Origin of the sequence: Pseudomonas sp. UBA6699 (assembly GCF_002454615.1) — a bacterium.
Taxonomy (GTDB): Bacteria; Pseudomonadota; Gammaproteobacteria; order Pseudomonadales; family Pseudomonadaceae; genus Aquipseudomonas; species Aquipseudomonas juntendi.
Genome location: NZ_DKJF01000060.1, coordinates 1 through 55,953 on the forward strand (window position 1 = coordinate 1; position 55,953 = coordinate 55,953).

General features: G+C 62.6%; 53 protein-coding genes, 1 tRNA gene, 1 pseudogene and 1 riboswitch. Of the genes and pseudogenes, 29 read left to right on the forward strand and 26 right to left on the reverse strand.

Translation table 11 applies throughout. From position 1 onward, the window contains the following. Positions 1–302: 302 nt before the first annotated feature. From B3361_RS11790 to B3361_RS11800, 3 genes are all read right to left on the reverse strand, one after another. Entirely contained in the window at positions 303–1,667 is a 1,365-nt protein-coding gene (locus tag B3361_RS11790) for a DUF1329 domain-containing protein (protein WP_054881702.1), read from the reverse strand. A gap of 25 nt (positions 1,668–1,692) precedes the next feature. Continuing rightward, positions 1,693–3,579, reverse strand: a complete 1,887-nt coding sequence (locus B3361_RS11795) for a DUF1302 domain-containing protein (protein ID WP_009682933.1) — start codon at positions 3,577–3,579, stop codon at positions 1,693–1,695. A gap of 331 nt (positions 3,580–3,910) precedes the next feature. Further along, positions 3,911–5,593 carry a fatty acid--CoA ligase gene (locus tag B3361_RS11800; protein ID WP_054881703.1) on the reverse strand — a complete coding sequence of 561 codons (1,683 nt, stop codon included), beginning with the start codon at positions 5,591–5,593 and terminating at the stop codon, positions 3,911–3,913. A 210-nt stretch (positions 5,594–5,803) separates the two neighbouring features. Between B3361_RS11800 and B3361_RS11805 the strand changes: the two genes are divergently transcribed. The 3 genes from B3361_RS11805 (at position 5,804) to B3361_RS11815 (ending at position 8,674) form a co-directional block, all read left to right on the forward strand. Then, the gene (locus B3361_RS11805; RefSeq protein WP_029887160.1) at positions 5,804–6,769 is read left to right on the forward strand and encodes a 2-hydroxyacid dehydrogenase; all 966 of its coding nucleotides are present in this window, start codon (positions 5,804–5,806) and stop codon (positions 6,767–6,769) included. Between the two features lie 54 nt (positions 6,770–6,823). Then, complete coding sequence (locus B3361_RS11810; RefSeq protein ID WP_009682937.1) at positions 6,824–7,822, forward strand: class I SAM-dependent methyltransferase; 999 nt, start codon at positions 6,824–6,826, stop codon at positions 7,820–7,822. Between the two features lie 38 nt (positions 7,823–7,860). Next, positions 7,861–8,001, forward strand: a riboswitch (yybP-ykoY riboswitch). An 88-nt stretch (positions 8,002–8,089) separates the two neighbouring features. After that, positions 8,090–8,674, forward strand: coding sequence for a TMEM165/GDT1 family protein (locus B3361_RS11815; protein WP_009682938.1), 585 nt, complete (start codon positions 8,090–8,092; stop codon positions 8,672–8,674). Positions 8,675–8,717: 43 nt separating this feature from the next. On the opposite strand, the gene B3361_RS11820 is transcribed toward B3361_RS11815, so the two are convergent. The 4 genes from B3361_RS11820 to B3361_RS11835 all read right to left on the reverse strand — a co-directional run bounded on the left by B3361_RS11820 (position 8,718) and on the right by B3361_RS11835 (position 10,714). After that, positions 8,718–9,536, reverse strand: coding sequence for a M48 family metallopeptidase (locus B3361_RS11820; protein WP_054903937.1), 819 nt, complete (start codon positions 9,534–9,536; stop codon positions 8,718–8,720). A gap of 99 nt (positions 9,537–9,635) precedes the next feature. After that, positions 9,636–10,256 (reverse strand): SOS response-associated peptidase, encoded by a 621-nt coding sequence (locus tag B3361_RS11825; RefSeq protein ID WP_054903936.1) that lies wholly within the window; start codon positions 10,254–10,256, stop codon positions 9,636–9,638. Between the two features lie 15 nt (positions 10,257–10,271). Beyond that, positions 10,272–10,532 (reverse strand): putative signal transducing protein, encoded by a 261-nt coding sequence (locus B3361_RS11830; protein ID WP_054903940.1) that lies wholly within the window; start codon positions 10,530–10,532, stop codon positions 10,272–10,274. Continuing rightward, on the reverse strand, positions 10,532–10,714 hold the full coding sequence (locus B3361_RS11835) for a CPXCG motif-containing cysteine-rich protein (protein ID WP_009682943.1): 183 nt from the start codon (positions 10,712–10,714) through the stop codon (positions 10,532–10,534). Before B3361_RS11835 ends, B3361_RS11830 begins: the two co-directional genes overlap by 1 nt. Positions 10,715–10,838: 124 nt before the next feature. Here B3361_RS11835 and B3361_RS11840 point away from each other — a divergent pair, with 124 nt between their 5' ends. Further along, positions 10,839–12,005: a 1-acyl-sn-glycerol-3-phosphate acyltransferase gene (locus tag B3361_RS11840; protein ID WP_054912104.1), complete on the forward strand. Its 1,167-nt coding sequence runs from the start codon at positions 10,839–10,841 to the stop codon at positions 12,003–12,005. A gap of 33 nt (positions 12,006–12,038) precedes the next feature. On the opposite strand, the gene B3361_RS11845 is transcribed toward B3361_RS11840, so the two are convergent. After that, a complete protein-coding gene (locus tag B3361_RS11845) occupies positions 12,039–12,299 on the reverse strand; it encodes a hypothetical protein (RefSeq protein WP_054903934.1) in 261 nt (86 codons plus the stop codon). Between the two features lie 160 nt (positions 12,300–12,459). Between B3361_RS11845 and B3361_RS11850 the strand changes: the two genes are divergently transcribed. Further along, positions 12,460–12,666 (forward strand): hypothetical protein, encoded by a 207-nt coding sequence (locus B3361_RS11850; protein WP_009682946.1) that lies wholly within the window; start codon positions 12,460–12,462, stop codon positions 12,664–12,666. Between the two features lie 95 nt (positions 12,667–12,761). Here the strand turns inward: B3361_RS11850 and B3361_RS11855 are convergent, their stop codons facing one another. Further along, entirely contained in the window at positions 12,762–13,346 is a 585-nt protein-coding gene (locus B3361_RS11855; protein WP_029886852.1) for a YajG family lipoprotein, read from the reverse strand. Between the two features lie 764 nt (positions 13,347–14,110). Between B3361_RS11855 and mqo the strand changes: the two genes are divergently transcribed. Continuing rightward, complete coding sequence (gene mqo, locus B3361_RS11860; RefSeq protein WP_064314333.1) at positions 14,111–15,619, forward strand: malate dehydrogenase (quinone); 1,509 nt, start codon at positions 14,111–14,113, stop codon at positions 15,617–15,619. A 268-nt stretch (positions 15,620–15,887) separates the two neighbouring features. Here mqo and B3361_RS11865 read toward each other — a convergent pair whose 3' ends face one another. From B3361_RS11865 to B3361_RS11875, 3 genes are all read right to left on the reverse strand, one after another. Continuing rightward, positions 15,888–16,178, reverse strand: a complete 291-nt coding sequence (locus tag B3361_RS11865) for a PA4642 family protein (protein WP_009682950.1) — start codon at positions 16,176–16,178, stop codon at positions 15,888–15,890. A gap of 68 nt (positions 16,179–16,246) precedes the next feature. Then, a complete protein-coding gene (locus tag B3361_RS11870) occupies positions 16,247–16,717 on the reverse strand; it encodes a hypothetical protein (protein WP_054903932.1) in 471 nt (156 codons plus the stop codon). Between the two features lie 44 nt (positions 16,718–16,761). Beyond that, positions 16,762–17,319 carry a hypoxanthine-guanine phosphoribosyltransferase gene (locus B3361_RS11875; RefSeq protein WP_009682952.1) on the reverse strand — a complete coding sequence of 186 codons (558 nt, stop codon included), beginning with the start codon at positions 17,317–17,319 and terminating at the stop codon, positions 16,762–16,764. Between the two features lie 158 nt (positions 17,320–17,477). On the opposite strand from B3361_RS11875, the gene upp reads away from it, so the two are divergent. Continuing rightward, positions 17,478–18,116, forward strand: a complete 639-nt coding sequence (upp, locus tag B3361_RS11880) for a uracil phosphoribosyltransferase (protein WP_154211145.1) — start codon at positions 17,478–17,480, stop codon at positions 18,114–18,116. Between the two features lie 2 nt (positions 18,117–18,118). Then, a complete protein-coding gene (locus B3361_RS11885) occupies positions 18,119–19,393 on the forward strand; it encodes a uracil-xanthine permease family protein (protein WP_009682954.1) in 1,275 nt (424 codons plus the stop codon). A 78-nt stretch (positions 19,394–19,471) separates the two neighbouring features. Here the strand turns inward: B3361_RS11885 and hemH are convergent, their stop codons facing one another. Next, entirely contained in the window at positions 19,472–20,494 is a 1,023-nt protein-coding gene (hemH, locus tag B3361_RS11890; protein ID WP_009682955.1) for a ferrochelatase, read from the reverse strand. A gap of 13 nt (positions 20,495–20,507) precedes the next feature. After that, complete coding sequence (locus B3361_RS11895; RefSeq protein WP_054903931.1) at positions 20,508–21,413, reverse strand: TIGR01777 family oxidoreductase; 906 nt, start codon at positions 21,411–21,413, stop codon at positions 20,508–20,510. Positions 21,414–21,600: 187 nt separating this feature from the next. On the opposite strand from B3361_RS11895, the gene B3361_RS11900 reads away from it, so the two are divergent. The 5 genes from B3361_RS11900 to B3361_RS11920 all read left to right on the forward strand — a co-directional run bounded on the left by B3361_RS11900 (position 21,601) and on the right by B3361_RS11920 (position 26,676). Beyond that, the gene (locus B3361_RS11900) at positions 21,601–22,587 is read left to right on the forward strand and encodes an NAD(P)/FAD-dependent oxidoreductase (protein WP_009682957.1); all 987 of its coding nucleotides are present in this window, start codon (positions 21,601–21,603) and stop codon (positions 22,585–22,587) included. 99 nt (positions 22,588–22,686) lie between these two features. After that, positions 22,687–23,655 (forward strand): YbgA family protein, encoded by a 969-nt coding sequence (locus B3361_RS11905; RefSeq protein ID WP_054903929.1) that lies wholly within the window; start codon positions 22,687–22,689, stop codon positions 23,653–23,655. Beyond that, positions 23,645–24,544, forward strand: coding sequence for a MerR family transcriptional regulator (locus tag B3361_RS11910; protein WP_009682959.1), 900 nt, complete (start codon positions 23,645–23,647; stop codon positions 24,542–24,544). Before B3361_RS11905 ends, B3361_RS11910 begins: the two co-directional genes overlap by 11 nt. Beyond that, positions 24,535–25,956, forward strand: coding sequence for a deoxyribodipyrimidine photo-lyase (gene phrB, locus B3361_RS11915; RefSeq protein WP_054903928.1), 1,422 nt, complete (start codon positions 24,535–24,537; stop codon positions 25,954–25,956). Before B3361_RS11910 ends, phrB begins: the two co-directional genes overlap by 10 nt. An 18-nt stretch (positions 25,957–25,974) precedes the next feature. Further along, on the forward strand, positions 25,975–26,676 hold the full coding sequence (locus B3361_RS11920; RefSeq protein ID WP_054903927.1) for an SDR family NAD(P)-dependent oxidoreductase: 702 nt from the start codon (positions 25,975–25,977) through the stop codon (positions 26,674–26,676). A gap of 65 nt (positions 26,677–26,741) precedes the next feature. Here the strand turns inward: B3361_RS11920 and B3361_RS11925 are convergent, their stop codons facing one another. The 6 genes from B3361_RS11925 to hemA form a co-directional block, all read right to left on the reverse strand. Then, on the reverse strand, positions 26,742–27,260 hold the full coding sequence (locus B3361_RS11925; RefSeq protein ID WP_033744719.1) for an acyloxyacyl hydrolase: 519 nt from the start codon (positions 27,258–27,260) through the stop codon (positions 26,742–26,744). A gap of 104 nt (positions 27,261–27,364) precedes the next feature. After that, the gene (gene murI, locus B3361_RS11930; RefSeq protein WP_029886862.1) at positions 27,365–28,162 is read right to left on the reverse strand and encodes a glutamate racemase; all 798 of its coding nucleotides are present in this window, start codon (positions 28,160–28,162) and stop codon (positions 27,365–27,367) included. Beyond that, on the reverse strand, positions 28,155–28,910 hold the full coding sequence (locus B3361_RS11935; RefSeq protein WP_029886863.1) for a molybdopterin-synthase adenylyltransferase MoeB: 756 nt from the start codon (positions 28,908–28,910) through the stop codon (positions 28,155–28,157). The genes murI and B3361_RS11935 overlap by 8 nt, the downstream gene beginning before the upstream one ends. After that, positions 28,904–29,734: a peptide chain release factor N(5)-glutamine methyltransferase gene (gene prmC, locus B3361_RS11940; protein WP_054903924.1), complete on the reverse strand. Its 831-nt coding sequence runs from the start codon at positions 29,732–29,734 to the stop codon at positions 28,904–28,906. Before prmC ends, B3361_RS11935 begins: the two co-directional genes overlap by 7 nt. Then, on the reverse strand, positions 29,734–30,816 hold the full coding sequence (gene prfA, locus B3361_RS11945) for a peptide chain release factor 1 (RefSeq protein ID WP_009682967.1): 1,083 nt from the start codon (positions 30,814–30,816) through the stop codon (positions 29,734–29,736). Before prfA ends, prmC begins: the two co-directional genes overlap by 1 nt. Continuing rightward, the gene (hemA, locus tag B3361_RS11950; RefSeq protein WP_009682968.1) at positions 30,813–32,090 is read right to left on the reverse strand and encodes a glutamyl-tRNA reductase; all 1,278 of its coding nucleotides are present in this window, start codon (positions 32,088–32,090) and stop codon (positions 30,813–30,815) included. The genes prfA and hemA overlap by 4 nt, the downstream gene beginning before the upstream one ends. 786 nt (positions 32,091–32,876) lie before the next feature. Here hemA and B3361_RS11955 point away from each other — a divergent pair. The 14 genes and pseudogenes from B3361_RS11955 to B3361_RS12020 all read left to right on the forward strand — a co-directional run bounded on the left by B3361_RS11955 (position 32,877) and on the right by B3361_RS12020 (position 47,116). Then, positions 32,877–33,265, forward strand: a pseudogene (locus B3361_RS11955) (Hcp family type VI secretion system effector). A gap of 10 nt (positions 33,266–33,275) precedes the next feature. Continuing rightward, a complete protein-coding gene (locus B3361_RS11960; protein ID WP_286920231.1) occupies positions 33,276–34,253 on the forward strand; it encodes a hypothetical protein in 978 nt (325 codons plus the stop codon). A gap of 763 nt (positions 34,254–35,016) precedes the next feature. Further along, a complete protein-coding gene (locus tag B3361_RS11965) occupies positions 35,017–35,316 on the forward strand; it encodes a hypothetical protein (RefSeq protein ID WP_232892571.1) in 300 nt (99 codons plus the stop codon). 1,080 nt (positions 35,317–36,396) lie between these two features. Next, on the forward strand, positions 36,397–38,118 hold the full coding sequence (locus B3361_RS11970) for a tetratricopeptide repeat protein (protein ID WP_054903921.1): 1,722 nt from the start codon (positions 36,397–36,399) through the stop codon (positions 38,116–38,118). A 4-nt stretch (positions 38,119–38,122) separates the two neighbouring features. Beyond that, on the forward strand, positions 38,123–38,740 hold the full coding sequence (gene lolB, locus B3361_RS11975) for a lipoprotein insertase outer membrane protein LolB (protein ID WP_029886866.1): 618 nt from the start codon (positions 38,123–38,125) through the stop codon (positions 38,738–38,740). 4 nt (positions 38,741–38,744) lie between these two features. Further along, on the forward strand, positions 38,745–39,605 hold the full coding sequence (gene ispE, locus B3361_RS11980; RefSeq protein ID WP_054903920.1) for a 4-(cytidine 5'-diphospho)-2-C-methyl-D-erythritol kinase: 861 nt from the start codon (positions 38,745–38,747) through the stop codon (positions 39,603–39,605). A 21-nt stretch (positions 39,606–39,626) separates the two neighbouring features. Next, positions 39,627–39,701, forward strand: a tRNA-Gln gene (locus B3361_RS11985). A 48-nt stretch (positions 39,702–39,749) separates the two neighbouring features. Beyond that, complete coding sequence (locus B3361_RS11990) at positions 39,750–40,691, forward strand: ribose-phosphate pyrophosphokinase (protein WP_003247410.1); 942 nt, start codon at positions 39,750–39,752, stop codon at positions 40,689–40,691. Positions 40,692–40,811: 120 nt separating this feature from the next. Further along, positions 40,812–41,411 carry a 50S ribosomal protein L25/general stress protein Ctc gene (locus B3361_RS11995; RefSeq protein ID WP_009686184.1) on the forward strand — a complete coding sequence of 200 codons (600 nt, stop codon included), beginning with the start codon at positions 40,812–40,814 and terminating at the stop codon, positions 41,409–41,411. A gap of 79 nt (positions 41,412–41,490) precedes the next feature. Further along, positions 41,491–42,075 carry an aminoacyl-tRNA hydrolase gene (pth, locus tag B3361_RS12000; protein ID WP_009686183.1) on the forward strand — a complete coding sequence of 195 codons (585 nt, stop codon included), beginning with the start codon at positions 41,491–41,493 and terminating at the stop codon, positions 42,073–42,075. A gap of 24 nt (positions 42,076–42,099) precedes the next feature. Beyond that, positions 42,100–43,200 (forward strand): redox-regulated ATPase YchF, encoded by a 1,101-nt coding sequence (gene ychF, locus B3361_RS12005; RefSeq protein ID WP_009686182.1) that lies wholly within the window; start codon positions 42,100–42,102, stop codon positions 43,198–43,200. Positions 43,201–43,691: 491 nt separating this feature from the next. After that, entirely contained in the window at positions 43,692–44,081 is a 390-nt protein-coding gene (locus B3361_RS12010; RefSeq protein WP_029887927.1) for a YybH family protein, read from the forward strand. A 92-nt stretch (positions 44,082–44,173) separates the two neighbouring features. Further along, positions 44,174–45,673, forward strand: coding sequence for a purine-cytosine permease family protein (locus tag B3361_RS12015; protein ID WP_009686127.1), 1,500 nt, complete (start codon positions 44,174–44,176; stop codon positions 45,671–45,673). Between the two features lie 12 nt (positions 45,674–45,685). Next, on the forward strand, positions 45,686–47,116 hold the full coding sequence (locus B3361_RS12020; RefSeq protein ID WP_054903919.1) for an aldehyde dehydrogenase family protein: 1,431 nt from the start codon (positions 45,686–45,688) through the stop codon (positions 47,114–47,116). 78 nt (positions 47,117–47,194) lie between these two features. Here the strand turns inward: B3361_RS12020 and B3361_RS12025 are convergent, their stop codons facing one another. Genes B3361_RS12025 through B3361_RS12035 form a run of 3 tightly spaced genes read right to left on the reverse strand, consistent with a single transcriptional unit; the run spans position 47,195 to position 51,402 of the window. Further along, complete coding sequence (locus B3361_RS12025; RefSeq protein WP_054903918.1) at positions 47,195–49,606, reverse strand: DUF3772 domain-containing protein; 2,412 nt, start codon at positions 49,604–49,606, stop codon at positions 47,195–47,197. 56 nt (positions 49,607–49,662) lie between these two features. Continuing rightward, a complete protein-coding gene (gene ada, locus B3361_RS12030) occupies positions 49,663–50,721 on the reverse strand; it encodes a bifunctional DNA-binding transcriptional regulator/O6-methylguanine-DNA methyltransferase Ada (protein ID WP_054903917.1) in 1,059 nt (352 codons plus the stop codon). A 54-nt stretch (positions 50,722–50,775) separates the two neighbouring features. After that, entirely contained in the window at positions 50,776–51,402 is a 627-nt protein-coding gene (locus tag B3361_RS12035; RefSeq protein ID WP_054903916.1) for a DNA-3-methyladenine glycosylase family protein, read from the reverse strand. Positions 51,403–51,572: 170 nt separating this feature from the next. On the opposite strand from B3361_RS12035, the gene B3361_RS12040 reads away from it, so the two are divergent. Further along, positions 51,573–52,088 carry a sigma-70 family RNA polymerase sigma factor gene (locus B3361_RS12040; protein ID WP_009686121.1) on the forward strand — a complete coding sequence of 172 codons (516 nt, stop codon included), beginning with the start codon at positions 51,573–51,575 and terminating at the stop codon, positions 52,086–52,088. Further along, positions 52,081–53,031 carry a FecR domain-containing protein gene (locus tag B3361_RS12045; RefSeq protein WP_054903915.1) on the forward strand — a complete coding sequence of 317 codons (951 nt, stop codon included), beginning with the start codon at positions 52,081–52,083 and terminating at the stop codon, positions 53,029–53,031. Before B3361_RS12040 ends, B3361_RS12045 begins: the two co-directional genes overlap by 8 nt. Positions 53,032–53,104: 73 nt before the next feature. On the opposite strand, the gene B3361_RS12050 is transcribed toward B3361_RS12045, so the two are convergent. The 3 genes from B3361_RS12050 to B3361_RS12060 all read right to left on the reverse strand — a co-directional run bounded on the left by B3361_RS12050 (position 53,105) and on the right by B3361_RS12060 (position 55,804). Then, complete coding sequence (locus B3361_RS12050; protein ID WP_054903914.1) at positions 53,105–54,262, reverse strand: MFS transporter; 1,158 nt, start codon at positions 54,260–54,262, stop codon at positions 53,105–53,107. A gap of 83 nt (positions 54,263–54,345) precedes the next feature. Then, positions 54,346–54,483: a hypothetical protein gene (locus B3361_RS12055; RefSeq protein WP_165944152.1), complete on the reverse strand. Its 138-nt coding sequence runs from the start codon at positions 54,481–54,483 to the stop codon at positions 54,346–54,348. Positions 54,484–54,589: 106 nt separating this feature from the next. After that, entirely contained in the window at positions 54,590–55,804 is a 1,215-nt protein-coding gene (locus B3361_RS12060) for an MFS transporter (protein ID WP_054903913.1), read from the reverse strand. Between the last annotated feature and the right edge of the window lie 149 nt (positions 55,805–55,953).

A 55,953-nucleotide genomic window follows, 5' to 3' on the forward strand; every position in this document is an offset into this window, starting at 1 on the left:
ACAAACAAGGCGGCCGCGCGCGCCTGTCACAGGCGTTACTGGCCCGAAACAAACGTAGGAGCGAGCGCAGCTCGCGATTGCGCCGCGCGGGCGGCGCTCGATCTCACAGGCGCTGAAGATGCTCCGGCTACCCTTGCCAGGAACCATAGAATCTCCCACAGGTACAGCGCAGGCCTCAAGAACTGCACGGTCCTGGTAGGAGCGGCCTCGTGTCGCGATGGGCTGCGCAGCAGCCCCAATCAGTGTGACATCACACACAAGTGAACAACATTACGGTAAACCGACGCTTGAATGCGTTCTGCTCAGCGAATGCCGGACTGACGCAGCGCCGCCGGTTGGAAGTCGGCCTTGCTGGCACTGAAGCCGAAGTCATAAGCACGCTTCTCTTCGTTCTTCATACCTAGCGCCAGGTAACGACCAGACTGCAGGTCGTAGATGGCCTCCAGGGTGTACCACGGTACCTCGACATTGTAGTAAGGCTGGGCGTGCGCCTCGGACACGCGCCACAGCTGGCCACGGCCATCGTACTGGTCGATCACTGCGGCCTGCCAGGTGTCTTCGTCGATGTAGAAGTCACGCTTGGCGTAGATATGCCGCTGCCCCGGCTTCAGTGTGGCGACCACATGCCAGACACGGCGCAGCTCATAACGGGTCAGGTCCTGGTTGATGTGCCCGGCCTTGATGATGTCGGTGTACTTGAGCTTGGGGTCATCGAGCTTGAAGGCGTTGGAGGCGATGTACAGCTCCTTCTTGCCCTCCAGCTTCCAGTCATAGCGGTCTGGCGCGCCGTTGTACATGTCCAGGTTGTCCGACGTGCGCAGGCCATCGGCGGCGGTACCCGGGCCGTCGTACGACACCTGTGGCGCCTGGCGCACTCGGCGCTGGCCGGCGTTGTAGATCCAGGCCTTGCGCGGATCCTTGACCTGGTCGAGGGTTTCGTGCACCAGCAGTACGGTACCGGCCAGACGCGCCGGGGCGGTAACTTCCTGCTTGAAGTAGAACAGGATGTTGCCCGGGTTGTTCGGGTCGTAATCCTTCATCTTGTCGCGGAAGACGAACTGGTCAGAAAAGTACACGGGGTTGAAGGAGCCGTTCTGTTGCGGCGTGGCCTGGGTAACCAGGCGGCTGACGCTGCCACCCCGGTAGCGGGTGATGTGGTTCCAGATCACCTCCAGGCCGTTTTTCGGAATGGGGAACGGTATCGCGGTGCGGAAGTTGCTCAGGCCGTTGCCGCCTTCCACAAGGGTAGTCTTGGTGGCGTTCTCCTTGATGGCGGCGAACACGTCGGCAGGCACGGTGGAACCGCGGTGGGTCTTGAATACCGGGATCTTGAAGGTGTCCGGGTAACGCTTGAGCATGGCCATCTGGCCTGGCGAGAGCTTGTCCTTGTACTGCTCGGCGTTTTGCGCAGTGATGGTGAACAGTGGCTTCTCACTGCCGTACGGGTCGGACAGGAAGCCTTTGCCATCGACGCTGCCTGCGGTTTTCGACAAGGGCTGCCATGGGCCGATCGAACCATCGGCGTTACCGGCCTTTTCGGCGCCCATCGGGGTCAGCGTGCTACCCAGCTTGGCCGCCTCGTCGGCGGATACCGCAGCCATGACGCTGGTCGCCAGCAGGGACAGGCCCAGCACACCGGCTTGCAGCAGACTTCTGGTCTTGTTCATGTCGTGTTGTCCTGGATCTGTGGGCTTAGAAATTCACGCCGAAGCTGAGGGCGACGAAGTCGCGGTCATCCACGGTGCTGTACTTGCCGTCGAAGAAGTTGGTGTACGACAGACTCGCCGTGTAGGTGTTCTGGTACTCCGCGTCCAGGCCCAGGCTGACTGCCTTGCGGCCTTCCTCGAAGTTGCCGCCAGGGCCTGGCGAATAGCCCGACACGTCGTGCGACCAGGCCACGCTCGGTTTCAGGTTGACCCCGGCGAACACGTCGTTGTAGTCCCAGATCACGCGGGCGCGGTAGCCCCACGAAGTGCTGGTGGTGTAGCCGTCGTTCTCGCACTTGCGGTTCAGGTTGGCGGTGGAGGCACCCGCACCCGCGCCGGCGATGGTGCTGCTGTTGAGTGCCTGGCAGGTATCTGCGCCGCCGGTGGCGGGCAGCGGGCCTGGGCCGAATACCGGGTCACGGCCGTAACGGGTATCGTGCGCGTTCTCCAGGCCACCGACGTGGGTCACACCCAGCTCGCCGACCACGGTCATGCGGCTGGCGCCCATCACCTGGTCGAAGAAGTGCGTGAGGGTCGTCTGGAACTGAGTGATCTCCTTGCGACGGTAGCCATGCAGGTCCTGGCCAGGGGTGCCTGTCAGCAGCGAGGCGTTGCTCAATGCGCCACCAATCGGGCGAACCCCGGCAAACAGGATGTCCGTGGTATTGAGCTGCACCGGTGCGTTGGGCCGGTAGCTGATTTCGCCGCTCCAGGCGGTGCCAGTGGGCAATGTGGTGGAGAAGCTCAAGCCATACAGGCGAATGTCTTCCGGGTATTCGACGAAGTACTCGGAATTGCCGGCCACGATCAGCGGCGCCAGCGCCCGCAGTTGCGCAGGCAGCGCGCTGAGCCCTGCAAATACCGAAGGTGCGGCCCCTGTGGCGCTGAAGATTGGCGCACGGCTGTGGTAGTTCATGAAGTAGGCACCGAACTCGGTGTCCAGCGGCTCGAACATGTAGCGCATGGCCACACCGAACTGCCCGCTGTCACGCGCATCGCGGTCGGCACCACGGCGCACCATCACGCCCTCTTCGTTGATGTTCACGCCGCGCGTGGCAAGAAACTGCTGGGCGGCGCCCGGTACCGTGCGGCTGCTGTTGAGCACGCGCAGGTTGTCGGTACAGCCATCGGCGATGATGTCGGGTTGCGAGAAGAACGTGCCGCAGTTGTCGACGACCGTCTGGTCCCACTCCAGCTGATAGAAGGCCTCGGCCGACAGGTTGTCGGTCAGGCTCTGGGAGATGTAGAACATGTTGACCGGAATCAGGCCTTCCTTGATCTCGGCACCCGGGCGGCGGAACGCCGACACGTCGATGGGGTTGATCGCGTTGATGCCGCCACCGATGAAGGTACTTTCGCCCCAGCTGACCACCTGCTTGCCGAGGCGAACCGAGCCCGGCTGATCACCGATCGAGTAGTTGTGGTAGACGAAGGCGTCGAGCAGTTCGGCGCCGGACGACTTGGCCCCTTCCTTGCGGTTGGAATCGCTGATGTCCTTGAATTCGCGACCTTCGTCCTTCAGCTCGAAGTCATACCAGTACTTGCCGCGCACGAATACGCCGGTATCACCGTACTTGAGCTCCAGGTCGTGGATACCCTTGAAGATCTTGGAGAAGGTTTCGCCCTTCTTGAAGTTCAGGTGACCGTCGTCGGAGGTCTGCGACAGGCCCTTGCCGCCGTTGTTCACCCCGATCAGGTTCCGGTTGGGGTTGGCGGTCGACCAGCTGGCGCCAATGGAGAGCGACGAGTCGAACTGGCCTTCGATTTCACCGATGTTGAAACTGACAGCGAAAGCAGGACTTGCGAGCGTGGAAGCGATGCTGACGGCCAAGGGCAGCTTGGCCCGGCGCCAGAACGGATTTGCAGATTTCATCGACGCTACTCCATGTACTTTATTGTTATGGCAGTGAGTCCTTTCAAGAACGGCCGAGTGACCGGTTTGCAGGCTTGCGCCTGCGGCGGCACGGCTAGCGCGTGACGCCCTCCCCCATTCCTGAAAATCCCCTGGCCCCGACTATAGCCAGCAAGGCACAGGCGCTTGATCCCTCTAAAGTGTGATTTGCGCTCCGTGCCAACCACTCGTTGGGTTTTTTCCTTGATCGCGTGCTGGCAGTGCTCAAGGATGGCGCATTTTTACCATTTGGCAAGGCGCCAGCCGCTCTAGAACGCGGGTCGCGTTCTGTCGCACGCGACCCGCCCCAGGTTTACAGGGTGGACAGGAAGGCGCTGTTGCTGGCCTGCCACTGCACGATGTCCTGGCGTATGCGCTTCTTGTCCAGCTTGCCGACACTGGTCTTGGGAATTTCAGTAACAACGGCGATCTGGCTGGGAATCGCCCATTTGTTGATATGGCCTTGCTCGACGAACGGCTTGAGGTGGTCCTTCAGCGCTTTCGCATCGATCGCCATGCCCTCGCGCACCACCAGCAGGGCAAACGGGCGCTCGCCCCACTGCGGGTCGGCCACCCCCACCACCGCGACTTCGCGCACGGCCGGGTGGCGGCTGACCAGGTCTTCCAGGTCGAGTGACGACACCCACTCGCCACCGGTCTTGATCACATCCTTGATACGGTCGCGTATGTCGATGTAACCCATGTTGTCGAGGGTGGCGACGTCGCCGGTGTGCAGCCAGCCGCCCAGCCACAGCTCTTCGCTCTTTTCCGGCTCCTTGAAATAACCCTGGGTCAGCCACGGTGCACGCAGCACCAGCTCGCCCTGGGTTTCGCCATCGGCGGGCAGGAAGTTGCCGTCGCCGTCGACAATCGCCGCCTCCACCAACGGTACCGGCACCCCGGCCTTGATACGGTAGGTGACGCGCTCATCCTCACTGCCGGCCTGCAACTCGTCGTTCAGGTGCGCGGCGGATATCAGCGGGCAGGTCTCGGACATGCCGTACGCTGCGGTCAGCTGGATGCCGCGGGCCAGCGCCGCCTGGTACAGCGACCGGTTCAGCGAGCTGCCGCCGATGATGATTTTCCAGCCGCCGAAGTCCTGGCCTTGGGCAGTCGGGCAATTGAGCAGCATCTGCAGGATGGTCGGCACACAGTGGGAGAAGGTGACGTTCTCTTCACGCCACAGCCTGATCAGCATCTCGGGCTCGTAACGACCGGGATACACCTGCTTCATGCCGAGCATGGTGGCCGCGTAGGGAATGCCCCAGGCATGCACGTGGAACATCGGCGTGATCGGCATGTAGACGTCATCGCTGCCCAGCAGGCGCACGCTGTCGATACTGCCGGTGACCGAAGCCTCGGCCAGGGTGTGCAGCACCAGCTGCCGATGGGTGAAGTACACGCCCTTGGGGTTGCCGGTGGTGCCAGTGGTGTAGAACGTGGTCGCCACCGAGTTCTCGTCGAAGTCGGGGAAGTCGTAGCTCGGGCTGGCAGCGGCGAGCAGTTGTTCGTACTCACCCACCAGCCCGGGCAGTTCGGCGGCCTGGGCCGGGCCATCGGTCAGCAGCACGGTCTTGTCGACAGTGGTCAACTGCCCGGCGATGGCCTGGTACAGGCCGACAAAGTCACTGTTGACCAGCACCACCCGGTCTTCGGCGTGGTTCATGGTGTAGAGGATCTGCTCGGGTGACAGGCGCACGTTGATGGTATGCACCACGGCGCCGATCATCGGGATGGCAAACATGCATTCCAGGTAGCGGTGGCTGTCCCAGTCCATGACCGCCACGGTGTCACCGGCCTTGACCCCGGCCTCGGTCAGCACGTTGGCCAGCCGGGCGATACGCTCGTTGAGCTGTGGGTAGGTCAGCCGCATCTGGTCGCGGTAGACGATTTCGCGGGTCTTCTCGTAGCGGCTGCCAGACATCAGCAGGCGCTTGATCAGTAATGGATAGGCATAGGCGCCCTCGGCGGGCTTGATGATGCGGGTCTGCAACATGGATATCCCTTTTCTTGGAAGCGGGCCGGAAAAGTCGGTGGGGAGCTGATCTGGGGAGTTACTGTAGTTCGCCAATGTGACGGCCAAATCAGCCGAAGGAATGATTTGCCTGGCCAAGGTATGAGCCGCAAGGCGTTGACGGGCGGCGAGGTTGAGCTGGACACTGCGCCGGGAGCCCACCACAAACCCGCCCCTGCCCAGGAGATGTTCATGCCCAGCCCGCGTCGCGCCGTGTTTCTCGACCACCAGTCCCTGGACCTCGGCGACCTGGATCTGTCGCCCCTGCAGCAGCAGTTCGACCAGTTCGAGCTGTTCGCCGCCACCGCCCCGGAACAGGTCGCCGAGCGCCTGCAGGGCGCGGTAGCGGTGGTCAGCAACAAGGTTGTGCTCGACGCCGCCGTGCTGGCCGCCAATCCGCAATTGAAGCTGATTCTGGTGGCCGCCACCGGCACCAACAACGTCGACCTGGCCGCCGCCCGCGCCCAGGGCATCACGGTGTGCAACTGCCAGGGCTACGGCACGCCGTCTGTCGCCCAGCACACCCTCGCGCTGCTGCTGGCGCTGGCCACGCGGCTGTGCGACTACCACCAGGCGGTGGCAGAGGGGCAATGGGCCAAGGCCAACCAGTTCTGCCTGCTGGATTTCCCGATTGTCGAACTGCAGGGCAAAACCCTTGGCCTGCTTGGCCACGGTGAGTTGGGCGGCGCGGTGGCGCGGCTGGCCGAAGCGTTCGGCATGCGCGTACTGAGCGGGCTGATCCCCGGCCGCCCGCAGCGCGCCGACCGGCTGCCGCTGGAGGCGTTGTTGCCGCAGGTTGACGCGCTGACCCTGCACTGCCCCTTGAATGAGCACACCCGGCACATGCTGGGGGCGCGCGAGCTGGCCCTGCTCAAGCCTGGGGCGCTGGTGGTGAACACCGCGCGCGGCGGCCTGATCGATGAGCAGGCCCTGGCCGATGCGCTGCGCAGTGGCCACCTGGGCGGCGCTGCCACCGACGTATTGAGCGTGGAGCCGCCAGTCAACGGCAACCCGCTGCTCGAAGCCGGTATCCCGCGCCTGATCATCACCCCACACAGCGCCTGGGGCGCGGTGGAGGCGCGCCAGCGTATCGTCGGCCAGCTCAGCGAGAACGCCCAGGCCTTTTTCGCCGGGCAGCCACGCCGCGTGGTCAGCTGAGCCAGGCGCCGGGCTCTGCTACACTGCGCCACTTTTTTCCAGGAGGCGTCGTTCATGGACCCGCGCAGTGAAGTATTGCTCCGCCAGGCGGAGCTGTTCCAGGGCCCGCTGCTGCTCGCAGGCGCCCCCGCCGACGGCTTGCTCGGGCAGTTGCCCGAAGCCCGCGCCTGGTCGTGGCACGCCGGCGACCAGGCCGTGCTCGAAGGCCGCTTTGCGGGCCGCAGCCAGTATGGCGTAGAGCCCCCGGCGGGCGCGTTCGACAGCGCCGTGCTGTTCCTGCCCAAATCCCGCGAATTGGCCGCCTACCTGCTCAACGCCCTGGCTTCCCGCCTGGCGGGTCGCGCGCTGTACCTGGTCGGTGAAAAACGCGGTGGCATCGAGGGCGCGGCCAAGCTGTTGCAGGCTTTCGGCAAGCCGCGCAAGCTTGACAGCGCGCGGCATTGCCAGCTGTGGCAGGTGACGGTCGACCAGGCCCCGCAGGCGACACCGCTGCAGAGCCTGGCCCAGCGCTTCGAACTGGCCCTGGAAGACGGCCCGCTGCAAGTGGTCAGCCTGCCCGGTGTGTTCAGCCACGGCCGCCTGGACCGCGGCACTGCGCTGCTGCTCAAGCACCTGGACAACCTGCCCAGCGGCCACATGCTGGACTTCGGTTGCGGTGCCGGGGTGCTGGGGGCCACGGTCAAGCGCCGTTACCCGCACAACCGGGTGACGTTGCTGGACGTGGATGCCTTCGCCGTGGCTGCCAGCCGTCTGACCCTGGCTGCAAACGGCCTGGAAGGTGAGGTGATCAGCGGTGATGGCATTGATGCAGCACCGCTCGACCTGAGCCTGATTCTCAGCAACCCGCCGTTCCATACCGGGGTGCACACCAATTACCAGGCCTCGGAAAACTTGCTGAGAAAATTAGCGGTTCATCTGCGAAAAGGGGGCGAAATGCGCTTGGTTGCCAATAGCTTCCTGCGCTACCAGCCGCTGATCGAAGGGGCGCTGGGCAACTGCCAGATACGCGACGAGGCGGAAGGCTTCCGAATCTACCAGGCCGTGCATGGCTGAAAACAGCGCTTGCCGAAAGCGTTTTGCCAAGGCAGAATCCGCTCCGTCCTAGGGGAGTAGTCTCCCGCGAGCCCACCGCTCGCCCGGTACGCGTCAACATACTTGGTCCACAGACCATGGCGCGTGCGACCCCCATGCCCACGTGCATGGAGAGATCCGCATAGACGGATCCGGGGTTTGACAAGACCTATGACACGCACACCTTACCCGGGGCGGGAAGGCTGTACGTGTCATAGCCGTGTCGACCCGCCCCCCGTAGGAATCCTGATGCTGGAATCTCTGTTGGTCCCCACCGCCATCGTTGCGCTCGCCGAAATCGGCGACAAGACGCAGCTGCTCGCACTCATTCTCGCCGCGCGCTTCCGCAAGCCATGGCCGATCATTGCCGGTATCATCGCCGCCACCCTGGCCAACCATGCCGCAGCCGGTGCCGTAGGGGCGTGGGTCGGTAGCTTCTTCAGCGATTCGGCCCTGCACTGGATCCTGGCCGCGAGCTTCACCGCCACGGCGCTCTGGACCCTGGTACCGGACAAAATGGACGATGACGAGAACCCGGCGCGCCGCTTCGGCCCGTTCCTGACCACGCTGATTGCGTTCTTCCTCGCCGAAATCGGTGACAAGACCCAGGTCGCGACCGTAATGCTGGCGGCCCAATACCCGCACCTGATCATGGTCATCATCGGCACCACGCTGGGCATGCTGATTGCCAACGTACCCGTGGTGCTGGCGGGCAACTTTGCAGCCGACAAGCTGCCGCTGACGCTGATCCGTCGCCTGGCGGCCGCGGCGTTCTTCGTACTGGCGATCGTGGCCGTGTACTCGGCGATGAAGGCCAGTGGCTGGGTCGGGTAACCGGAAAACACGGGGGCGCCGTGCGCCCCCACGCTTCAAGCGATCATGGCTTGGCCGCGGCCTGATACAGCGGCATCACCTTGGGAATGGCCGCCTGCAGCGAGGCAATGCGGCTGGAGGATGCCGGGTGAGTGCTCATGAACTCGGGCGGGGCGCCTTCGGACGCCTTGCTCATCTTGTTCCACAAGGTGATTGCGGCGTTCGGGTCGTAGCCGGCACGGGCCGACAACTCCAGGCCGATCAGGTCGGCTTCGTTTTCGTTGGCCCGGCTGTTGGGCAGGGTCATGGCGTAGTTCACCACGGTGTCGGCAATGGCCATGCTGTTCTGGCCCAGGCCAAAGATGGCACCCGCCCCCTGGCGCGCCATTTCCACACCATAGGCCTTGGACATCGCCTCGCGGCTGTGCTCACGCAGGGCGTGGGCGATTTCGTGACCGACAACGGCGGCAATTTCCGCATCGGTGAGCTTGAGCTGGTCGATCAGGCCGGTATACACGATGATCTTGCCGCCAGGGCCGCAGTTGGCGTTCAGTTCGTCGCTCTTGATCACGTTGACTTGCCAGTCCCACTGCGCGGAATCCGGGCGGAACTTGGGGGCCTGGGCAATCAGCCGGCTGGCGATGGCCTGCACCCGCTTGGCATCGGCACTGGACTTGTCGAGCACCCCCTTGCTGGAGGCTTCACCGAGGGTCTGCTGGTACGACTGGGCGTACATCTGGTTGACTTCATCGGTGGAGAGCATGCTGAACATGTACTGCTGGCGCTCGACGCCGACAGCACCGCCACTGGTGGTATTCACCGCCTGGCAGCCGCCCAGCACGATGCCAGCACTCAACAGGCTGACGACAAAAGACTTACGCATGAAAACACTCCCTTTTTTGCATGCGCCGTATCCTAGGCCGACTCGCCGGTAGCCGCCATAGCCGCAGGGAAGATTTTCATCACCAGCACCGGCCACCCATCAAAGCGGGGTAAGACACTCCGGCGCATCCAGCTTCGGGTCGTTGACGAAATTCGCCAAGGCCCTTTCGCGCAGTGGCGCAGGCGGGCTGGCCAGCAGTTCGTGCAAGCGGGTAACCGGCGTATCCGGATCGAGCCAGGCAGCCTGGCCCGCATCGTCGAGGATCAGCGGCCGGCGCTGGTTCAGGGCCGCCTGGGTCACCACCGCGCAACTCAGCCACACCTGGTCCTGCACGGGGTAGGCTTCCCATATGGCCGCAAAGTACAACGAGGCGCCCTCCCCCGGCGTCAGCCAATAAGGGCGCTTGCGTACCGTGCCCCGCCACTCGTAAAAGCCGTTGGCCGGCATCAGGCAGCGGCGCTGGCGAAACGCCTCGCGGAACATCGGTTGCTCGGCCAGGGTTTCGGCGCGGGCATGGGCGGGGGTGCGGGACAGGTCGGTGAGCCACGCCGGGGTCAGCCCCCAACGCGCCATGGCCAGTTGCTGCTGGCCGTCAAGCTGGCGCTGGATCAGCACCGATGCCCCAGGTGCAATATTCCATTGGGCCGGCTGGCCCGCGGGGAACCCCGGCAGACTGGCAAGGGCCTGGGGCCAGCGAAACAGGGCGTAACGTCCACACATGAGCGAATTCAGAACCTAGCAGATCAAGGTACCGGGGATACTCTCCGGTTCGTCGCCAACCAGTGGCTGGGCCTCATTGTACGCATCGATCAGCTGCCGTGCGTACTCGGCCTGCTCATCGGCGACCGCAAGCCCTAGCAACCCTTGCATGGGCAGCTCGCCGACTGCACCGATCAGGTCACGGCCCACCACCTGCACCGCGATGCCTTCACTGGCGAGCATCCCGGACAGCATTTCGGCTTCAAGCAGGTTTTCCGGTTCGTAGATCCGCCGCATCATTCGTTCTCGCCGTAGACATCCAGCATCCATTCCTCGCCATGCACCTGCAGCACGAAACGAATCGGCCTGCAGCACACCTGGCAGTCCTCGATGTACTCCTGATCGCCACCGGACAGGTCCACCGTGGTTTCGACCTCTTCGCCGCAATAAGGGCAATCGTAGAACGCAGTTTCGAGCATCGCGGCCTCCGGGGTGACTTATGCGTATAATTGTCGGTCTGTTTACGGGGCCCGTGTGCGTCCGAGCCGTTTTTCGGAGCCTGCCCCTGTTTATTACCCTAGCCGTTTCCAACAAGAGAGCATGATGGGCGAATTCGATGCCATCCGACCCTACGACGACGCTGAGGTACCTGCGGTTCTGGCCCGCCTGCTCAGCGACCCGGCATTCCTCGATATCCTCACCCACTTCCGCTTCCCGCGGGCAGCCGGGGCTTTCGGCTGGCTGCTCAAACCGCTGATCGCCCGCCGCCTGCGCAAGGAATTCGCCGGTGTGACCTGCGTTTCCACCCTGCAGGACAAGGTCGAGTACTACGTTGACCAGACCATCGACCGCGCCACCGACGGCGTCACCTATTCCGGTGTGGAGCAGTTGAAGGCAGGTACGGCCTACCTGTTCCTGGCCAACCACCGCGACATCGTGATGGACCCGGCCTTCGTCAACTATGCGGTGTACCACGCCGGCCTGCCCACGCCGCGCATCGCCATTGGCGACAACCTGCTGCAAAAGCCGTTCGTCAGCGACATGATGCGCCTGAACAAGAGTTTCATCGTGCACCGTTCGATCAGCGGGCGCCGTGAAAAGCTGGCGGCTTATCAGCTGCTCTCGGCCTACATCAACCACTCGATCCGCAACGACGCCACCTCGATCTGGATCGCCCAGGCCGAGGGCCGCGCCAAGGACGGTGACGACCGCACCGACTCGGCGATCCTCAAGATGTTCCACATGAGCCGCAAGGACGAGGCGTTTGGCGCCGTCATCCAGAGCCTGAACCTGACGCCGGTGTCGATCAGCTACGAGTACGACCCGTGCGACCAGGCCAAAGCCCGCGAGCTGTATATCCGCGCTACCACTGGCAGCTACCAGAAGGCCCCAGGGGAGGACGACAACAGCATCGCCAAGGGCATCACCGGCTACAAGGGCCGGGTGCACATCAACTTCGCGCCACCGGTGACCGAGTACTACGAGGATACCAAGCAGCTGGCCGCGGAGATCGACCGCCAGATCCTGGCTGGCTACCGGTTGTTCCCGGTGCATTACCTGGCCTACGCAATGTGGGAGGGTAAGGACGAAGCCCTGCAGGTACCTGGCGCCGAACAGGTGTTCCCGGCCGACGAACTGGCCAAGGCCAAGGAAGAATGGCAACGTCGGCTGGCGGCCTGCCCTGAAGAGCAGCGGCCGTACCTGGTATTGCAGTATGCGACACCGGTGCGCAACCAGTACCAGGTCAGGCAGCAGGCGCCGGTTGCCTGACCGATTGCGGGGCTGCCTTGCAGCCCCGCAATCTCAAACCCAGGTGCTGAACCAGGACAGCAGCAGCGCCATGGCCAGGCAAGCGAAGCCCAGAATGTAGAAGTACTTGGGCACCCGCAGGTCGAAGGCATCCACTACCCCCTCCTCAAGCGCCAGGCTCTCGCGGGTTTCGGCCGCGCGCCGCCTAGCGCTTTGCAGCAGCAACCCGCCCGGGCAGGTCAGCAGCAGCGCCAGCACATTGATCAACTTGGTGGGATGGGCGGCCAGAAACCCCCAAAGCACTTGCAAGGACATCACGCAACCTCGGTGTAAGCGACGGCGAAGGCCCGCATTCTACGCAACTCGCCCTTCGCTGCCCGGCATTGGCGACAAACTGTCATTTAATTTCATCTGTCATCGGCTCGTCATCTGAGCAGGCCACCCTGTCGACCTTCCCATGAGCCGGAGCTACTTCATGCTGCACGCCGAAAACCAGGACCGCCTTTACCTCGTTGCCCAAAGCGAGGAGCAACAGGCGCTGATCGATGGTTTTGCCATCAATGTGCAAGACCGCCAGTGGCTGGTCTACTGCGCGCTGGGCGGGCATGTGCATGCAGACCTGCCGGAGGTGGACGCCGGCACTGGCTTCAGCCTGCTGGATTTCCACATAGAGGCGGCGTGAACCTGCGCCGGCCACCCCACCGGCAAGCGTTGGCGAGGCACAAAAAAACCCGCTGCCTGGCGACCAGGCAGCGGGTTTTCAGCAGCGCAGAGGGCTTACTGGGCCAGGATCTGGCCAATGCTCGGGTCTTTGAACATGCGGGTCAGCGCATCGCTCAGAACGTCGCCTACCAACTGGGTGTTGGTGTCCTGGTTCGGTGCCATGCCGAAGCGCTGGTCGAGCGACGCGCCGTAACGGCCGCTGTAGCTGCGGCCGCCATTCTTCACGTCGGCACGGAAGGTGGCACCGATCGTGGCTTCGGTCACGTACAGGTTGTCTTTGGGCGACTGGTACTTCAGCTCGGCCAGGGTCACGGTCAACTGCGGCGCGTTGTAGGCGTTGGCCGTAGGCGTGAAGCCGAGCAGGCGCACAGCCGCTTCAGCCTGGGCCTGCAGCTTGGGCACCACGTCATTGCCACTGACGCTGATGGTGCTGGTTTCAGGGTACATGCCACCACGGGTACCCAGCGACTGCGATGGGCGACCGTCAACCACCCGGACCACCACCGGCTGGCCATGACCGACCGGCGCGAGCTGGGCCTTGAGCGTGGGTTGCGGGTTGAGTTGTTGCGGGCTGTGGGCACAACCGACCAGGCTGAGGCTGGCCACGGCAAGCAAACCGAACAACAGACGTTGCAACATGCGCGTTTCTCCAGAAAATGCGGCTAAGGCGCACAGTATACCCAGCCCCGCATCGGCCAGTCATCGGTCCCAGCCCGCTTGTGACAATGCTTTCATGCACTGCCCGGGCCTGTACTTTGCGTCTGTGCAAGCCGGCATTGGCAGCCGCGCATGCGCCTGGCCTGACAAACGCTGCAATAAAAACCACGAATGGCGACATTTCTGCCCGCGACATCGTTATAATCTCCCCCCGATTATAAGGACGTCTCCTGATCGGGCCCCGCACTCGCCGATTGACCCCGGCAACTTCAACGCTTCGCCCACAGAGAGCCTTCCACTGAGGTCTTGCATCGGCTGTCGTGCCTGCTTTTCCGGCCCTTCACGCTGCATGAACCTGCGGGTTGCCATCGCGCAGTCCCTTTTTGAGGTTCACGTCTCCAAAAGAGCGTGAAAAAACGGTTTTCACAACTTCACAAGAGTGTGGCGAGCAAATGAACAGTCTGGCATGTGTAAAAGCGGCAGATGTGTCCCGAACAGCCCTGAACAGGCGGCAAATGCGCTCATCCTGCATGAGTGCCTGACCCGCTCCATAACGCACGCACGACACCTTGACCATAGTCGAATTGCCGCAGCCCTGGCAAACGGCGTTCAATACCTGAACCCGAAGACTGGTTGGCGGTGTCCGCGGAAGTTGCAAGAACTGCGAAAAGCCGGACATGGCGACCCTGGCAACCCCAGGTCCTATGCTGTCAATTAGGTAGCTGTAGATTGTGGAGACGCGTTAAATGGCGCAGAACGAATCGGTTGATGTGGTACTGGTAGGCGCGGGCATCATGAGTGCCACCCTGGCCGTACTGCTCAAGGAGCTTGACCCGACCCTGAAGCTTGAGGTCGTCGAGGCGATGGACTCCGGAGCCGCGGAAAGCTCCAACCCCTGGAACAACGCAGGCACCGGCCACGCCGGCCTGTGCGAGCTGAACTACACGCCGCAGGCCGCCGATGGCAGCATCGACATCAAGAAGGCCGTGCACATCAACACCCAGTTCGAGGTTTCGCGCCAGTTCTGGGCCTACCTGAGCAAGAAGGACAACTTCGGCTCGGCGCGTGCGTTCATCAACCCTGTCCCGCACCTGAGCTACGTCGAGGGTGACAAGGGTGTTGCCTTCCTCAAGAAACGCTTCGAGCTGCTCAAGCAGCACCATGCCTTCTCCGAGATGGAGTACACCGAAGACAAGGCCGTGATGAACGACTGGATGCCGCTGATGATGCCTGGCCGCCCTGCCGACCAGCACATCGCCGCGACCCGCGTGGCCAAAGGCACCGACGTCAACTTCGGCGCCCTGACCCTGAAGCTGCTGAAGCTGCTGGGTGACGCGCCGCACGCGCAGGTCAAATACAGCAAGAAGGTCGTCGGCCTGCGCCGTAACGGCAGCGGCTGGACCGTCAGCATCAAGGACGTCAACAGCGGCGGCAGCCGTGAAGTGGACGCCCGCTTCGTGTTCCTGGGCGCCGGCGGCGCGGCCCTGCCGCTGCTGCAGATGTCCGGCATCCCGGAGAGCAAAGGTTTTGGCGGCTTCCCGGTCAGCGGCCAGTGGCTGCGCTGCGACAACCCGGAAATCGTCAAGCAGCACCAGGCCAAGGTTTACAGCCAGGCCGCCGTGGGGGCGCCACCGATGTCGGTACCGCACCTGGACACCCGGGTTGTAGACGGCAAGACTTCGCTGCTGTTCGGCCCTTATGCCGGCTTTACCACCAAGTTCCTGAAGCACGGTTCGCTGATGGACCTGCCGCTGTCGGTGCGCATGGGCAATATCGGCCCGATGCTGGCCGTGGCCCGCGACAACATGGACCTGACCAAGTACCTGGTCAGCGAAGTGATGCAGTCGATGGAACAGCGCCTGGAAGCCCTGCGGCGCTTCTACCCGCAGGCCAAGGCCGAAGACTGGCGCCTGGAAGTCGCAGGTCAGCGCGTGCAGATCATCAAGAAAGACCCGAAGAAAGGCGGCGTGCTGCAATTCGGCACCGAGCTGGTCTCGGCGCAGGACGGCAGCCTGGCTGCACTGCTCGGCGCCTCGCCAGGTGCTTCGGTGACCGTTTCGATCATGCTGGAACTGATCGAGCGTTGCTTCCCTGAGCAGGCCAAAGGGGCCTGGGCCGAGAAACTCAAGGAAATCTTCCCCGCACGCGAGAAGACCCTGGCGACCGATGCTGCCCTGTACCGCAAGATCAGTGCAGATAACGACGCGGCACTGGACCTGGTGGAAAGCAGCCCGGCAGCCAAGCATTACGCCTGACTGGCCCGGTAACGAAAAAACGCCCTTCGGGGTAATGCCAGTCAGTTAAGTAAATGGGGGCCGCTTTGCGGCCCTTCGCGGGCACGCCCGCTCCCACAGGGGTCGCGCATTTCTTGAGTGCAGCGCCAAACGTGTTGGAGCGGGCGCGCCCGCGAAGGGCTGCAAAGCAGCCCCAATAACGCTTAAAGGACAGGCATCACCCTTCGGGGCGTTTTTTTGCCGGCGTGTTGGTCAGCCTGGGCCGCGAGGAAGCGGCACAGGCCAACGATCAACCACGGGCCTGGGCGATGATCTCGATGTACTCCTGCGCATTGCGCTGGTCGGCGATCTGCTCGACGAAGGTTTTGCCGTGTTCGTCCTTGCCATCCAGGTCCAGGCCGGCTTCGACGAAGAACCCGACAAAACGCTGGAAGTCGTCCACACGCAGGCCGCGGTAGGCTTTCACCAGTTTGTGCAGCGAGGGTGAGGTGACGCCATCGGCCGGCTCGAACTGAAGGAACGACTTGATGTAGTCGTCGCTGATTTCGTCACCGATTACCTGTTTCTTGTCTTTACGCATTGCCGGCTCCCTCTGGACCATCACGGAATTTCGAAGGCCGGCAGTTTACCCCCCGCAGGCCGCGCGCCTCAACGCGTACGTACGGTGCCCGTGTGCAGGTCGGCCCAGATATGGCCGTTGCCATAGGTGAGGAACTGCACATACAGCGTTTCGTTGCGCAGCAGGTCCATGATCACCCGGTAGTCGCTGAGGGGGTAATTCAGGCTCAAGGTGCGGGTCTTGTCGTCGTACACCGGTTTCTTGAGGCTCTTGGCGGCCTCACCGTCGAATGTCAGCAGCACCTGGGCAATGGTCGCCCCCTTGCTCAGCGGCTTGCCCTTCAGGCGCACTTGCAGCGACGAGGTGATCGGGATCGGCTGCTGGTCGGACTGCCGCTGGGCACCGACTACCACCGAGTAGTCGGTCACTTGCAGCAACTGCTGGCTGGTGGGTGCTTCCTGACGCAGGGCCAGGTCGTCCGGGGGCAGGAACTGGCTGTGCAGCGGTGCAGCGGCCAGCGGCAGGCTGATGGCCACCAGAAGGGGGAGAAACGCACGCATGTGAGGCTCCTTGTATGAAGCCGCACTCTAGCACGTGGACGTTTTTACAGGCCCTTGACGGCGAAGATGCCGTTGGCGTTGCGCCAGTAGCCTTTGTAGTCCATGCCATAGCCGAAGATGTAGCGGTCAATGCAGGGCAGGCCCACGTAGTTGGCCTTGAGGTCCGGGCTGGCTTTGCGGTCGTGGTCCTTGTCGATCAGCACGGCGGTGTACACCGAGCGCGCGCCGGCGTGCTTGCAGAACTCGATGATGGCACTGAGGGTATGGCCTTCATCGAGGATGTCGTCGACGATCAGCACGTCGCGGTCGATGAACGACACCTCGGGCTTGGCCTTCCAGAACAGCTCGCCGCCACTGGTCTGGTTGCGGTAGCGCGTGGCGTGCAGGTAGGAAGCTTCCAGCGGGAACTGCAGGTGGGTCAGCAGTTTGCCGGAGAAGATCAGGCCACCGTTCATCACGCAGAACACCACAGGGTTCTTGTCGTGCAGGTCCTTGCAGATTTGCTCGCCCACCTTGGCGATGGCCGCTTCGACCTCAGCTTCGGTGTACAGGCAGTCAGCTTCACGCATGACTTGACGGATATGCTCGAGATCGGCGGACATGGCGCGCTCCGGGGGATTTTGGAAAAGCGGGCAAAGGTACGCATCCGCTCGTCACAGATCAAGCGTTTATGGACTAACGTGCAGAATGACCAGACGACAGCGCAGGCTGAATAGATTAATCTAGCGCGGTTTTTTTGCCCGCCTTTCGGAGCCCCCCTATGCCCACTCGTGAGATCCGCCACCCGCTGATCCGCCACAAGCTCGGCCTGATGCGCCGTGCCGATATCAGCACCAAGAATTTTCGCGAACTCGCCCAGGAAGTCGGCGCTCTTCTGACTTATGAAGCCACCCAGGACCTGCCGCTCGAAACCTACGAGATCGACGGCTGGTGTGGCAAGGTCGCGGTAGAGAAAATCGCCGGCAAGAAGATCACCGTAGTGCCCATTCTGCGTGCCGGCATCGGCATGCTCGACGGCGTACTCAGCCTGATCCCGGGTGCCAAGGTGAGCGCGGTCGGTGTTGCCCGCAACGAAGAGACCTTCGAAGCCCATACGTACCTGGAAAAGCTCGCCCCGGACATCAACCAGCGCCTGGCATTGATCATCGACCCCATGCTGGCAACCGGCGGCTCGATGGTTGCCACCATCGACCTGTTGAAGAAGGCTGGCTGCAAAGAGATTCGCGCCATGGTCCTGGTCGCGGCACCAGAAGGCATCGACGTGGTGGAAAAAGCTCACCCCGATGTACAGATCTACACCGCCTCGATCGACCAGCGCCTGAACGAGCACGGCTATATCGTGCCGGGCCTCGGCGATGCCGGTGACAAGATCTTCGGCACCAAGCAAAAGGACGCCTGAACATGCAGGACGGCTTCAACGACCCGCTCTGGCGCCAGGTCGTTTCGGGCGCGCAGATGCTCTTCGTGGCATTCGGTGCGCTGGTACTGATGCCACTGATCACCGGCCTGGACCCGAACGTCGCGCTGTTCACCGCGGGTATCGGTACCTTGCTGTTCCAGTTGGTCACCGGCCGTCAGGTCCCGGTGTTCCTGGCTTCCAGCTTCGCCTTCATCACCCCGATCATTCTCGCCAAAGGTCAATTCGGCCTGGCCGAGACCATGGGCGGCGTGATGGCCGCAGGTTTCGTGTATACCTTCATGGGCCTGATGGTGAAAATCAAAGGCACCGGTTTCATCGACCGCATGCTGCCGCCCGTGGTGATCGGGCCGGTGATCATCTCCATCGGCCTGGCCATGGCGCCGATTGCCGCCAACATGGCGATGGGCAAGGCTGGCGACGGCAGCGTGCTGCTGCCGTACAAGACAGCCATGCTGATCTCCATGCCGGCGCTGCTGACCACACTGATCGTCGCTGTGTTTGGCAAAGGCATCTTCCGCCTGGTGCCGATCATCGCTGGCGTGCTGGTGGGTTTTGCCCTGTCATTTGCCTTTGGCGTGGTCGACACGGCCAGAATTGCCGCTGCCCCCTGGCTGGAAATGCCCAACTTCACGGCGCCAGCGTTCAACTGGCAGGCCATTCTGTTCATCGTTCCAGTAGCCCTGGCACCTGCGATCGAGCACATTGGCGGGGTTATCGCGGTTGGCAGCGTAACCGGCCGTGACTACCTGAAGAAGCCCGGCCTGCACCGCACCCTGCTGGGTGACGGCCTGGCCACCACCGCCGCCGGCCTGTTCGGCGGCCCGCCCAACACCACCTACGCCGAAGTGACCGGTGCGGTGATGCTGACCAAGAACTACAACCCGAAGATCATGACCTGGGCGGCGGTATTCGCCATTACCCTGGCGTTCATCGGCAAGTTCGGCGCGCTGCTGCAGAGTATTCCGGTGCCGGTGATGGGCGGCATCCTGTGCCTGCTGTTCGGCTCGATCGCCGCGGTAGGCTTGAACACCATGATCCGCCACAAGGTCGACCTGGCCGAAGCGCGCAACCTGGTGATCGTGTCGGTGACCCTGGTGTTCGGTATTGGCGGGGTACTGATCGGCAGCGGTGATGGCCCGGATGACTGGGGCCTGAAGGGGATTGCACTGTGTGCCATCGTGGCGATTGCCCTGAACCTGATCTTGCCTGGCAATGACGGCTGGAAGCACAAGAAGCTCGAGGATCAGCAGCCTTGAGCCACCCTTGACCTGAGCGCCCACAGGGCAGCAAAACACCCTGTGGGAGCGGGTTCACCCGCGAAAAGGCCGGTTCACTCAGGCCTTTTCACACATGTCCGCCAACACCCTCACCCACTGCGGGTGGTCGTTCAAGCACGGCACCAGCACCAGCTCCCGCCCGCCGGCCTCGACAAACTGCTCACTGCCGCGCATGCCGATTTCTTCCAGCGTTTCGATGCAGTCGGCCACGAATGCCGGGCACATCACCAGCAACTTCTTGACCCCCGCCTTGGCCAGCTCGTCCAGGCGTGTTTCGGTGTACGGTTCGATCCACTTGTCACGCCCCAGCCGCGACTGGAAACTCACCGACCACTTGCCGTCGGGTATACCCAACTGCGCCGCAAACGCTTTGGCGGTCGCCAGGCACTGACCCCGGTAACACACCGCGCGCACCTCGGCGCTGGCATCTTTGCAGCAGTCGGCTGCACGCAGATCATGCTTGCCGCGCGTGCCGCGCGGGTACAGCTTTTTCAGGTGCCGCTCCGGCAGCCCATGAAAACTCAGCAACAGGTGGTCGTAATCCTGTGCCAGGTAAGGTTCGGCGCTGGCCGCCAGTGCCTGGATATACGCGGGGTGCTCGTAGAACGGCTGCAGCACCCGCATTTGCAACGGCAACTGGCGCTCTTGGATGGTCTGTTTCGCCAACTCCACGACCGTGGTCACTGTACTGTCCGCGAACTGTGGATACAACGGCGCCAGGGTAACCCTGCGCACGCCCTGCGCTGCCAGACGCGCCAACACATCCTCCAGCGCCGGCTGGCCGTAACGCATGGCTATTTCAACCGGCCCATGCGGCCAATGCTCGACCATGGCAGCCTGCAGGCGGCGGGTCAGCACCACCAACGGCGAGCCCTCTTCCCACCAGATGGACGCATAGGCATGGGCCGACTGCTCCGGTCGCTTGATCAGGATCAACGACACCAGCAGCCGCCGCAGTGGCCAAGGCAGGTCCACCACGTACGGGTCCATCAGAAACTGGTTGAGGTAGCGGCGTACATCGGCCACCGAAGTGGAGGCCGGGGAACCCAGGTTGACCAGCAGCAGGGCGTGATCAGTCATGCAGCGTCCTATGTCAGAGGCGGCTGGACAGGTCGTCCAGGGCCGATTGCAGATCATTGAAGCGGAAGGCGAAGCCCGCCTCCAGCAAACGTACCGGGCGCGCACGCTGGCCGCCCAACAGCAAAGTCGACAGCTCGCCCAAGCCGGCCTTGAGCAGCAGTGCCGGCACCGGCAATAGCGCCGGCCGATGCAGCGCACGGCCCAGCCGCCTGGCGAACTCGCGGTTGCGCACGGGCGCTGGAGCGCAGGCATTATAAGGACCGCTGGCGTCCTTATGCTGCAAGAGAAAATCAATCAGGGCGACCTGGTCGTCTATATGGATCCACGGCATCCACTGCCGACCGTTGCCCAACGGCCCACCCAGCCCCAGCTTGAAAGGGATGCGCAAGCGCGACAAAAAGCCGCCATCGCTGGCCAGCACCAGCCCAGTACGCACCAGCACCACACGGATGCCCTGGGCCTGCGAGCGCTGGGCTGTTTCTTCCCAGGCTATACACAACTGGCTGGCGAAATCTTCCCGCACCGGGGGTGAGGTCTCGGTCAGTTCGCGCTCACCGCCGTCTCCGTACCAGCCCACCGCTGACCCGGACAGCAACACCTCAGGGCGCTGTTCGCGGGTACCCAGCCAAGCCAGCAGCTGCTCGGTCAGGGCAATGCGGCTAGCCCACAACAGGTTGCGCCGGGCGGCCGTCCAGGGCCGGTCGGCAATCGGCGCCCCCGCCAGGTTGACCACTGCATCGAGCTGATCGTCTGCCTCCAGTTGCTCAAGCCTGGCGATGCCCCGCACCCCGGCGCCGCAGAGTTTTGCCACCTCCTGTGGCCGCCGGCTCCACACTGTCAGCCGGTGGCCCTGGCTGAGCCAGTACTGGCACAGGTGCTTGCCAATCAACCCGGTACCGCCTGTCAGCAATATATGCATGCCTGTGTCCTCGCAGATTGCAGCGGTGGTCTATTTTTAACATCAAGGCACTTTTTTGACCCGACGCTCTCGGATAAACATAGGCCAACCTGTCCGGCAAAGCGGAATTACCTTATACAATATTTTTGCTTTGTACAGGTTTTCCTGACAGCGTAGTCTGCTCATAGCAAGGTTTGAAGAGGCCATCATGACAGTACCTATTGCCATCATTGGTGCCGGTATCGCCGGCTTGTCTGCCGCCCAGGCTTTGCAGAAGGCCGGGCAGTCGGTGCACTTGTTCGATAAAGGCAAGGGCAGCGGCGGGCGCATGGCCAGCAAGCGCAGCGAGGCCGGCGCCCTCGACCTTGGCGCGCAGTATTTCACTGCCCGCGACCGACGCTTTGTCGAGCAGGTCCAGCAATGGGTGGCCGCAGGCTGGGCAGAACAGTGGAAACCCCAGCTGTACAACTACCGCGACGGCACCCTCAGCCCCTCCCCCGACGAGCAGACACGCTGGGTAGGCGTGCCGCGCATGAGCGCGATCACCCGCGGCCTGCTCAAGGACGTGACGGTGAATTTCGACTGCCGCATTGCCGAGGTGTTTCGCGGCAAGCAGTACTGGCACCTGCAGGATACCGACGGCTGCAGCCACGGCCCCTTCAGCCGCGTGGTAATTGCCGTGCCGGCGCCCCAGGCGACACCGCTGCTGGCCGCCACGCCCAAGTTGGCCGCCGTGGCGGCCGGCGTGCAGATGGAACCCACCTGGGCCGTGGCCCTGGCATTCCAGGCCCCGCTGGATACACCGATGCAAGGCTGCTTCGTGCAGGACAGCGCCCTCGATTGGCTGGCACGCAACCGCAGCAAGCCTGGCCGCGACGAGCAGCCCGATACCTGGATATTGCACGCAACGGCAGACTGGAGCCGGCAGCATATCGACCTGCCCAGAGAAGCAGTGATCGAGCATCTGTACGGCGAATTCGCCGAACTGATCGGCTGCGTGGTGCCCGCGCCCGCGTTCTCCCTGGCCCACCGCTGGCTGTATGCCCGCCCGAGCAGCAACCATGAGTGGGGCGCCCTGGCCGATGCCGACCAGGGCTTGTATGCATGCGGCGACTGGTGCTTGTCGGGGCGTGTAGAAGGCGCCTGGCTTAGCGGCCAGGAAGCAGCACGGCGACTGCTCGAACATTTGGACTGATTTCACCTTATACAAAAAAACTGGTTTGCATAACTTCCGCACTGTGCTGGAATAAACCTGTACAAGTTTTTACAAACGTACAGGTTTTCGGAGGCAGTCATGCAAAACCCGCCCACCCACAGCAAGCCGCGTATTGCCATCAGCGCCTGCCTCATCGGGCACAGCGTGCGCTATAACGGCGGCCACAAGGCCTCCGACCTGTGTCGCACGCAACTGGAAGAACATTTCGAATGGCTGCCTGTTTGCCCAGAGGTAGCCATCGGGCTAGGCGTGCCTCGCGATCCGATCCGCCTGGTTGGCGACCCGAACAACCCTGAAGTGGTCGGCACCCGCAACCCGGGCATGGACCTGACCGGGCCGCTACGCAGCTATGGCGAACAGATGGCCGCGGAGCTGGGTGACATCTGCGGCTACATTTTCATGCAGAAATCGCCGTCCTGCGGCTTGGAACGGGTCAAGGTCTATCAGCCAAACGGCCACCCTGCGGTGCAGAGTGGTCGCGGCGCCTTTGCCCAGGCCTTCTGCGCGCTACGCCCCGACCTGCCGGTGGAAGAGGAAGGCCGGCTGCATGACCCGGTGCTGCGCGAGAACTTCATAAGCCGTGTCTATGCCTATGCCGACTGGCAACGCCTGCTGGCCGAGGGCCTCAGCCGGGGTGCCTTGGTAAGCTTCCATTCGCGCTACAAATACCTGTTGATGGCCAACAACCCTCAGGCCTACCGCACCCTCGGGCGCCTGCTCGGCAGCATGAGCAAGGACGATGACCCACAACAGGTGGGCCAGCGGTATTTCAGCCAGCTGATGCAGGCGCTGCGCCGCTGTGCCAGCCGTGGCACCCACTGCAATGTGCTGCAGCACCTCAGCGGCTATTTCAAGGACACCCTCACCCAGCAGGACAAAGCCGAGCTGCAGACGATCATCAGCCAGTACCAGCAGGGCGTCGTGCCGCTGGTGGTGCCACTGACGCTGCTCAAACACCACCTGCGCAAGCACCCGGACCCGTACCTGCTTCAGCAAACCTACCTGCAACCCCACCCTGAAAGCCTGGGTTTACGCAATGCGGTCTGAGGTGCTGTTACCAATAGGCGAGTTGGCCCGCCGCACCGGGGTGAACCCGGTCACGCTGCGCGCCTGGGAGCGCCGTTATGGCCTGCTGAAACCACAACGCACAGCCAAGGGGCACCGTTTGTACCCACAAAGCCAGGTGGAACGGGTAGAAACGATCCTGGCCTGGTTGCAGCGGGGTGCCTCTGTTGGCCAAGTGCGCGAGTTGCTCGACAAACCAACCAGCAGCGCGCCCAAAGGCGACTGGCAAGCCCGTCAGTACGAGCTGGTCGAAGCCATCGCCGGCCTGTCGCAACGTAACCTGGACCAGCAACTTAACCAGGCCATGGCGCTGTATCCGGCTCTGACCCTGTGCGAACAATTGCTGCTGCCCTTGCTCGACCTGCTCGACCTGCGCTGGGGCAGTTACTTCAACGCGCGGCTGGAGCAGGTGTTCTTCTACGGCTGGCTACGCAGCAAGCTGGGCGCCCGCGTCTACCACGACAACCAGTTGCTGCACGGCCCCGCCGTGCTTCTGGCCGAAGACAGCGAGCGCGCCTTCAGCCCAGGGCTGTGGCTGTGCGCCTGGTTGTTCACCAGCAATGGCATCCCCGTTGAGGTGCTCGAGCAGCCTGTCAGCGCAGCGCAACTGCAAAGCGCAGTCAGCATCTTCCAACCCCGGGCCGTGCTGCTGCACCTGGGCCCGCGCATGGACGACAAAGCCTTGCTGCGTGCCCTGCAAGGGGTGCCGGGGCCGAAGTTGCTTGGTGGCAGCATGGTTGCACTGCATGAAACCCGCCTCAAAGACAGCGAACTGCCTGACCTTTTCCTGTTCGATACCCCGCAAGCGGCCTTGCGCCTGCTTCAAGCCCATGACCGCCAGCCTGTAGAGATCAATGCCCCATGCACCTGACCTGGCTGCGTAGTGACCTGCGCATCGATGACAACACCGCACTGAGCGCTGCGACCGAACGCGGGCCGACCATCGCCTTGTGGCTGGTCAGCCCCGGGCAATGGCGTGCGCACGACGACGCCGACTGCAAAGTCGATTTCTGGCTACGCAACCTGCGCGACCTGCGCCAGGCGCTGGAAAAGCTGAACATCCCGCTGCTGATCCGCAAGATCGACACCTGGGACCAGGCGCCTCAGGCCGTACTCGATGTTTGCCAGCAACACCAGGTGCAAAGCGTGCACTGGAACGAGGAATACGGCATCAACGAGCAGCGCCGGGACGCTGCTACGCGCAAGTTGCTGGAAAAAGCGTCTGTCCAGGCGCACAGCTATCTCGACCAACTGCTGTTTCGCCCAGGCACCATCCTGACCCGCAGTGGCGATTACTTTCAGGTATTCAGCCAGTTCAAGAAAACCTGCCTTGAACACCTGCACCGCAGCCTGCCTGCGCTGGCCCGGCGGGTAAAGCGCCAGGCTGCGCTGAAGATCCACAGTGACCCGATCCCGCAACATATCGACGGCTTCGAAAAAACCCCGCGCGCCTTGCGTGAGCACTGGCCGGCGGGCGAGGCCCATGCACAGCAGCGCCTGTCTCAGTTTCTGGACGAAACCATCGACGATTACCTTAAAACCCGGGATCTGCCGGCAATGCCGGGGACCAGCCAGCTTTCGCCTTATTTGGTCGCCGGGGTAATTTCCCCGCGCCAGTGCTTGCATGGGGCCCTTGCCGCCAACAAGGGCGAGTTCGACAGCGGTAGCACGGGTGTGCAGACCTGGGTCAACGAACTGCTGTGGCGCGAATTCTACAAGCATATCCTTACCGGCTACCCACAGGTCTCGCGGCACCGCGCCTTCCGCAGCCATACCGAAGCCCTGCCCTGGCGCGATGCGCCGGGCGATCTCGAGGCGTGGGAGCAGGGCCGCACCGGCTTCCCCATCATCGACGCGGCCATGCGCCAGCTGCTGCACACGGGCTGGATGCACAACCGGCTGCGCATGATCGTCGCCATGTTCCTCAGCAAAAACCTGTTGATCGACTGGCGCAAGGGCGAGCGTCACTTCATGCGCCACCTCATCGATGGTGACCTGGCCGCCAACAATGGCGGCTGGCAGTGGAGCGCCTCTACCGGCACCGATTCGGTGCCCTATTTCCGCATTTTCAACCCGGTCTCACAATCGCAGCGGTTCGACCCTGAGGGGCGTTTCATTCGTCACTGGCTGCCGGAGCTTCGCGATATCGATGAAAAAACAATTCATGGTCCGATGAAATCTACGGATCTTTTCGCTGGTAATTCGTATCACAATCCAATAGTTGATCTGGGCAGTAGTCGCCAACGTGCATTGGAGGCCTTCAAAGGCCTGCCGCGACGGTAACAAAAGGGGCAGAACGTCTTGAATAACTCACGCAGTTTTTGGGTTACAGGCGCAAGCAATGGACTTGGCTTGGCGTTGTTGCAAGGGCTGCTCGACCAAGGCCACCGGGTGGCCGCGAGTGGCAAGGATGCGCCTGCGTTCGAAGCGCTGGGCGAACGCTATGGCCAGCAATTCCTGCAAGTGCCCTGGCAGTTGCACGATGCACAGCAAGCCGCTGACGCTTGTCAGTTGATCGCCCGTCACTGGCACTCACTGGACGGCGTGATCATCAATGCCGGCACCAGCGATTACCTGCCGGGCGATGTGGCTGACAGCGAATTGATCGAGGCCATCGTCACCAGCAACCAGCTGGCGGGCAAGCACTGCCTGACAGCGGTGACGCCCTTGCTGGCAAAGGGTGATTCACCCCAGGTGATGGCTATTTTCAACCGTTATTCGGCCCTGCAGTTGTACGCGCCAACCCAGGTAACCGCCGGTTGGAACCACCTGCCGCAGTGGGTACGTGAGCAACGTGATGCGCTCCAGGCGTTGGGGATATCGCTGACCGTGGTAGGACCGCAGTCGCTGAAAACGCCAGTGACGCCTGCGCAAGCCTTTCCGGAGCAGTGGACGCCGCAAAGCGCCGCGCAGGAGTTGTTGCGGCGCTGGCCCGCGGCTGAGCCCGAGTTGGTACTGGAGACGCTTGACCTCAGTGGGCTATGGCCGCTGCCGCCAAGGTGACGGCAGGCTCCCCGCCAAGCGCGAACCTGGGTCGCGCTTGGCGGTTGATGGTTGACCCGATCGGGTCAGAGCGCCATGCGGTAATGCAAGCTGTAGCTTTCAACCCCGTCATTGGGTTCTTTGATGCCGGCGTTCGAGTAGTGAATCGCACGCACACCAATTTCATGCCCACCGGCGAAGCGCAGGCCGAAGCCGATGCGGTCTTCGAACTGGAACGACGAACCCAGTTCGTTGCTTTCCAGCTCGGTGCTGGAGAAAGCTGCCACGCCGATGCCCGCCTCGATGTAGGGCTTGACCGACTGGCCGGCAAACTCGTACACGAACACGGGTGCGAACGACAGGCTGTGGTTGCTAGCCGTGTCGTCGCCGTCCCAATAGGTGTAGGCACCGTCCCAATAGCCGGTCACGCGGCCGACGCTGGTCTGCCACCAGCTGGCATCCCAGTTCGACTGCAGCCCCAGCCGGTAGACCATCGTCGAGTCACCGGTCTGCCCTACCGAAACCGATACATCAGCAGCCTGCGCCAATACTGCCTGCCCCATGGTGAAAACGGCAGCCGCCGCCAAGCCCAGCAGTTTCTTCATGAGAAACATCCTTCATCCAAGTGCTGTTTTAATAAGCGCCTCATCTCAGGCAAGGCATAGAAAGCGGCAGTGGTACGATAGTTCAGCTTTTCTTCACGTTTTTTTCACATGGCAAAGCTTTGCACATCGTCAGACTTATGCCACAGCACAGGCAGGATTTTTTTCAGGGAAGAGGGATCGGCGCTGGTCCAGAAGCGGGTAGCCTGCGCCGGTCCGGCGGCCAGCAGGCCATTGTTGCCTAGCAGCCGCTGCAACTGGCGGGCGACGGCGGCACCGGTATCGATGATGGCCACATCTGGCGGCACCATGCCGGCCAGCAGCGGCCGCAGGAAGGGGTAATGGGTACAGCCCAGGATCAAGGTGTCACAACCAGCGGCCAGCAGCGGCTCGACATAGCCCCACAGCATCTGGCGCAGCGTGGGGCTGCACAAGTCGCCGGTCTCGATCAGCTCGACCAACCCCGGGCAAGGCTGGGTGATCACCAGCACGTCGCTGGCGAAGCGGTCGAGCAAAGCCGCGAACTTGGCACTTTGCAACGTGCCGGTGGTGGCCAGCACGCCAACCACGCCTGAGCGTGTCGCAGCCGCGGCAGGCTTTACTGCAGGCTCCATCCCCACCAATGGCCAGTTCGGGTATAGCTCGCGCAGATCCGCTGCGGCCGCCACCGTGGCGGTGTTGCAGGCCAGCACCAGGGCCTTGGCGCCTTGCTCGCGGAAGAACCCGGCAATGCGCCGGCAGCGCTCACGGATGTAGTCCGGGGATTTTTCACCATAAGGCACATGGCCGCAATCGGCCACGTACAGCAGTGTCTCGTTGGGCAACAGGCGCTGGATCTCGGCGAGCACCGACAAGCCACCAACACCTGAGTCCATCACGCCGACCGGCGCCGAGCGCTCAGCCATCGCGCTTGCCGCACACGGCACACGCCGGGTCGCGCTTGACGCGCAGTTCGCGAATACGGGTGCCGAGGGCGTCGATCAACAGCAGCCGGCCGACCAGCGGCTCGCCGAAGCCTGCCAGCAGCTTCATCGCTTCCAGCGCCTGCAGGCTGCCGACCAGGCCCACCAGTGGGCCGATCACCCCCGCCTCGCTACAGGTCAGCTCGGCTTCACTGCCATGCCCATACAGGCAGTGGTAGCAAGGGCTGTAGTCGCGACGCGGGTCAAACACCGACAGCTGCCCCTCCAAACGGATTGCCGCACCGCTGACCAAGGGTTTGCCGGCGGCGAAACAGGCGGCGTTGACCGCCTCGCGCGTGGAGAAATTATCGGAGCAGTCCAGTACCAGGTCGACGGCCGCCACCGCGGCTGCCAGGGTGTCGTCATCCAGCGCCTGGCGGTGGGCAACCAGGGTGACTTCAGGGTTGATGGCCTGCAGGCGCTGCAGCGCCGAGTCGACCTTGCTCATGCCGACACTGTCGCTGTCGTGAAGCACCTGGCGCTGCAGGTTGGTCAGGTCGACGGTATCGAAGTCCGCCAGGTGCAGTTCGCCAACCCCCGCGGCTGCCAGGTACAGGGCGACCGGCGAACCCAGGCCACCCAGCCCGACAATCAATGCCTTGCTGTGCTTGAGGCGTAGCTGGCCGTCGATGTCGATCTGCGCCAGCAGCACCTGGCGGCTGTAGCGCAGCAGTTCCAGATCACTCAGCATGGCAGGCGCCCCAGACTGATGCGTTCATGGCCACCCAGATCGGTCCGGCTGGCCACCTCGTTGAAGCCCTGTTCGACCAGCAAGGCCCGTACTGCCGCGGCCTGATCATAGCCATGCTCCAGCAGCAACCAGCCACCCGGCACCAGGTGCCCAGGGGCCTGGGTGACGATCACGCGCAGGTCGTCCAGGCCATCGGGACCAGCCACCAACGCACTGCTGGGCTCGAAACGCACGTCGCCAGCCACCAGGTGTGGGTCTGCGGCGGCGATGTAGGGCGGGTTGCTGACGATCAGGTCGAAACGCTCACCGGCCAGGCTGTCGAACCAATGGCTGAGGCGCACCTGGGTATTGCTCAGGCCCAGGCGCTGCCGGTTACGCTCGGCAAGCGCAGCGGCCTCTGCCACCCGGTCTACGGCCGTGACCTGCCAGGCGGGGCGCTCGCTGGCCAGAGCCAATGCGATGGCGCCCGTGCCAGTGCCCAGGTCGAGAACCCTGGCTGGGGCTGCGGGCTGCAGTTCGAGGGCGGTTTCGACCAGCAGCTCGGTATCCGGCCGTGGGATGAGCGTGTGCGGCGCGACTTCCAGGTCGATCTTCCAGAAACCTTGCTGGCCAAGGATATACGCCACCGGCTCACCGCCGCGGCGGCGCTGCAGGTACCCGGCGTAGGTCTGCGCGTCTTCGCTGCTGACGATCCGCTCGGGCCAGGTGTGCAGATAACTGCGCGACTTGCCGATGGCCGCTGCCAGCAGCAGTTCGGCATCCAGGCGTTCGGTAGGCGATTCTGGCAACTGTGCGTTGCGCAGCAGGCTGGCGATGATGGTCATCAGTCCCCCAGGGCAGCCAGTTGATCGGCCTGGTATTCGGCCAGCAGCGGCTCGATCACCGCGTCCACGCCACCACTGAGGATGTCGTCCAGCGAATACAAGGTCAGGTTGATACGGTGATCGGTCACCCGCCCCTGTGGGTAATTGTAGGTACGAATACGTTCCGAGCGGTCACCCGACCCGACCAGCAGTTTGCGCTCGCTGGCAATGGCGTTCTGGGCGGCGCTGGTCTGCATGTCGTTGAGCTTCGCCGACAGCCAGGACATGGCGCGGGCGCGGTTCTTGTGTTGCGAGCGCTCTTCCTGACACTCCACCACGATGCCGGTGGGCAAGTGGGTGATGCGGATCGCCGAGTCGGTCTTGTTGACGTGCTGGCCGCCGGCACCGGAGGCGCGGTAGGTGTCCACGCGCAGGTCAGCCGGGTTGATTTCGATGGCCGCTTGTTCGTCTGGCTCGGGCAGTACCGCCACGGTGCAGGCGGAAGTGTGCACGCGGCCTTGGGATTCGGTCTCCGGCACACGCTGCACGCGGTGCGCGCCAGACTCGAACTTGAGCTTGCCGTAGACGTTTTCACCTTCGACACGGGCGATGATTTCTTTGTAGCCGCCGTGTTCACCTTCGTTCTCGGACAGAATCTCCAGGCGCCAGCCACGCTTTTCGGCGTAACGCGAGTACATGCGGAACAGGTCACCCGAGAAGATCGCGGCCTCGTCGCCACCGGTGCCGGCGCGGATCTCGAGGAACACGTTGCGGCCATCATTCGGGTCCTTGGGCAGCAGCATGCGCTGCAGCTGCGCCTCGAGCGTCAGCAATTGCTCCTTGGCTTCACGCACTTCTTCCACGGCCATTTCGCGCATGTCCGGGTCACTGTCCTTGAGCAGCGCCTGGGCACCTTCGAGGTCGTCCTGGACTTTGCGCCACTCTTTATAGGCAGCATAGACCGGCTCGACCTCGGCGTACTCGCGGGAATACGCGCGAAAGCGCGTCTGGTCGGAAATGACCTCGGCATCGCCGAGCAAGGCGGTGAGTTCTTCGAAGCGGTCCTGGAGAATTTCCAGTTTGTTCAGCAGCGACGCTTTCATTGCGGGGTTTTGTCCGTCGAGCCCTCGTTGAGGGCAAAGAGTTCCTGGGCCATGGCCAGCGCATCGACGCGCCCCTCGGCCGAGAGCTTTTTCAACTGCACGCTGGGCGCATGCAGGAGTTTGTTGGTCAGGCCCCGGGCCAATTGGGCCAGTACGTCCTCGGGGTTGCCGCCGTTGGCCAGCAGGCGCTGGGCCTTTTGCAGTTCTTCGTCGCGCAGGCGCTCGCTTTGCTGGCGATAGGCCTTGAGCACATCCACGGCAGCCAGTTCACGCAGGCGCAGCATGAAGTCTTCGGCGCCGACTGTCACCAGTTCTTCGGCAGCCTGGGCAGCGCCTTGGCGGCTCTTGAGGTTCTCCGCCACCACATCGTGCAGGTCATCGACGGTGTAGAGGTAGACGTCATCGAGCTCACCGACCTCGGTTTCGATATCGCGGGGCACGGCGATGTCGACCATGAAGATCGGTTTGTGCCGGCGCTGCTTCAGCGCACTTTCGACCGCGCCTTTGCCAAGGATCGGCAACTGGCTGGCAGTGGAGCTGATGACGATGTCGCTGTTGGCCAGCTCCTGGGGGATGTCGGCCAGCAGAACGGCATGCGCACCGAACTGTTCGGCCAGGATGCTGGCGCGTTCCAGGGTGCGGTTGGCCACCACGATGCGGCGCACGCCCTGCTCATGCAGGTGGCGGGCGACCAGGGTGATGGTTTCGCCGGCGCCGATCAGCAGGGCCTGGCTACGCCCCAGGTCGGCGAAGATCTGCTTGGCCAGGCTGACGGCGGCAAAGGCCACCGACACCGGGTTCTCGCCAATGGCGGTGTCGGTACGCACCTGTTTGGCAGCACTGAAGGTGGCCTGGAACAGGCGCCCGAGCAACGGCCCGACGGTACCGGCTTCGCGGGCCACGGCGTAGGCAGACTTCATCTGGCCGAGGATCTGGGGCTCGCCGAGCACCAGCGAGTCGAGGCCCGAGGCCACGCGCATCATGTGCTTCACGGCGTCGTGCTCTTCGTGCACGTAGGCACTGGCGCGCAGTTCGTCGAGGCTGAGGCGGTGGTAATCGGCCAGCCATTTGAGTACGGCGTCGGCGGACAGGTGGTCCTGCTCTATATAGAGTTCACTGCGGTTGCACGTCGACAGAATCGCCGCTTCGCGGCTGGACGTCAGTCGGCAGAGCTGCTGCAGGGCGTCTACCAGCTGCTCTGGGGTAAACGCCACGCGCTCGCGTACGTCTACCGAGGCAGTCTTATGGTTGATACCGAGTGCAAGAAAGGCCATGCGAAGTCGCTGGTTGTGACAGGAAGCCGATAATTGTCCTCTTTCGCAGGTTTCAGGACAACCACCGTTCGCTATTGCGCTGATAGCGCGGCGGCTATCGCCGGCTGCACGCCCGCACCAGCTGTGATTCCAGCCCCGGATCCTGATTTTGATCTGGCTCGGATTTTAGCTTTAGCAAGATGTGGGCATTCACACCGAGTAGGTATTCGTTCGCGATGGTGGCGCTGAGTCACCTTGCGCCCTTCCGGCGGGTTACTTTGGTCGTGGCCAAAGCAACCAAAGCCGTCCGCTCCCATCATCCGGCCCCTACGCTGCGCTCCGGGGTCCCTTCGCTACGGGCATGCTCCCGGGAGTACGCGCTGCAGGCCCCATCCATGGGGCCTCAGCGCTTGACGGGCATCCATGCCCGTCACCTCCCTGCGCATGCCCTTCGCTCGGCCTCCTGAAGTCGCAATCTGCGGCGCGTGAACTACCGCGTGCTTAGAAGCAAAACCGAAGCCCGCTACGCCACTGAAGCAGCGGCACATAACAGACGCCTTGACCTGACCGAATCGAAACCCGACGTGACAATGTAACGAGGGGATATTTCCTACAAAAGCTTATGTGAATTACTTTTTTCGACATATCTGTATCGATTTTTTCCATCGACTTGTAGTCCATTTCTGAATTGCGGATCCAGCTATTGCTTCACCCAATTTCAATGCCTAGCCTTTCCCATCACTGATCTGGATTTGGTTCCTCACCAGAAAATTAAAACCTGACAATGATTACCAAAGAGAGGTAAGCATGGCTTTTGACGCTTATATAAAAATCGATGATATCCCAGGCGAGGCCTTGGACGAAAAATCGTCAGCCATTTCACCTTCACCAAGTTTCTCGACAGTGCCAGTTGCAAATTGATGGAAGCCAGCTGCGCAGGCCAACATCTCAAGGAAGTTAAACTCGCACTCTGCCGCGCGGGCGGCGACAAGCTCAAATATTACTAAATCATTCTCGAAGAAGTGATCATTGCCGACTACACCCAAAGCGCCGCCGATGGAGTACCGATAGAGGTGGTGCAGCTCGATTACGGGAGAATCAAAACCACCTATACCCAGCAAAAACGCATTGACGGCTCCGGCGGCGGCAACATCGCTGGCGGGTGGGACCGGATCGGAAACAAGAAGTACGCCTGAGGGGGTCGCCATGTCTGAAGCCCGTGCGTTCATCAACCCCAGGATGCAGAACTACCACACCCTCAAGGCCGGCCTTGCGCTGACTGGGCATTCGGCCAGCAAGTTCGACATCCTGAATTCGCACATTTGCAACAGCGTGGTCAGAAGCGGCGAACTGGTGATCGTCGGTGACTGGTCAACGCCTTCCTGTACCAGTCAGGAGGCGTATTTGATGTCGAAGGCTACCGTGACCCATATGGGGTTGATGCATAGCGGCCAGGGTGCCGATGAGTTTTTCGTAGACAATTTCGAGCTGTTGAAGAGTCTGCTCGCCCATGCGTCCATGGGCACGGGCGTGGTAAGCGATAGTTGGAGCAAGTATCTCAAAGCGATTCAAGACACCTTGCTGGAAATCGAGACGCTGCATAGAGAGCACATGAGCTCAGGGTCCCTCAAAGCCCGCGAGCAGTTTTACGTCAAGCGGGCGGGGCTTTTCACGAAGCTGGATGAGCAGTTGCGCAGGTTGGCGGCGTTCGGCTCAGGCTTGCGCAACAATGGCTCCATCAAAAGAATGCTAGCCATTTCCACGAAAAGCTATTTGCATACGGGTGAGATTGCAGGGTATGCGGATAAGGTTGCCGGTGTGAGCAAGGCTGCTAACCTGATAAAAAAAGGAACTTATTTAGGCATTGCACTGGAAGTTTCGAGTACAGGCCTATCAATCAATAAAGCCTGCACGGAAGGGAGAGAGGAAGAGTGCAGAAGAGCTAAAATTGTGGAGAGTAGTTCATTGGCAGGTGGCGTAGGTGGAGGCGTAGTTGGCGCATATGCAGGCAACATAGTTGGCGTAGCAGCTTGCGGCGTGGTTCTCGGAACCGTATCGGGCGGGCCTGGAGCTATCGCTTGCGGTGTAGCGGGCGGAGCCTTTGGGGGGATGCTAGGCGGGATGTTCGGAAGCGATGGTGGAGAATTCATGGGAGATTTATTCTACGAACGGGTGATAAAGTGACCACAGCTCATGAAATTTTGGGAGCGGTGTTCGCCCTCCTTATCACCGCGATCTTCATATCCATGTCGATAACGCTATATTTGTCCCATCGCCTGACTGAACACATTGAATCTCTGCTACCCAACTGCAAGCTGATCAGTGAGAACAGAAAAACATACGCTGAACTTGGCTTTATCGGAAAAGTTTTTCGATTCGGGACAATATCTTTAATGTTAGTCTCCCCAAAAGCCTATGCACGTAAAGGCCTGATAGACATTAATGAAGTAAACCAACTACCGGCCCGCATAAAAAAATTACTTAGCAGACTCGTCATTATGTGCTTAGCACTTTTTCTCACACTGCTATTATTTAGGGCATGCCTATATGCTGCTGATCACTACCAAACCCTTTGAAAACCAGTATTGAAGCTCGAGCAAACGCTCCCGTTGTTATTGCTAATAACAGCGCCAATAGCATATGCGTGAACCTATATTGGCATAATGCTTAACATAGCAGTAACCGGTCTATAAATTCGCCATGCTTGAAGCGAGCCGCATATGTAAACTCTGCATCATTAGCTGGAGGCCTGGCTGGTAGCGCTGTAGGCGGTTATCTAGGAGGGAATATTGTTGCACCCGCAGTATCCGGCACTAGGAGTAGGGACTGCCGGACTAGGGCACTCACCTGCGCGGTCATCGGTGGCACTGCCGGGGCGAAGTTAGCCGGTGATTTCGCAGAAAAAAAGCGAGGTATTAGGTGACTTTTTGTATCACGAGTTCTCAAAATGACTAACATAGAGCCAGGACTGATCGCACTGATCCTGATTACAGCAATGTTAATTGCCGCTAGCGCGCAAATTATTATTTCACACAAATACACCGAGCATTTTGAATCTTTCCTCCCCACCTCTCGCCTCGTATCTGACAACATCAAAAATTACCAGCACGCCAGACTCTTGGGCAAAACAATAAGAACCGGCCAGATTGCAACACTGTTGGCTATACCCAAAATCTTCATTTACAGGGGTTACGCTGAAATTGAGGAAGTAAAAAACTCCCCCTCCGCGAAAAGCGCATTTTGTTAATCCTATGGATTATTCACATCACCTTGTTCATTGCCTTGATGCTGTCGCATTATCTATGACTTCATGCCGATACGACTTGACCCGAATCGAAACCTGACGTGGCAACGTAACGAGGAGAAATTTCCTACAAAAACCTGTACCGATGGCCGCGATAATGAGTGTAGAAGAGCTAAATACGTCCATGGATCTTCCTTGACAGGCAGTGTCGCCGGGGGAGGGATAGCAGCAAGCTACGGCGGTGCTATTGCCACTAGTATGTGTCTCGCTCTTGGCGTGCCAACAGCCGGTACAGGCGCACTCCTCTGCGCTGTTATTGGTGGGGCTGCGGGAGCCACGGGAGGAAGCATGCTTGGCGGTGCTGTAGGGGAAGCGCTCGGCGAAGTACTGTATGAAAAGGTAGGCACCCAATGAGCACTGCTGTGGGCATTGTTGCATTTATAATTTTGGCCGCCATGATCATCACGCTTTGCGCATCCCTCTACATATCAACCTATCATCTTGGTAGGATCGAATCACTACTACCGAATAGCGCATTCGTAAGCGGAAATAAGAAAACCTTTTCACAAGCAGGCCTTATTGGCAAGGTAATGCGCACACTCTCAATATCAATACTGCTAACAGTACCAAAGATATATGCACGGAAAGGATTAGTTGACCTTGATGAGGTCACGAGCTTCCCTATACGCATGAAGCGCACCCTGATCGTCTTAGGGGCTATGCACCCAACACTTATCGGAGCACTTATTCTATTCCGCATTTGGCTGCATACCCTGGACCCAAGCCGCAGTTGGTAGCGAGAGAATAACGTCAGCCGGAGAGCTACAGCAGGGCGTCTACCATCTGCTCTGGGGTAAACGCCACGCAGTGGTGCGCTTCGCGGGTGTCCGCCTTTACACCATCTGCGCTCGATCTCATAAACCGCCAAAAAACCCAAAGCCAAACACCCGGTACAGCCACTACATCACGGAACCCTCTCCCACCACGAAGGTCGCAGCTAACCAGACACCACACAGGTGGGTTTGCCCCCGCGCTTGTGTCATCATGCTGCGACCGCCGGTGAGTCCTCCTATTAAGCCTTCTATGAACAAACCATACGCATTGCTGCTTGCCTTCGCCCTGCTCCAGGGCTGCCAGAGCCTGGCCCCGCAAAAGGCCGAGCCTCCCGTTGCCGATGCCGCCAAGGCTGAGGCCGAGAAGCCCGTGGTGTATGGATCGTTCAAACAAGACACGCTCTACAGCCTGCTGGTGGCGGAACTGGCCGGCCAGCGCAACCGCTTCGACATCGCCCTGGCCAACTACACCGACCAGGCCGAGAAAACCCAGGACCCAGGGGTTTCCGAACGCGCCTATCGCATCGCCGAGTACCTCGGCGCCGACGAGCCGGCCCTGGACAACGCACTGGTCTGGGCGCGCAACGACCCGCAGAACCTCGACGCCCAGCGCGCCGCCGCCATCCAACTAGCCCGCGCCGGCCGCTACGACGATTCCATGACGTACATGGAAAAGGTGCTGCAGGGCCAAGGCGACACCCACTTCGATTTCCTCGCCCTGTCGGCAGCAGAGACTGACCAGAGCACCCGCGACGGCCTGCTGCAAAGCTTCGACCGCCTGCTGGTCAAGTACCCGGACAACAGCCAACTGGTGTTCGGCAAGGCCCTGCTGCTGAACCAGGACAACAAGCCCGAAGAGGCGTTGGAACTGCTCGAGTCACACCCGCCGCAAAACGGCGAAATTGCCCCGATCCTGCTGCGCGCCCGCCTGCTTCAGGCACTGGACCGCGGCCCCGAGGCCCTGCCCCTGCTGCGCGGGGCCATTCGCGACAACCCGGACGACAAACGCCTGCGCTTGACCTACGCCCGCACCCTGGTCGAGCAGGACCGTATCGCCGATGCCAAGGGCGAATTCCTCAGCCTGGTCCAGCAATACCCCGACGACGACGAACTGCGCTACTCCCTGGCCCTGGTGTGCCTGGAGAACAAGGACTGGGACGAGGCCGAGGGCTACCTGCAGGAACTGGTCGAGCGCGACAGCAACGTCGACGCCGCGCGCCTCAACCTGGGCCGTATCCGCGAAGAGCGCCACGACCCCGCAGGCGCCCTGCGTGAATACGCCCTGGTCGGCCCGGGCCCCGACTACCTGCCGGCGCAACTGCGCCAGGCCGACATTCTGATCGCCAACGGCCGTGGCAGCGAGGCCTCGCGCCTGCTTGCCGAGGCCCGCGAAGCGCAGCCGGACTACGCCATCCAGCTGTACCTGATCGAATCGGAAAGCTACAGCAACAACAACAAGGACGCCCAGGCCAACCAGGTGCTGCAACAGGCCATACAGCGCTACCCGGACGACCTCAACCTGCTTTACACCCGCGCCATGCTGGCCGAAAAACGCGACGACCTGGCGCAGATGGAACAAGACCTGCGCGCGATCATCGCCCGCGAGCCGGAAAACGCCATGGCCCTGAATGCCCTGGGCTACACCCTGGCCGACCGCACAACCCGCTACGCCGAGGCCCGGACGCTGATCGAAAAGGCCCACCAGCTGACCCCCGACGACCCGGCAGTGCTCGACAGCCTGGGCTGGGTGAATTACCGCCTGGGCAACCTCGACGTGGCTGAAACCTACCTGCGCCAGGCGTTTGCCAACTTCCCCGACCACGAAGTGGCCGCCCACCTGGGCGAAGTGCTGTGGGCCAACGGCAAACGCCGCGAAGCCCGCCAGGTCTGGGCCAAGGGCTTCGATGCCCAGCCCGACAGCCCCCTCCTGCGCAAGACCCTTCTGCGCCTGACCGGATCCGAGACCCTTTAACGCCATGTTTCTGCGCCATTGCATTACCTTCACCCTGATCGCCCTGCTCGCCGGCTGCGCCGGCTTTGGAAGCCGCGAGGCCCTGCAGGGCCATGGCGACCCACAGCAGTGGCGCGCCCATAAAGAGCAACTGAGCAGCCTCGACGGCTGGCAGATCAACGGCAAGGTCGGCATCCGCGCACCGCGCGATTCGGGCAGCGGCACGCTGTTCTGGCTGCAACGACAGGATTACTACGACATTCGCCTGGCCGGCCCGCTGGGCCGAGGTGCCGCCCGCCTCACCGGTCGCCCCGGCGGCGTGGTGCTGGAAGTGGCCAACCAGGGCCGCTACGAAGCCCCCAGCCCTGAAGCCCTGCTGGAAGAGCAACTGGGCTGGCGATTGCCGGTCTCGCACTTGGTCTGGTGGGTACGCGGCCTGCCCGCCCCTGACAGCAAGAGCACACTGAGCCTTGACGGCGACAGCCGCCTGGCCACCCTCGAACAGGATGGCTGGCAGGTGCAGTACCTGAGCTACACCGAGCAGAACGGCTACTGGCTGCCCGAGCGCCTGAAGCTGCATGGCCAGGACCTGGACGTGACCCTGGTGATCAAGGACTGGCAGCCGCGCCAGCTGGGGCAGTGAGCCCATGCACACCCTGACCCTGCCGGCACCGGCCAAGCTCAACCTGTGGCTGCACATCATTGGCCGCCGCGCCGACGGCTACCATGAGCTGGAAACGGTGTTTCAGTTTCTCGACCACGGCGACGAACTGCACTTCGCCCTGCGCGATGACGGCGTGATTCAGTTGCATACCCCTGTCGAGGCGGTGCCGCACGACAGCAACCTGATCGTGCGTGCTGCGCGCAAGCTACAAGCGCAATCAGGTACACCATTGGGTGCGGACATCTGGCTGACCAAGGTCCTGCCCATGGGTGGCGGTATCGGCGGCGGCAGTTCGGATGCTGCCACCACCCTGCTGGCCCTCGCCCACCTGTGGCAGCTGGATTGGGACGAAGACCGCCTGGCCGCCCTGGGCCTGAGCCTGGGGGCGGATGTACCGGTATTCGTGCGCGGCCATGCAGCCTTCGCCCAGGGCGTGGGCGAACAGCTGACCCCGGTCGACCCGGAAGAACCCTGGTATGTCGTGCTGGTGCCGCAAGTGTCTGTCAGCACAGCAGAAATTTTTTCACATCCGCAGTTGACACGTGATTCACTGCCCCTTAAGATGCGCCCCGTTCCCAAGGGAAACAGTCGAAATGACTGCCAACCGGTGGTAGAGCAGAATTACCCAGAAGTTCGAAACGCATTGAATTCACTGGGAAAATTCACCGAAGCTCGATTAACCGGCACTGGAAGCTGTGTGTTTGGGGCCTTCCCAAGCAAAGCCGAAGCTGATAAAGTTCTGGCCCTTCTTTCAGCGACCCAAACAGGGTTTGTGGCGAAAGGAAGCAATGTTTCGATGTTGCATCGCAAGCTGCAAAGTCTGGTCAAGAAGTCGGGCGCATAAGCGTTCGCAAGCAACAGATACAGGGGCGTCGCCAAGCGGTAAGGCAGCAGGTTTTGATCCTGCCATGCGTTGGTTCGAATCCAGCCGCCCCTGCCATTTTCCTTATACTCATCCAGGTATACCCTCAGCCTCCAGGTACTGCGCGTGTCCAAGATGATGGTCTTTACGGGGAACGCTAACCCCGATCTGGCTCGGCGTGTAGTACGTCAGCTGCATATCCCTCTCGGTGACGTCTCTGTCGGTAAATTCTCCGACGGCGAGATCAGCACTGAGATCAATGAAAATGTTCGCGGTAAAGACGTTTTCATTATTCAGCCGACCTGTGCCCCGACCAACGATAACCTGATGGAACTGGTAGTGATGGCCGACGCCTTCCGCCGCTCCTCAGCATCCCGAATCACCGCCGTGATTCCTTACTTCGGATATGCCCGCCAGGACCGCCGTCCGCGTTCGGCACGTGTAGCCATCAGCGCCAAAGTCGTCGCTGACATGCTCACTGTCGTCGGTATCGACCGTGTACTCACTGTCGACCTGCACGCTGACCAGATCCAAGGCTTCTTCGATATTCCCGTCGACAACATCTACGGCTCGCCCGTACTGGTAGACGACATCGAAGACCAGCGTTTCGAGAACCTCATGATCGTATCCCCGGACATCGGTGGTGTTGTGCGCGCACGCGCCGTCGCCAAGTCCCTGGGTGTCGACCTGGGTATCATCGACAAACGCCGTGAAAAGGCTAACCACTCCGAGGTCATGCACATCATCGGCGACGTCGAAGGGCGCACCTGCATCCTGGTAGACGACATGGTCGACACCGCCGGCACCCTGTGCCACGCGGCCAAAGCCCTGAAAGAACACGGCGCTGCCAAGGTTTATGCCTATTGCACGCACCCTGTCCTGTCGGGCCGCGCGATCGAGAACATCGAGAAGTCGGTACTGGACGAGCTGGTGGTGACCAACACCGTACCGCTGTCCGCCGCTGCTCAAGCCTGTGACCGTATCCGCCAGCTGGATATCGCACCGGTTGTCGCTGAAGCGGTACGCCGTATCAGCAACGAAGAATCGATCAGCGCGATGTTCCGCTAAGCGGAACCCGTGTTGATATGAAGCGCCCCGCCCCAACCTGTGTTGGGGCGGGGCTTTTTTGCCATCCCCGTCTGGCGCTGGTCGCAAACGCCATTCGGGAGGCTATTTTGGAGAAGTAAAATGACCGATTTCATCCTGAACGCCCAAGCGCGTACTGACCTGGGGAAAGGTGCGAGCCGCCGCCTGCGTCACTCCGCCAGCATCCCTGCCGTAGTTTACGGTGGCGATAAAGAAGCCCAGTCCCTGACCATCGTGGCCAAGGAAATCGCCAAACTGTTCGAAAACGAAGCTGCCTTCAGCCACGTTATCGAACTGAACGTCGACGGCGCCAAGCAGAACGTCGTGGTCAAGGCCATGCAGCGTCACCCAGCCAAAGGCTTCATCATGCACGCTGACTTCGTTCGCGTCGTAGCTGGCCAGAAGCTGACCGCTGTTGTTCCAGTGCACTTCATCAACGAAGAAGCACCGGTCAAGAAAGGCGGCGAAGTTTCGCACGTTGAATCGCAGATCGAAGTTTCCTGCGAAGCCAAAGACCTGCCAGAGTTCATCGAAGTCGACCTGGCCAACGCTGAAATCGGCACCATCATCCACCTGTCGGACCTGAAAGCTCCGAAAGGCGTAGAGTTCGTCGCTCTGGCCCACGGTGATGACAAAGCTGTTGCCAACGTTCACGCTCCGCGCGTTTCCGCCGAAGCTGCTGAAGAAGGCGCTGCCGAGTAATCCACTCGCACGCCGGCGTTGATCGGGTTACAGTGCCGCGCGCACTGTAGCCCACCAACTCCAAGGAAGAGCCCCTGACGTGACCGCCATCCAGTTGATCGTCGGCCTGGGTAACCCCGGCCCCGAATACGAACAGACCCGGCATAACGCAGGGGCTCTTTTCGTTGAACGCATTGCCAGCGCCCAGCGTGTTTCGCTGACCGCTGACAAAAAATATTTCGGCCTGACGGCTAAGTTCAGCCATCAGGGCAACGACGTTCGTTTGTTGATCCCCACCACCTACATGAACCGTAGCGGCCAGGCCGTGGCGGCCTTGGCCAATTTCTTCCGCATCAAGCCGGAAGCGATCCTGGTGGCGCACGACGAACTCGACCTGCCCCCGGGCGTTGCCAAGCTCAAGCGCGGCGGCGGTCATGGGGGGCACAACGGCCTGCGCGACATCATCGCGCAGCTCGGCAACCAGAACGACTTCCACCGCCTGCGGCTTGGCATCGGCCACCCGGGCGACGCCAAACTGGTCTCCAACTTCGTCCTGGGCCGCGCGCCGCGCGCCGAGCAGGAGAAGCTCGACGCCAGCATCGATTTTGCCCTCGGCGTGCTGCCGGACGTGCTTGCCGGCGATTTCGCCAAGGCGATGCGCGAACTGCACAGCCAGAAGGCCTGATTTCCTTTAGAGAGGGGAATACCCATGGGTTTCAATTGCGGCATCGTCGGCCTGCCCAACGTCGGCAAGTCCACCCTGTTCAACGCCTTGACCAAATCTGGCATCGCGGCGGAGAACTTCCCTTTCTGCACTATCGAGCCGAACAGCGGCATCGTGCCGATGCCCGACGCGCGCCTGGCTGCGCTGGCTGAAATCGTCAAGCCGAACCGCATCCTGCCGACCACCATGGAGTTCGTCGACATTGCCGGCCTGGTGGCCGGTGCATCGAAAGGCGAAGGCCTGGGCAACAAGTTCCTCGCCAACATCCGCGAGACCGACGCCATTGCCCATGTGGTCCGCTGCTTCGAAGACGAGAACGTGATCCACGTTTCCAACAGTGTGGACCCCAAGCGTGACATCGAGATCATCGACCTCGAACTGATCTTCGCTGACCTGGACAGCTGCGAGAAGCAACTGCAGAAGGTTGCGCGCAATGCCAAGGGCGGTGACAAAGAGGCGCTGGCACAGAAGGCCATCCTCGAGCAGCTGATCCCGCACTTCACCGAAGGCAAGCCGGCACGCAGCCTGATGAAGAACATGGGCGCCGAAGACAAGGCGGTCATCCGCGGCTTCCACCTGCTGACCAGCAAGCCGGTGATGTACATCGCCAACGTCGCCGAAGACGGCTTCGACAACAACCCGCACCTGGACGTGGTCAAGGCCATTGCCGAGGAAGAAGGCGCGGTCGTGGTGCCGGTGTGCAACAAGATCGAAGCAGAAATCGCCGAGCTCGACGATGGCGAAGAGAAAGACATGTTCCTCGAGGCCCTGGGCCTGGAAGAGCCAGGCCTGAACCGCGTGATCCGCGCCGGTTACGAACTGCTCAACCTGCAGACCTACTTCACTGCTGGCGTGCAGGAAGTTCGCGCCTGGACCGTACGCGTGGGCGCCACCGCACCCCAGGCGGCCGGGGTTATCCACACCGACTTCGAAAAAGGCTTCATCCGCGCTGAAGTCGTGGCCTATGACGACTTCATCCAGTTCAAGGGTGAAAGCGGCGCCAAGGAAGCCGGTAAGTGGCGCCTGGAAGGCAAGGACTACATCGTCAAAGATGGCGACGTGATGCACTTCCGCTTCAACGTCTAAGCGGTAGCCTGCAGTAAACAGAAACCCCTTGCGGCTTATGCCTCAAGGGGTTTCTGTTTTATGTGGCCCGTGCCGGCCTTATCGCTAAGGCGGCTGGGGCTTCTATATAACTTTTTGATTTAACAGGGTCCTGGTGGGAGCGGGCGTGCCCGCGAACACCGGCGCAGCCGGTGCCAGACACCGCGTCGCCTGCTTCGCGGGCACGCCCGCTCCCACACCGGCCGCGTCGCGCTTACGAATTGAGTTCTCTGCGTGACAGCCCAGCCCGTAGCGCTGGGTAATCTCCCACAATGAATCGCGCAGGCTTTGCGAATTTTGAGAAAGACAGTTGCTCCGACCTGCTCCGCCAGTCGGGTATGGCTAAACGCCGGGCTGCCAGCGCATCACTTCACAAATTCCTGAACTGATTATTTGTCGCCAGCGATTTTTCCCCCCGGCAAGCCCCACCAGAATCGCTTCACCACAATCATAAAAACCCGTGAGGCCACCCCGTGGACCAGACCCTGCAGGTACGGCAAGCCGCCGCCGACCTTGTTGCCGCCTTCGCCAGCAACGACACCGCCCGCTACTTCGCCTGCTTCAGCGAAGACGCCACGTTCCTTTTCCATACCTTGGCGCAACCCCTGCTGTCACGCCGGGCCTATGAGAAGGTCTGGGCCCAGTGGCAGGCCGAAGGGTTTGCCGTGCTCGCCTGCGCGTCCAGCAACGCCCAGGTCAGCCTGCAAGGCGACGTGGCGATCTTCATGCATGATGTGGCCACGCATCTGCGCATCGGCGGTGCCGAGCACCAGTTGAACGAGCGCGAGACCATCGTGTTCCGCCGCCACGCTGACCAGTGGCTGGCCTGCCACGAACACCTGTCGGCCGTATCGCCGGCCTGATCACCTTTTTGCGGCCCTGCCGCCCTGCCATCGCACCCACAAGAAGGCTTGCGCACTGCGCCGGCCCACAACAACCGCGCTGGAGCATCACCATGAGCCACTCGACCGGTATCGAGACCAACGGCGTAGAACAGATCCCCGCCGATCAACGCGACGCCTCCCCGCTGGACCTGTTCCGCCTGATCTTCGGCGGCGCCAACACATTCGCCACCGCCGTGCTCGGCAGTTTCCCGGTGCTGTTCGGGCTGTCGTTCCAGGCGGGGGTGTGGGCCATCGTGCTCGGCGTTGCCGTTGGCGCGCTGATCCTGGCACCGATGGGCCTGTTCGGCGCGCTGAACGGCACCAACAATGCGGTCTCCTCGGGCGCGCACTTCGGCGTGCACGGGCGCATCGTCGGCTCGTTCCTGTCGCTGCTCACGGCAGTGGCATTCTTTTCGCTGTCGGTATGGAGTTCGGGCGATGCCCTGGTCGGCGGCGCCAAGCGCCTGGTCGGCCTGCCGGAAACCGACCTGACCCTGGGCCTGGCCTACGGCCTGTTCGCGGTGCTGGTACTGGTGGTCTGCATCTTCGGCTTCCGCTTCATGCTGTGGGTCAACAAGATTGCCGTGTGGGCGTCGAGCCTGCTGTTCCTGCTGGGTATCGCTGCTTTTGCCGGGCCGTTCGACGCCGGCTACGCAGGCAGCGTCAACCTGGGCCAGGCGGGCTTCTGGGCAGCTTTCGTCGGCGCTGCGATCCTGGCCATGAGCAATCCGGTGTCATTCGGCGCCTTCCTCGGTGACTGGTCGCGCTACATTCCACGCGAAACCCCCAAGGCGCGCATCATGCTGGCGGTGATAGCGGCCCAGGGTGCCACGCTGATTCCATTCCTGTTCGGCCTGTGCACCGCCACCCTGGTGGCCACCCAGGCACCGGACTACATTGCCGCCAACAACTATGTCGGCGGGCTGCTGGCTGTCGCCCCCAGCTGGTTCTTCCTGCCGGTGTGCCTGATTGCGGTGATCGGCGGTATGTCCACCGGCACCACGGCGTTGTATGGGACAGGCCTGGACATGTCGAGCGTGTTCCCACGCCTGCTCAGCCGTGCCGGCGCCACGCTGCTGATCGGGGTGCTGGCGATCGGTTTCATTTTCATCGGCCGCTTTACCTTCAACCTGGTGCAGAGCGTGTCGACCTTTGCCGTGCTGATCATCACCTGCACCAGCCCGTGGATGGTGATCATGATCCTCGGCCTGGTCACCCGCCGTGGTTTCTACCACGCCGATGACCTGCAGGTATTCACCCGCGGCCAGCGGGGTGGCCACTACTGGTTCCTGCACGGCTGGAACTGGCGCGGCATGGGCGCTTGGGTCCCCAGCGCAGTGGTCGGCCTGTGCTTCGTGAACCTGCCGGGGCAATTCGTCGGACCGTTGGGCGACCTGGCCGGTGGCATTGACCTGAGCCTGCCGGTCACCCTGGGGTTGGCCGGGGTGCTGTACCTGCTGCTGCTCAACCTGTTCCCCGAACCTGCCGGCGTGTATGGCCCGCAGGGCCCACGCTGGGTGCGTTGCAAACAGGCTGCGCACACGCCTGTAACCACTGCCGAAATGGCCTGACTGGAAACCACCATGACCACATCCCACTACATTGCCGGCCGCTGGTTCGACGGCCAGGGCAGCGACTGCATCAGCGTCAACGACCCTGCGCTGGGCCAACCGTTTGCCGAACTGATGGCTGCCAGTGCCGAGCAGGTCGACCAGGCCGTGGCCGCCGCACGTGCAGCCCTGCCCGCCTGGAAATGCACCAGCGCCAGTGAGCGCGCAGCGTATCTGCGCGGCTTCGCCGAACAGCTTGGGCAACGCCGCGAAGCGCTGGTCGCCCTGCAGATGCGCAACAACGGCAAGCCGCGCCACGAGGCAGAAGTCGACCTGGACGATGCCATCGCGACCTTCGGCTATTACGCCGAGCTGGCTGAACAACTGCCTGGGCAAAACCGCGACGTACCGCTGGCTGCCCCGGGCTTCACCGCCCGCACCCGCCTGGAGCCGGTGGGCGTGGTCGGCCTGATCGTACCCTGGAACTTCCCACTGGTGACCAGCGCCTGGAAGCTTGCCCCGGCCCTGGCGGCTGGCTGCACCGTGGTGCTCAAGCCCTCGGAAGTGACCCCGCTGTGCGAACTCGCCTACGGCCAGATCGCCGACACCCTGGGCCTGCCGGCCGGGGTGCTGAATATCGTCAATGGCAAAGCCGAGACGGGTGCCGCGCTGAGCAACCACAACGGCCTGGACAAACTGTCGTTCACAGGCAGCAATAACGTTGGCAGCCAGGTGATGCGCAGCGCAGCGGCACAATGCCGGCCGGTCACGCTGGAGTTGGGCGGCAAGTCGGCGATCCTGGTGTTCGATGACTGCGACGTCGACGCGGCGGTGCAATGGATCGTTGCCGGCATCTGCTGGAATGCGGGCCAGATGTGCTCGGCCACATCACGCCTGCTGGTACAGGACGGCATCGCCGACGCCCTGCTGCCACGCCTGCAGGCAGCGCTGGAAAACCTGCGGGTGGGCAGCCCGCTGAGCGAAGAAGCCGACATGGGCCCACTGACCAGCCAGGCCCAGTGGCTGAAGGTGGCCGGCTACTTTGCCACGGCGCGGGAGGAAGGCTTGCAGTGCCTGGTCGGTGGCAAAGTGCTGGACCGTGGCGGCTGGTTCGTCAGCCCTACCCTGTATGCCGATGTGCCTGAAGGCAGCCGCCTGTGGAACGAAGAAATCTTTGGTCCGGTATTGTGCGCACGGCGCTTCGCCAGCGAACAGCAGGCGATTGCCGAGGCCAACGACAGCCGCTTCGGCCTGGTGGCGACAGTGTGCACCACAGACCTGGCGCGCGCAGAGCGGGTGGCCGATGCGCTGGAGGTGGGCCATGTGTGGATCAACTCGGTGCAGGCGGTGTTCGTCGAGACCTCATGGGGTGGCACCAAGGGCAGCGGTATAGGCCGTGAGCTGGGGCCTTGGGGCTTGTCGGGCTACCAGTCGGTCAAGCATGTGACGCGGTGCCTGGGCTGAACCGTGCGGGGCCGTTTGGCGGCCCCTTTCGACAGCTTCTGCCATTCATCTAGTCGCGTGCCACTGGCATGAAGCGCATCACGGCGCTTCGTCAGCCGGGCGCGCAGCTTCCTGTACCAGCACCATGCTCTGCGGCGAAGACAAGGCGATACCCTCGTCACGCAGCCGCCCAAGGATGGTGAACAGCAGGTCACTGCGGGTACCCGACACCTGGCGCGGCCCGGCCACATAGCCACTGACCGCGATCACCATGCCATTGCTGGTCAGGTCCTTGAACGACACCGAGCTGGCGGGCGCGTCCAGAATTGCCTCGTGTTCATGGTAGGCCGCCAGCAGCAACTCACGTACACGGTTGGCATCCGTATCCAGCGGCAGGGTCAAGGTGATGCCGACCACCCCCAGGGCGTTGCCCATGGTCACGTTGCGCACGTTCTGCGAGATGAACTGCGAGTTGGGTACGATCACCGTGGAACGGTCGGACATCTGGATTTCGGTAGCGCGCACGTTGATGCGGCGAATGTCGCCCTCGACGCCGGCCAGGCTGACCCAATCGCCGACCTTCACCGGGCGTTCGGTGAGCAGGATCAGGCCCGAGATGAAGTTCTGCACGATCTGCTGCAGGCCAAAACCGATACCGACCGACAAGGCACTGACCACCCAGGTCAGGCTGGTCAGGTTGATGCGCAGGGTCGACATCACCAGCATGGCCAGGAAAATGAACCCGAGGTAGCCCACCAGGGTGACCAGCGAGGCACGCATGCCGGCATCCATGTCGGTTTCCGGCAACAGCCGTTCGCTGAGCCAGCGCTTGACCACCCGGATGGCGAACAAGCCGCCGAGCAGAATCGCCATCGCCAGCAGAATGTCCTGCGGCACGATGTTCAGGTTGCCCAGCAATTTGCCACCGGTGCCGTCCCAGTCGCCCAGGCTGAGCAGCAGTTCGCTGGGGCTGGTGCCCGACGGCATCAACGCCAGCAGCAGCGCCAGGAACAGCACTACGGTGCGGCCGATACCGGCCAGGATGGTGCTGGCCTGGGCCTGGTGACGTGGCGCCAGCCCCAGGGTCGACGCCAGTGCCAGGCCGCCGGGCTGGCGTGGCGACAGCAGGGTTTCGCACAGGTCACCGAAGAAGCTGGTCAACAGGTAGGCGCACGTGATCACCAGGCTGACCCACAGCAGCTTGGCCGTAAGGAAGTAGGCAAGGGTCAGGTAGCCGGTCACCATGGCCAGCATGATCCCCCCCAGCCAGATGACCATCACGAACGGGATCAACCCGCCCAGGCCGGTGGGGCGTTCCAGTTCAAGCTTGCGCAGGGTGCGGCGGTAGCGCTGCAACGCGCCGGCGAAGATCATCGCCACTACCAGCGCGGTCAGGCCGTTCACCGCCACGGTCAGCGCCAGGCTGGCACCGATCACGGTGTTGATGCGCTCCATGGTCATCATGACCATCAGTGCCAGGGCCAGCACCTTGGGGAACCAGCCCAGCGCGCTGGCCACTTCGTCGTTAATGGCCGGCAGGCGCCAGGACGGGCGCTGCAGCATCAGCATGGCACGGCCCAGGCCCGCGATGAACGCGCTGAACACCACCAGCGCCAGGATGTGGTTGACCAGGCTGGCGATATCGCTGCCCAGTTCGGCATTGCTCTCCAACCCCCAGCGCAGCAGGGAAACCGAACCGGCGATGGTGCCCAGTGTTGCCAGGCTGACCCCCAGCGCCAGGGCACTGCGGCGCAGCCGGCCTTCGGGCAACCAGCGGACCATGGCACGGGCCAATAGCCGCTCTATCCACAGGCGCACCAGGGTCCAGACCAGGATGGCCGCTACCAGGCTGGCCATGAACGGCCAGCGGTGCTCGGGGCTGAACGCGCTGCCAATGGCAACGGCTGCTTCGCCCCGCAGGTCGCGCAGGCGCGCCACGTCATCCTGGGTTGGGCGGATGATGCTCTGCCAGAATGCCGGGCTCAACGGCGAGGCGGCGCGGCTGGTGATCTGCGAGTTGAACTGGCTGCGGCGCAAGTTGACGATTTGCGTGGACAGGTCGCGCGCCGACTGAGTCAGCTTGGTGGCCTGGTCCTGCTGGGCGACCAAGGCCTTTTTCTCGGCCTCCAGGGCCTTGCGCTGCTGGGTCAGGGCCGCAGGCTCGTCGGGCTGGGCCGGGCCAACCACCTTGAGCTTGTCGTCGAGCTTTTCCACATCGGTGGTGCGCTGCGCACTCAAGGCATCAGCCTGGCGCTGAACCTGCATGGCCGCCAGCCGCAACTGCGACAGCAGGTCGTCGTTGGCGTTACTGCTGACGCCTTGGCGAATCTGGTCCAGGCTATCGCTCAACTGCTCGATACTGGCGTTTTCATCCACTGCCGGGGCTGCCGCATTGGCCGGGTTGGACAACGGCGTGGCAGGGGCCGCCGCGGCCGGGCCGGTGAGCACCAGCAGCAGCGCCAGCATGGCCATCAGGCCAGGGCAAAAACGAACAAGGCTCAGACGCCTCATCGAATATTCCTCTTTACAATCCGATTTGGCGGGGGATTCTACGCGGCTTCAAGGCATCAGGAGAGTGCCGTTTCTCGCGTCAGCAGTAGCTGCTTGCGCGCCACGCCCCAACGGTAGCCGCTGATGTCGCCATCCCGGCGCACCACACGGTGACAAGGTATGGCCACGGCGATGCGATTGGCCGCACACGCCAGGGCTACCGCCCGCACCGCCTTGGGCGCGCCAATGCGTTCGGCAAGGTCGCTGTAGCTGATGCGGCTGCCAGCCGGCACCTCGCGCAGGGCTTGCCACACGCGCTCCTGGAACGCTGTGCCTTGTACATCCAGCGGCAGGCCCAGGCCCAGCGCCGGGGCCTCGACGAACCCCACCACCTCGGCAACCAGTTGCTCATAACCGCGGTCACCGCCGATCAACCGGGCCTTGGGGAACTGATCCTGAAGTTCGTGCAGCAGGGTTTCAGGGTCGTCGCCCAGCAGAATCGCGCAAATGCCTTTGTCGCTTTGGGCCACCAGGATGGCGCCCAAGTAGCACTGGCCGAGGGCAAAATGAATGGTGGCCCCTGCGCCCCCGGCGCGGTACTGCCGGGGGCGCATACCCAGGCGCTGGTCGGCGCTGGCATAAAAGTGGCTGTTGGAGGTGTAGCCGGCGTCGTAGATGGCATCGGTGACCGAACACCGAGCATCTTCCAGGTGCGCGCGCAGGCGCCGGGCGCGAAAAGCGCTGGCGTAGGCCTTGGGGGTAACGCCGGTTTCGGCTTTGAACAGCCGGTGCAGGTGGTACGGGCTGACGGCCAGTTGCGCAGCGAGCTGGTCGAGGCTGGGGCTGGGGTCGCTGGCTTCGATCAGGCGGCAGGCGCGGATGACCAACTGGCTATGGCGCGCCGCACTGGGCTTGGCGCCAGCGGTGCAGCGCTTGCACGCACGGTAGCCAGCGGCTTCGGCTAACGCAGGGGTATCGAAGAACTCGACATTGCCGCGCTTGGCCAGCCGCGACTTGCAGTTGGGGTGGCAATAGATGCCGGTGGTGCGCACGGCATAGACGAAGTGCCCGACCGCAGCGGGGTCGCGGGCTTCGACGGCTTGCCAGCGTTGGTCGGGGGTGGTGTAGGCGGTCATTGGGTATGCTTCCAGACTCGTGCGGCCGGCTCCGGCCTTGGCGGTGTAAAAACCTTAGGCGCGCCACAGGTACCAGGCCGCCACGGTTCGGTATGGCCGCCAGGCGCCGCCCAGCGAACGCATCTGCGCCGGGGTCGGCGCCTTGTCCAGGCCCTTGAGGCGGCGATACCCCTCGCGCACGCCAAAATCGTCGACGGGCAGGATATCCGACCGCTCCAGGCTATAGATCAGCAGCATTTCCACCGTCCACCGCCCTACCCCGCGCAGCGCTACCAGGCGTTCGATCAGGGCGTCGTCACTCATGGCCAGTGCTGCTTCGCGGGTCGGCACCAGGCCGTCCAGCCTGGCTTGGGCAATGCCCTGGATAGTCGCCATCTTGCTCGCCGAAAAACCGCAGGCGCGCAGGGTTTGCGGGCTTGCGGCCAGTAACTGCTCGGGCGGCGGAAACGCATGCTGCGGGAACAACGCCAGCAACCGGCCCAGGATAGCCTCAGCCGCCCGGGCATGCAGCTGCTGGTAGGCAATCGCGCGCACCAGCGCCTCGTAAGGTTCGCGGCCAGGGGTGGCCTGGTGCAGGCATGGCCCGGTCGCGGCGACATGTCGCGCCCAGTCAGGGTCGAGCGCCGCCAGGTATTCGCCGGCTTGGCGGTAAGCCGCAGGGGAAAGGTCGGCCAGAATCATGGCGGCTCCATCAATTCGAGTGCAGGTGCAGCTTAGCGCAGCCGTTCATCGGGGGAACGCCGGTTCTTGCGCGGCTAATTCCTGGCTCACCATTGCCCCGCGCCATCCTCCGCGCATAGAATTGAGAACTGTTCACATTCGCACACCTCATGGGACCGGCCTTGGCAACGATGCAGATCAACGACACGCTCAAACCGGCCGAGGTCGCTCTGCTCTACCAGTCCCACCATGCCTGGCTGCGTGGCTGGCTGCGCAGCCGCGTGGGGTGCAGTGAACATGCGGCCGATCTGGCCCAGGATACCTTCGTGCGGGTATTGCGCGCGCGCCAGGCATCGCCGTTGAAAGAACCGCGCGCCTACCTGAGCAGCATTGCCCGCGGCTTGATGATCGACCAGTTCCGCCGACGCGCACTGGAGCGGGCCTACCAGCAGAGCCTGGCCCAGGTGCCAGAAACCGAAGTGCCCAGCGAAGAGGCCCGGTTACTCATCCTCGATGCCCTGGCGCGCCTGGACCGCGCCCTGCATCAGCTCAAACCGCGGGCGCGCCAGGCCTTCCTGCTGGCCCAGCTGGACGGTTTGAGCATTGTCCAGATCGCCCGGCAGCTGCACGTGTCGCGCGCGACCATCGAGCGCGACCTGGCCAGCGCCCTGGGCGTCTGCTACCGGTTGCGCTACGCCGATGCCTGATACCACCCCCACCCAAGCCCAGGTTGACCAGGCCATCGACTGGCTGGTGAAGCTGCGCTTCGACAGCCCCTGCCCGCGTACCCGGCAACAGTTTGAGCAATGGCTGGCCAGCCACCCGCATCACCCACTGGCCTGGCAGCGCGTAAGCCTGCTCAGCGACGAACTGGCAGGGCTGCCCAAGGACCTGAGCCGGCGCACCCTGGAAGGCAGCCAGCAGCAGCGTGGCAGCCGACGCAACCACCTCAAGCTGCTGGCGCTGCTGGCCGTCGGCGGCAGCCTGGGCCTGACGGCGCGTGAACCACTGGGTTTACCTGAGCTGCTGGCCGACAACAGCACCGCCGTCGGCGAGCGTCGCCAGGTGCAGGGGCGCGACGGTAGCCGTATCCAGTTGAACACTGCCAGCGCCATCGACCTGGACTACAGCGTTGAACAGCGCCAGCTGGCGCTGCTACGCGGTGAAGTGAGCCTGGAGAGCAACGCCAACGACCACCGGCCGTTCCTGATCGAAACGCCGGTTGGGCGGCTGGTCACCCTGGACGGCCAGTTGCTGCTGCGTGAAAACCGCCAGGGCCTGCTGCTGGCGGTGCGCCGTGGCCAGGTCACGCTGTTCCCCGCCTCGGCACTGCGCAGGCAAGTACAGCCGGGCGAGACCTTGCAGGTGTGGCGCGACGGCCGTGTCCAGGCCGTAACGTTGCACAGTGACCCGTGGGGCTGGACTGACGGCGTACTCAGCGTGCAGCAGATGCCGCTTGGCGAGTTTGTCGCCGAACTGGGCCGTTATCGCCCGGGCCTGCTGCGCTGTGCGCCGGAAGTGGCCAGCCTGATGGTGTCTGGCACCTTCCAGTTGAGCGACACCGGCGCCATCCTGCACCTGCTCAGCCGTAGCCTGCCGGTGCGGGTCGAGTACCATACCCGGTATTGGGTCAGCATCGCAGCCGCCTGACGCGCGCGGGCGCGGCCTTGTATCGCGATGGGCCGCAACGCGGCCATTCATGATCGAAGCAACCCCGAAGCCGTCAGTCCGCCAACGCGCGCAGGCGGCCCGCAGCCCGAAACGACTGCCGGGCAAAGCACACGAACAGCCCGGCCATCAGCGCCAGCGCCATTGGCAGGCCATGCGGCGCCACGCCCATCGCGGCGCCACTGACCAACGGCCCTACCAGGCTGCCTACGCCCCACAGCAGGCCCACGCTGGCATTGGCGGTGACCAGGTCCTGGCCCTTGAAGCGCTGGCCGATCAGCACCAACGCCAAGGTATAGATCCCCCCCGCCACCGCCCCCAGCACCACCAGCAGCGGCCACAACAGCCACGTCAGGTCCAGCAACCAGGGCAAACCTATACCGATCGACATCGCCACCAGCCCGCACACCAGGTGCAGCCCGGTGCGCTCGACCCGATCGGCCAGCCAGCCAAGCGGCAGCTGGAACAACATGTCGCCGGCAAACACCACCGTCACCATCAACGCCGCCACACCCACGGCGAAGCCATGGCTGCTGGCGTATACCGGCAGCAACGACAGCACCACGGCGTCGAAGAACGAGAAGAACAGCACCGCCATGCACAACGCCGGCGCCACCCGGAAGAACCCCGCCAGGCCAAAGCTTTTCTCGCCTTCTTCGTGCGCCACATGGTCATTGGGCACCGTCAGCACGATGCACAGCAAGGCCAGGCCATAGCCAACGGTGACCACGCCAGTGATCCATGGGCTGTCCGCCCCCAGTACTGCCAGCATGGCCGGGCCGAGCACCTGGAAGCCGGTAAAGCTGGTGGCATACAGGGCCATGATCTTGCCGCGGTTGTGCTCCGGGCACAGTTCGTTGACCCACGACTCGCCCAGGATGATGGCGATACCCATGCCCAGCCCCAGGCCAAGGCGCAGCAGCGCCAGCAGCCACAGCGAGCCAAAGGCCGCTTCGAGCAGGGCGATGCTGAGTGTGCACAGGCTGAAACACAGCAGGTAGATGGTGCGCCGGGTGAGGTGGCGGCAGCAGGCATCGACCAGGAACGCCGAAAGCATCATGCCGGCAGCAGGAATAGCCGAGATGATGCCGATTTCCAGGGTGCCCGCCCCTGCTTCATGCAGGCGCAACGAAACCAGGGGCAGGCTCGCACCCAGGCTGAAACCCACGACCGAAACGGCGAACAACAGGCCCGCCAGCAAACGCATGTTCATGTACCACTCCTTGCAAACCGGAAAAACGTGCAGACACAGGCGCGCAGGCCAAAGTGGCCAGCGGCGCGAACGCGCAGATCAGGTCAGGCGAAGTGTGGCGAGAAGGTGAAGGCAAACAGCACGCTGCGGCGGCGCTTGAGTACCGTGTCGCTCGGCCACGCATGGCGCAAGCCCTGAAGGGCAGGCTGGCGGGCGCTGGGCAGTGACGGGGTACGGCGCATTGCTTGGCTACTACGCAGGTGGGAGGGGAAAGTGGCGGCACTCTAGGCCAAGGACAGTCCGGTCGTCAATCGGCATGGGCCGCCGCATGCAGCGGCCCCGACGAAATCAGCGCTTGCCGGTATTGGGCAGGAACACCGCCAGCAATCCGAACAGCGGCAGGAACGAACAGACGCCATAGACGTATTCGATGCCCCGCAAGTCTGCGACGTACCCCAGCAGTGCCGCACCGATGCCGCCAAAGCCGAACATCAGGCCGAAGAAGATGCCGGCAATCATGCCCACGCTGCCCGGCACGAGCTCCTGCGCATACACCACGATGGCGGAAAACGCCGAAGCCAGAATGAAGCCGATCACCACGCTCAGTACCGTGGTCCAGAACAGATCGGCATAGGGCAGCGCCAGGGTGAACGGGGTCACGCCCAGGATCGAGAACCAGATCACCGCCTTGCGCCCGATACGGTCACCGATCGGCCCACCGAAGAATGTCCCCGCCGCCACGGCCCCGAGGAACAGGAACAGGTGCAACTGCGAGCTGGCTACCGATACCGCGAATTTCTCGATCAGGTAGAAGGTGAAGTAGCTGGTGAAGCTGGCCATGTAGAAGTACTTGGAGAACACCAGCAAGCCCAACACGATCAGCGCCACGATCACCCGCTGGCGGGAGATGCCATGGGTGGCCTGCACCGCCTTGCGTGCTTTGGCCTGGTTAAGGTGTTCCTTGTACCAGCCACGCAGCATCAGGGTTACGCCAAGGAAGAACAACGCAGCCAGGCCGAACCAGGCCACGTGGGTCTGGCCGAACGGAATGACGATGGCCGCCGCCAGCAACGGGCCCAGCGCCGAACCGGTGTTGCCCCCCACCTGGAAGGTTGACTGGGCCAGGCCGAAGCGCCCCCCGGAGGCCAGCCGCGCGATACGCGAGGTTTCGGGGTGGAAGGTGGAGGAACCGATGCCTACCAGTGCCGACGCCAGCAGGATCATCGGGAAGCTGCCGACGAAGGCCAGCATCACGATCCCCACCAGGGTGCACAAGGTGCCCAGCGGCAGCAGGTTCAGTGCCGGCCGACGGTCGGTGAAAAAGCCGACCCAGGGCTGCAACAGCGAGGCGGTGATCTGGAACGTCAGGGTGATCATGCCGATCTGGGCGAAGCTCAGGTTGTAATTGGCCTTGAGCATCGGGTAGATCGCCGGCAGTACCGACTGGATCAGGTCGTTGATCAGGTGCGCCAGCGCGCAGAAACCGATGATGCGCATCACCAGCGGCGTGGCGTGGTTGGCCGGTGCCTGGCTGGATGCGGTGGAGGCGCTACTGGTGGCCATTTGCCTAAATCTCCGTCCTCAGGTTTGGGATCCGATTATCGGGAAACAAATAGATACATAGCTACCTTTTTTTCCCTCTGTCGCGACGTTCTTGAAAATGGTTCTCAATATAATTAGCATCCTTGTCTACTTCTCCTGTCATCGTTGGG

Excerpts from the sequence above, each read along its gene's own strand:
- B3361_RS11790 (WP_054881702.1), bottom strand. The coding sequence starts at position 1,667 with ATGAACAAGACCAGAAGTCTGCTGCAAGCCGGTGTGCTGGGCCTGTCC.
- B3361_RS11795 (WP_009682933.1), bottom strand. The coding sequence starts at position 3,579 with ATGAAATCTGCAAATCCGTTCTGGCGCCGGGCCAAGCTGCCCTTGGCC.
- B3361_RS11800 (WP_054881703.1), bottom strand. The coding sequence starts at position 5,593 with ATGTTGCAGACCCGCATCATCAAGCCCGCCGAGGGCGCCTATGCCTAT.
- B3361_RS11805 (WP_029887160.1), top strand. The coding sequence starts at position 5,804 with ATGCCCAGCCCGCGTCGCGCCGTGTTTCTCGACCACCAGTCCCTGGAC.
- B3361_RS11810 (WP_009682937.1), top strand. The coding sequence starts at position 6,824 with ATGGACCCGCGCAGTGAAGTATTGCTCCGCCAGGCGGAGCTGTTCCAG.
- B3361_RS11815 (WP_009682938.1), top strand. The coding sequence starts at position 8,090 with ATGCTGGAATCTCTGTTGGTCCCCACCGCCATCGTTGCGCTCGCCGAA.
- B3361_RS11820 (WP_054903937.1), bottom strand. The coding sequence starts at position 9,536 with ATGCGTAAGTCTTTTGTCGTCAGCCTGTTGAGTGCTGGCATCGTGCTG.
- B3361_RS11825 (WP_054903936.1), bottom strand. The coding sequence starts at position 10,256 with ATGTGTGGACGTTACGCCCTGTTTCGCTGGCCCCAGGCCCTTGCCAGT.
- B3361_RS11830 (WP_054903940.1), bottom strand. The coding sequence starts at position 10,532 with ATGCGGCGGATCTACGAACCGGAAAACCTGCTTGAAGCCGAAATGCTG.
- B3361_RS11835 (WP_009682943.1), bottom strand. The coding sequence starts at position 10,714 with ATGCTCGAAACTGCGTTCTACGATTGCCCTTATTGCGGCGAAGAGGTC.
- B3361_RS11840 (WP_054912104.1), top strand. The coding sequence starts at position 10,839 with ATGGGCGAATTCGATGCCATCCGACCCTACGACGACGCTGAGGTACCT.
- B3361_RS11845 (WP_054903934.1), bottom strand. The coding sequence starts at position 12,299 with ATGTCCTTGCAAGTGCTTTGGGGGTTTCTGGCCGCCCATCCCACCAAG.
- B3361_RS11850 (WP_009682946.1), top strand. The coding sequence starts at position 12,460 with ATGCTGCACGCCGAAAACCAGGACCGCCTTTACCTCGTTGCCCAAAGC.
- B3361_RS11855 (WP_029886852.1), bottom strand. The coding sequence starts at position 13,346 with ATGTTGCAACGTCTGTTGTTCGGTTTGCTTGCCGTGGCCAGCCTCAGC.
- mqo (WP_064314333.1), top strand. The coding sequence starts at position 14,111 with ATGGCGCAGAACGAATCGGTTGATGTGGTACTGGTAGGCGCGGGCATC.
- B3361_RS11865 (WP_009682950.1), bottom strand. The coding sequence starts at position 16,178 with ATGCGTAAAGACAAGAAACAGGTAATCGGTGACGAAATCAGCGACGAC.
- B3361_RS11870 (WP_054903932.1), bottom strand. The coding sequence starts at position 16,717 with ATGCGTGCGTTTCTCCCCCTTCTGGTGGCCATCAGCCTGCCGCTGGCC.
- B3361_RS11875 (WP_009682952.1), bottom strand. The coding sequence starts at position 17,319 with ATGTCCGCCGATCTCGAGCATATCCGTCAAGTCATGCGTGAAGCTGAC.
- upp (WP_154211145.1), top strand. The coding sequence starts at position 17,478 with ATGCCCACTCGTGAGATCCGCCACCCGCTGATCCGCCACAAGCTCGGC.
- B3361_RS11885 (WP_009682954.1), top strand. The coding sequence starts at position 18,119 with ATGCAGGACGGCTTCAACGACCCGCTCTGGCGCCAGGTCGTTTCGGGC.
- hemH (WP_009682955.1), bottom strand. The coding sequence starts at position 20,494 with ATGACTGATCACGCCCTGCTGCTGGTCAACCTGGGTTCCCCGGCCTCC.
- B3361_RS11895 (WP_054903931.1), bottom strand. The coding sequence starts at position 21,413 with ATGCATATATTGCTGACAGGCGGTACCGGGTTGATTGGCAAGCACCTG.
- B3361_RS11900 (WP_009682957.1), top strand. The coding sequence starts at position 21,601 with ATGACAGTACCTATTGCCATCATTGGTGCCGGTATCGCCGGCTTGTCT.
- B3361_RS11905 (WP_054903929.1), top strand. The coding sequence starts at position 22,687 with ATGCAAAACCCGCCCACCCACAGCAAGCCGCGTATTGCCATCAGCGCC.
- B3361_RS11910 (WP_009682959.1), top strand. The coding sequence starts at position 23,645 with ATGCGGTCTGAGGTGCTGTTACCAATAGGCGAGTTGGCCCGCCGCACC.
- phrB (WP_054903928.1), top strand. The coding sequence starts at position 24,535 with ATGCACCTGACCTGGCTGCGTAGTGACCTGCGCATCGATGACAACACC.
- B3361_RS11925 (WP_033744719.1), bottom strand. The coding sequence starts at position 27,260 with ATGAAGAAACTGCTGGGCTTGGCGGCGGCTGCCGTTTTCACCATGGGG.
- murI (WP_029886862.1), bottom strand. The coding sequence starts at position 28,162 with ATGGCTGAGCGCTCGGCGCCGGTCGGCGTGATGGACTCAGGTGTTGGT.
- B3361_RS11935 (WP_029886863.1), bottom strand. The coding sequence starts at position 28,910 with ATGCTGAGTGATCTGGAACTGCTGCGCTACAGCCGCCAGGTGCTGCTG.
- prmC (WP_054903924.1), bottom strand. The coding sequence starts at position 29,734 with ATGACCATCATCGCCAGCCTGCTGCGCAACGCACAGTTGCCAGAATCG.
- prfA (WP_009682967.1), bottom strand. The coding sequence starts at position 30,816 with ATGAAAGCGTCGCTGCTGAACAAACTGGAAATTCTCCAGGACCGCTTC.
- hemA (WP_009682968.1), bottom strand. The coding sequence starts at position 32,090 with ATGGCCTTTCTTGCACTCGGTATCAACCATAAGACTGCCTCGGTAGAC.
- B3361_RS11960 (WP_286920231.1), top strand. The coding sequence starts at position 33,276 with ATGTCTGAAGCCCGTGCGTTCATCAACCCCAGGATGCAGAACTACCAC.
- B3361_RS11965 (WP_232892571.1), top strand. The coding sequence starts at position 35,017 with ATGACTAACATAGAGCCAGGACTGATCGCACTGATCCTGATTACAGCA.
- B3361_RS11970 (WP_054903921.1), top strand. The coding sequence starts at position 36,397 with ATGAACAAACCATACGCATTGCTGCTTGCCTTCGCCCTGCTCCAGGGC.
- lolB (WP_029886866.1), top strand. The coding sequence starts at position 38,123 with ATGTTTCTGCGCCATTGCATTACCTTCACCCTGATCGCCCTGCTCGCC.
- ispE (WP_054903920.1), top strand. The coding sequence starts at position 38,745 with ATGCACACCCTGACCCTGCCGGCACCGGCCAAGCTCAACCTGTGGCTG.
- B3361_RS11995 (WP_009686184.1), top strand. The coding sequence starts at position 40,812 with ATGACCGATTTCATCCTGAACGCCCAAGCGCGTACTGACCTGGGGAAA.
- ychF (WP_009686182.1), top strand. The coding sequence starts at position 42,100 with ATGGGTTTCAATTGCGGCATCGTCGGCCTGCCCAACGTCGGCAAGTCC.
- B3361_RS12015 (WP_009686127.1), top strand. The coding sequence starts at position 44,174 with ATGAGCCACTCGACCGGTATCGAGACCAACGGCGTAGAACAGATCCCC.
- B3361_RS12020 (WP_054903919.1), top strand. The coding sequence starts at position 45,686 with ATGACCACATCCCACTACATTGCCGGCCGCTGGTTCGACGGCCAGGGC.
- B3361_RS12025 (WP_054903918.1), bottom strand. The coding sequence starts at position 49,606 with ATGAGGCGTCTGAGCCTTGTTCGTTTTTGCCCTGGCCTGATGGCCATG.
- ada (WP_054903917.1), bottom strand. The coding sequence starts at position 50,721 with ATGACCGCCTACACCACCCCCGACCAACGCTGGCAAGCCGTCGAAGCC.
- B3361_RS12035 (WP_054903916.1), bottom strand. The coding sequence starts at position 51,402 with ATGATTCTGGCCGACCTTTCCCCTGCGGCTTACCGCCAAGCCGGCGAA.
- B3361_RS12040 (WP_009686121.1), top strand. The coding sequence starts at position 51,573 with ATGCAGATCAACGACACGCTCAAACCGGCCGAGGTCGCTCTGCTCTAC.
- B3361_RS12045 (WP_054903915.1), top strand. The coding sequence starts at position 52,081 with ATGCCTGATACCACCCCCACCCAAGCCCAGGTTGACCAGGCCATCGAC.
- B3361_RS12050 (WP_054903914.1), bottom strand. The coding sequence starts at position 54,262 with ATGAACATGCGTTTGCTGGCGGGCCTGTTGTTCGCCGTTTCGGTCGTG.
- B3361_RS12055 (WP_165944152.1), bottom strand. The coding sequence starts at position 54,483 with ATGCGCCGTACCCCGTCACTGCCCAGCGCCCGCCAGCCTGCCCTTCAG.
- B3361_RS12060 (WP_054903913.1), bottom strand. The coding sequence starts at position 55,804 with ATGGCCACCAGTAGCGCCTCCACCGCATCCAGCCAGGCACCGGCCAAC.